Raw genomic sequence first — 56,235 nt, 5'->3', positions numbered from 1 at the left:
TGATCGGCTGAGCGACGACGAGTTGCAGGCAGTGTTGGCCCACGAGGTATCGCATCTCAGGATGCAAGATCCGCTGTTTACGGCTTGGTGGATAGCCATCGTTGGCCTGATTGAATGGGTATCGATCACGTTATTCCTTGTCGGAGTGGGCGTCGCATTGACCGAAGGACGGCGCCGTAGCCGACAGGCGCAAGAGAGTGCCATGATTGGTTTCATCACGGCGGTTCTAGCCATAATCGTGGGCGTAGTCGCTGTGATCCTGATTCAAATCGGTGTCCGAGCCAGTATGCGCCGGCGTGAGTTCCTTGCCGATGGGCAGGCAGTGGTGCTCATGGGCCGTGCGCAGCCACTCATCAATGCGCTGAGTAAAATCCGCTACACCCCATACATCACCAACCGGTCGACTGCCGCCGCCTCGCTGTTTGCTTTGGACCCCGTTATTCGCCGGCACTGGTGGGAGCGGCTATTTGCTACGCACCCTGACATGGATGAGCGGATTTCGAGGTTACAGACCATTGCAAGAGAGATCGGTTGAAAAACAGCCGATTTCCAATTGCAGGCATTGGGCGTACACGGTGTAGAGTTAGCCGAGCCCTTGCCTACGGAGTTGCCGTCGAATACACTGCGGATCGACAAGGCGTGGCGGATGCGAGACGGACGAGTGTTCCACTTGGAATTCCAGAGCACGCGAGAACCGACGTTGCATCGCTTTTTGGAATACGATGCCCGGTTGGCGCGTCAGCATTTCGCGCAGGTTCGAACGGTGGTATTGTATCATGCTAATATCCAGAGCGCTCCAAGCGAGCTGGACATTGGAACGGCAATGTACCGGGTCGAAAACGTCTTCCTGTCAGATTTAAACGGTGATGCGGCGCTGAAAGAAGTCGAAGAACATCTACGAATCGGGCAATGGGAGCCAGGTGACCGGTTGCGGCTGGCCTTGGCGCTCAATATGAACGTGCGAAGTGTTTCTACAGCGTTTGAGCGGGTTTTGGAACTTGTGCCTGCAGTGCCGGACGAGACCGAACGGGATCTGGTCGTGAGCGCCATTCTGGCACTTGGAGACCAATCGCTGAACGATCAACAACGGACTCATTTGCGAAAGGAGCTAAGAAAGGTGTCCAAGATCGTAGAGGAACTTTACGAAGAAGGCCGTCAGGAAGGCGAACATCTAAAGGCTGTTCAAGTGGCCGAAAAGATGTTCCGCAAAGGCGCTTCGCTGTCGGATGTGATAGACATCACGGGCCTGTCAGAGCAAGAAGCGGAGGAAATCCGCCGAAAATTGATGAACTGATACAGCAAACAAGCCGACCGAGGCCGAAAACTTCTCTGAGAGCCTCCTGCGCGTCACTGATCATAAGATTTCGTCATTTTTCTTCCCAGACCCCTCAATCTCGCTCCGCGTCCCTCGCCCTTAAGTCGATCACCGGCCCGGGACAATCGAACCGGTACAGATGGGCGGAGATAAACTTTCTCCTCGGCAGCGAGAAAAACGCCGCCCCTCGACCTGAACCGGGAAGTCCGACGAAGTCGTAGACCCATCCCCGAGCTGACCCGAGGAATTCTTCCCCCAAGCAAACACCCGGCCATCGTTCGTCAGCGCCAGGCTGTGATTGCCACCCGCTGCCACAGCGACCGCCACGGTCGAGGCCGTGGTCAACCCCTGAACCTGAACAGCCGACAAAGCGCTGTTGGTCGTCCCATCTCCAAGCTGACCATATGAGTTTGCCCCCCACGCGAACACCCGGCCATCTGACGTGAGAGCTAGACTGTGGTACGCGCCCGCCGCCACGGCTTGAATCGTGGAATCGGTGGCCAGCCCCTGTACTGCAACAGGCGTCGACGAATCGGCCGATCCGCCGTTGCCGAGCTGACCAAAGGCGTTCCAACCCCAGGCGACAACTGCACCCCCTTGGGTCAACGCCAGAGTGTGGCCGTCTCCGGCCGAGATCTGCCTAAACCCTGACATCGTGCCCGCCGGGCCGGGGGTTTCGCGACGTTGGGTCGTTCCATCCCCCAGTTGGCCGTGGCCGTTATTCTCCCAACTCCACACCGTGCCGTCCGACGTGACGACCAACGAATGATTGCCCCCCGCAGCGAGCGCCACTTGACCCAGACTGGCGGCCGATGCGGGCTGTACCGGCCAAAGCGCCCCGGCGACTGAGCAACCACCCACCTGCTCGCCTGTGAACGGACGGGTATCGCCCCCTTCTCCCTGGGCCTATCTGTATTCGGTTGTCAAAACCCATACTTTTCGTTTCTCTCCATTCCTCGCCCTAGACTGGCCCGGCCGCCGAACCCGGACCGCCCGACCTTCATCTGTCGTTCCCGGATGGTCGAGATACCCCATGTCCAGTTGATCCGCATCCCACGTCGGCGGACCGGCTGTATGCCAAGGCCTGCTCGGCCTCCTTTCTGGGAAGGGACCAAGGCTCGGCCAGATTATTAAGAAACCAACTTTAAAACTGGTTAAAAAACGAAAGGGCCCACCTATTTTTTATAAAAAATAGGCGGGCCCCGAACTTGACCCCGCAAACCCGGTCCCTTTTAGTCAATTTTCGCCTTACCCCATGGCCCCTACATCAATAATGATGATGCGCCTGGGCGATGGCCATCGCCTTGTGATGATACGGATGGTGGCCGTGCATCATGTGCGTGATCGCCATCTCGTTATAACGGATCATGACCTGGCGATAATGCATCATCATCAAAAGCTGCTCCCGGCGCATCATCATCTCGTGCATCCGGTCCAACACCCGCAGGTACCGCTCCATCCGATCGAGATCGTCGTCGTGCACTTCTTTCACTTTCTTAAAGCCATCCTGCCACAACAGGTCCCAATCCAAATCAAAGGTGCTCGCAAACAACCCCACGCAGCCCCTTTCCCCTAGGTTTGCGTCCGCTAACCAGGATATTCAGGGGCCACTACCACCGACATCTGTCCCGATGAACTTGGGCCGCGCGCCGGTTTTTGATCCACAGAGCCATCCGTCGGCCGTGTCGCCGCCCGGCGGTTCGCGCGGGGGCGCCTCCTCCCCCCGGCCGGCTCCATCGTTCCTGCTCACCACGTGAAGATCGCCCCGCCGCACCGAGACCGCCAGCCTCCGCTCTTACTGCCCGGCCACCTTCTCCATCACCAGCAGCAAATCCCCCGCCTCCACAGAATCCAATTCCTTCACCAGCACCTCCCTCACCACTCCGTCAAAAGGAGCTTGGAGCGCCGTTTCCATCTTCATCGCCTCGGTCACCATGAGGAGCTCGCCCCGCCGGACCTCATCCCCGGGTTCTACCATGATTTTGCTCACTTTGCCGGGCATCGTGGCCCCGATCTCCCCGGGCACCGCGGGGTTGGCCTTCCGCCGCTCTTGGACGAGCACTTGGGCACTTTCGTCCCGCACCGTCACTTCCCGGGGCGTGCCGTTGAGTTCAAAATAAACCACCCGCGTGCCGTCCGGCCGAAGTTCCCCTACCGAGGTCAGCTGCACCATCAGCGTCTTCCCCGGCTCGATATCGACGGTGATCTCCTCCCCCAGGCGCAGACCGTAGAAGAATGTCGGGGTGTCCAGTACCGACACATCTCCGAATTCCTCCCTGTGCCTCACAAACTCCTCAAACACCTGGGGATACAGCGCATAAGACAGCAGGTCCCGATCCGAAAAGGCCCGTCCAAACTTCTCCTCCAGATGCCGCCTCGCCGCCGCAAAATCAAAAGGTTCCAAGAGCTCCCCCGGCCGGCAGGTGATCGGTTCCTTGCCTTTGAGAACCACCTTCTGGAGCTCCGGCGGAAAACCTCCCGGCGGTTGGCCGATGTACCCCCGGAAAAACTCCACCACCGACTGGGGAAAATCCACCGTCTCCCCTCGGGTGATCACATCCTCCGGGGACCAGCCATTTTGAACCATAAACAGGGCAAGATCCCCCACCACTTTGGACGAGGGGGTCACCTTGACGATATCCCCGAACATATCGTTCACCGCCCGGTACGCCCGCACCACCTCATCCCAACGGGTGCCAAGCCCCACCGCTTCGGCCTGCTGGCGGAGATTCGTAAACTGTCCACCGGGCATTTCATGATAATAGACATCTGTGGAAGGCGCCCGAAGCCCGCTCTCAAAGGGCTCATAATAGCACCGCACCACTTCCCAGTAGTGGCTTAAGCGGTCCACCGCCCCGAGATCGATGCCCGTGTCCCGCTCCTGAAAACGCAGGGCCGCCACCACCGCCCCCATACTGGGTTGAGAGGTCAGACCGCTCACGCTGTTGATCGCCGTATCCACAATATCCACCCCGGCCTCTGCGGCCTTCAGGAGCATGGCCACGCCATTGCCGCTCGTATCGTGGGTATGAAGGTGAATCGGTATGCCGATCTCTTCCTTTAGCGCCCGGATCAAGACTTCTGCGGCATAAGGTTTGAGCAGCCCGGCCATGTCTTTGATCCCCAGTATATTCGCCCCGGCCCGCTCAAGGTTTTTCGCTAGGTTTACATAATACTTCAGCGTATACTTGTCCCGTTTCGGATCGAGGATATCCCCGGTATAACACAGCGCCGCCTCGGCCACCTTCCCCTCCCGACGCACCGCATCGATCGCCAACTCCATCCCGGGCAGCCAGTTCAGGCTGTCAAAAATCCGGAACACGTCGATTCCCGATCGGGCAGCCTCCCGCACAAAGGCGGTGATTACGTTGTCAGGATAGTTTGTGTATCCCACGGCGTTGGCACCGCGAAAGAGCATCTGAAAAAGAACGTTCGGAGCCGCCTCCCGCATCCGGGCAAGGCGCTCCCAAGGGCACTCCTTCAAGAATCGCATCGCCACATCGAAGGTGGCGCCGCCCCACATCTCCCACGAAAAAAGCTGGGGAAGCCCCTTAGCCGTCGCCTCCGCCACCCGGAGCAAATCCTGGGTCCGCACCCGGGTCGCCAAAAGGGACTGATGGGCATCACGGAACGTCGTGTCGGTCACCAAAAGGGGCTTTTGCTCCATCACCCAGCGCGCCAGGGCCTCGGGCCCCTCCCGGTCCAGGATCCCCTTGGCTTCACTTGGGGCCACATCGGGAAAATCCGGAACCAAAGCCTGCCGAAACCGCGGTTTTTTCTCAGGTTTTTTGATGCCGGGGTGGCCGTTCACCGTGGTCCGCCCGATAAACTGCAGTAATTTGGTCCCCCTGTCCCGCTTTTTTGCCGTCCGGAACAGCTCCGGATGTCCGTCGATGAACGAGGTATCGCACCGCCCGGCGAGAAAATCCGGATGCTGGACGACATTTTCGAGAAAGGGGATGTTCGTCTTGACCCCCCGGATGCGAAACTCCCGAAGGGAACGCAGCATCTTGTGGGCCGCGCTTTCGAACGTCAGGGCCCAAGCGGAGATTTTGACCAGCAGGGAATCGTAGTATGGTTGAATCACCGCCCCGGCGTAGCCGTTGCCGCTGTCCAGGCGGATCCCGAACCCCGCCGCACTGCGGTACGCGAGGATTTTGCCCGTATCGGGGACAAAATGATTGTCCGGATCTTCAGTGGTCACCCGGCATTGGATCGCATAGCCCCGGCGGTGGATCGACTCCTGACTCCGGATGCCGATGGCCGGGTCATCTAAGCGGTACCCTTGGGCGACGAGGATTTGGGCCTGCACCAAATCCACGCCGGTGATCAGTTCGGTGATCGTGTGCTCCACCTGGATCCTCGGATTCACTTCGATAAAATAGAACGACCCGTCCGGGGCCACCAGGAATTCCACCGTTCCGGCGCCGACGTATCCCGCCCGGCGCATCAGCCGGAGGGCCGCGTCGCAAATCGCCTGGCGCTGGGGCTCGGTCAACGTCAGGGCCGGGGCGATTTCCACCACCTTTTGGTGACGGCGCTGGATCGAGCAGTCCCGCTCGAATAAGTGCACCAGATTGCCGTGCCGGTCCCCCAGGATCTGCACCTCGATGTGTTTCGGGTGCTCCAGGAATTTTTCAAGATACACCGTGCCGTCCCCGAAAGACTTTTCCGCTTCTGAACGGGCCAGGCTCAGGGCCTCTTCCAGATCTTCCTTGTGGCGCACCACCCGCATGCCCCGGCCGCCGCCCCCGGCAGCAGCCTTCACAATCAAAGGAAAGCCGTGCTCCCGGGCGAATCGCAGGGCGTCCTGGAGTTGGCGCACAGGTTCCGGGGTGCCGGGAATCACCGGCAGTCCCGCGTCCACCGCCATCTGGCGGGCCGTCACCTTATCCCCGAAAGCTTCCAGATGCTGAGGCCGCGGCCCGATAAACGCAATGCCCTCTTTTTCGCAACGAGCGGCGAAATGAGCATTCTCGGCTAAAAATCCATAACCCGGGTGGATGGCGTCGACCTCTAACCGCTTCGCCAAGGCGATGATGCCTTCGATGTCGAGGTATGCCTCCACGGGCCCCTTGCCTTCCCCGATGAGGTAGGCCTCGTCCGCCTTATAGCGATGCAGTGCCAGGCTGTCTTCCTTGGAATAAATCGCGACCGTATGAATGCCAAGCTCCGTCGCCGCCCGAAGGACGCGGATGGCGATCTCTCCGCGGTTGGCGACGAGGAGCTTCGAGAATGGACGAATCTCTTGCATGACGGCCCCCCTCCCGGTCTTGTTCTCCTGGGCTCCAGTATACAATAAGATGTCTGCATTGCCCAAGAGCAAGGATTCAGGCCGACTCATGCCGGTGTCAATCGGACGATTCCGTCTCCCCCACCACCCGGCGCAGACACACTTCTGTCGCCCGGACATTTCGCTCCGCCCGGTCCATGATGCCAAGTATCGTCCGGTAATCGTCGGACAAACTTTCGTACCGCTGTTTCCAGCGCTCGCAGGTTTCTGCCAACTCTTCCCGCTCTTCCCGCAAGACGGCCAATTCCTCCCGGGCGCGCTCAAGGTCCCGCTCCAACTGTTTCACCCGGACGTACAGCCCCTGGTACTCTTGCTTATACTGGCGCAGAAAACGAATGACGCCCCCCCACGATAAAGAAGGCTGGGCTTCACTCCCTTCCCGGGCCCGTTCCCAATCCGCCCCCCGGCGCCACGGAACCCCCCGGGCTTTGCGCTGCCTTTTCGCCACGTCGATCGCCGGCTGACAATGTTTTCGTATACAGGCATTCCAGCGGTATCCACAAGCCGCCGCCGTCCGATTTAACAGTTCCGCCGCTTCTTCAAAGGCGGCGAGTTGAGTACTCCCTTCCCGGATGTGCCGCAGCACGATTTCCGCCAGGCGGGTATCGTCTTCCGCCGTCCAGGCATCCTGTCGCATCGTTTTCATGCAGAATCCCCCATATTCCGTCATCTATCCCCGGTATACCCCTCCTTCCGAATTCTTAAACCTCGCACCTCACAAAGAAGGCGGGTCTGCCGACCCGCCCTCGCAATCCCCCGAACCTCTACATGACCCGCCGCCTCAGGCGTCCGATCCACGCCTGGGCCGGATTTTGCCGCCGGCGCAGTAAGGCCGAGCGGACAGTCATGATCCCGCCGATGATCCCCAGCACCGTGGACAGGGTGCGCATCCATCGCCTTGCTGCTCCCATGAAGACCCCTCCTTTTGATGGTGGGTCAACTCTAGTATGCCCCGTTCATGGAGCCCGCCGGCGACCAGTTCCTCCCAAAGGTTGCTGACTCTACGCGATCTGCCGCATCGCGCGTCAACGCTTCGACGTCGAGCTTCTCCTCCGCCCGGTGAACCTGGTCCAACCGGGGCCGGGTGCTCGGGTTTCGCGGCGTAAAAATCGTGCAACAATCCTCGTACGGTTGAATCGAGGTCTCGTATGTCCCGATGCTGCGGGCGAGGCGGATGATCTCCACTTTATCCCAGGCCACCAGCGGCCGCAGAATGGGAAGGGTCGCGACTTCGTTGATCGCCACCATGCTCTCCAGGGTCTGGCTCGCCACCTGGCCGAGGCTTTCCCCGGTCACCAAGGCCAAAGCCCGTCGCCGGGTGGCAATGCGCTCGGCGATCCGCACCATCATCCGCCGCATGATCGTCACGTAGAAGGGTTCGGGGCAGTGCATCCGGATGGCCTTTTGAACGTCGGTAAAATGAACCACATGCAAGGTCATCCCGCCCTCAAAAGGCCCCAGGATGTCAGCCAGCTGCTCCACCTTTCTCCGGGACCGTTCACTGGTGAAAGGATAACTATCAAAATGGACCGCCTCCACCTGAACGCCCCGTTTCATCGTCATCCAGCCCGCCACCGGGCTGTCGATCCCCCCGGACAACAGGAGCATCGCCCGTCCGCTCACCCCCACCGGGAGTCCCCCCGGCCCGGGAATCCTCTCGGCAAACAGGTACACCTCCTCCGGCCGAACCTCCACAGCCAGTTCCACCTGGGGCTCGTGGACATCCACCCGCAACCCGGGAACCCGGGCAAGCACCGCGCCTCCCAGCCGGCGGCTAATGTCCGGCGAGGTCAAGGGATAGCCTTTGAACGCCCTCCTGGCCTCCACTTTGAATGTCAACGGTTGATTCGCGCTGCCCCCACCGGCTTCAGCCTTTTTCACCACCTGCTCCATCAGGTCCACGGCGGCGTTTTCGATGTCCTCTAGGTCGTGCCCCGCCACCCGCACCGGACTGAGGGAGACCACTCCGAAAACCCGGGATACGGCCTGGGCGATCTCTTCCCAGGGATGTCCTCCCACGTCCACCAACACCCTCCCGTCCGACCGGTACACTCGCGCCTCCGTGAAGGGCCGCAAAGCCATTGTTATATTGTCCAACAAACGGCGCTCAAAAGAGGACCGGTTCTTTCCCTTAAGCGCCGCCTCGCCTTCCCGCACCAGCAATAATCGATACATCCCGCCTACCTCCGCATCATCGGCCGCAGTTCTTTCACCACCTCGGCCAAGGCCACCCCGGCCTCCTCCACTTCGGCCACAGTGTTGAAAGGGCTAAAACTGAATCTCAGCGCCCCTTCGTTCACCTCCGGCGCCACCCCCATCGCCCGGAGAACGTGACTGCCCTTCGCCGATCTGGAGGAACAGGCTGAAGCGGTGGACACGTAAACCCCCCGTTCCTCTAAAGCGTGCACCAAAACTTCTCCTTTAAAGCCGGGGAAAGACAGGTTCACGATATGAGGCGCCCCGTCTGGGGGTGAATTCAGCCTGTGTCCGGGCACCTTTTGCCGCAACACCTCGATAAAAGCCGCGTGAAGCTCCGACAACTGCCTGACGGCTTCCCGACCGTGGGCCAGCCACCACCGGCAGGCCGCCCCCATTCCGGCGATAGCCGGCACCCCCGGGGTTCCCGAGCGCCGCCCCGCCTCTTGGCCCCCACCGTGAAGCAGCGGCTCGCATTTCAGGCCTTCCCGGATATACAGCGCTCCTGCTCCTTTGGGACCGTGGATTTTATGGGCGCTGAGAGAGATCAAGTCGACTCCGGTCAAAGGTACGGCCAATTTGCCAAAAGACTGGACCGCGTCAATATGAAAAATGACCTTGGGCAAGCGCTTGAGCTGTTGGCCCAGGGTCTGTACCGGCTGAATCGCTCCCGTCTCGTTGTTGACGTGCATCACCGAGACCAGGATCGTGTCTTCCCGCAACGCCCCAAGCACCGCCCGGGCATCCACCACTCCGTTTGGTTCCGGAGGGACCCGGGTGACCTCGAAACCGACCTGCTCCAGGAAACCGCAGGTTTCCAGAACGGCGGCGTGCTCCACCGCCGTGGTCACGATGTGCTTGCCCCGTCCCCGGTGTGCCAGGGCCGTCCCCACCAGGGCGGCGTTAATCGCCTCGGTGCCCCCGGAGGTGAATACGATCTCCTTCGCTTTGACGCCGAGCAACCGGGCCACATCCGCCCGGGCGTCCTCTATCACGTCCTCCGCCGCCAACCCCAGGCGATGCGCCGAAGAAGGATTGCCGTATTGCTCCCGCAGTGCAGCCGTTGCCGCCTCCACCACTTCCGGAAGCGGCCGCGTGGTCGCACTGTTGTCTAGATAGATCAACCGCTTCACCTCCCACCGCTGGCGGTTCGTTTACCATTATAAAAAAGCCCCGGTCAACGGTACAACCGCTGTCCAGGGCTCTTTGTTCTCGGGACCCGGAGCCGGAGCGATCCGGGATCAGCCGCCGAACGCGCCCACCACGGCCTCCCCGGGCGTTTGACGCTCCAACCCGTGCCGCCCAATATAACGAACCAGATCCACCACCCGGCAGGAGTACCCCCATTCGTTATCGTACCAGGCCATGACCTTGATCATCCGGTCTCCCACCTGCATTGTGGAGAGTCCATCCACGATGGCCGATGCGCTGCGTCCGACAAAATCGATGGAAACCAGGGGCTCCTCCGTGTAATCGAGCACCCCACGCATCTGACCGAGGGAGGCCTCCCGCAACGCCCGGTTGACCTCCTCCACCGTGGCCGGCTCTTCCAAGGTCGCCACCAAGTCCACGATGGATACATCCGGAGTAGGCACCCGGAGGGAGATCCCGTCCAGCTTACCCGCTAACTCCGGCAATACCTTGCCCACCGTTTTCGCCGCGCCGGTGGTGGTGGGAATGATCGACTGCCCACACGCCCGGGCCCGGCGCAGATCTTTGTGGGGATTATCCAAATTCCGCTGGTCATTGGTATAAGCGTGAACCGTCGTCATCATGCCCTGAACAATGCCAAACCGGTCGTGAATCACCTTGGCCACCGGAGCCAGGCAGTTCGTCGTACAGGAGGCCGCCGAAAGGATGTGATGCCGGGAAGGATCATACACATCTTCGTTGACACCCATGACGATGGTGACATCTTCGTTTTTCCCAGGGGCTGTAATGACCACTTTCTTCGCGCCCTGCTGCACATGTTTACTGGCTCCATCCCGATCCCGAAATTTCCCCGTCGCCTCGATGACGATGTCGACGCCGAGATCCCCCCAGGGTAGCTGCAGTGGATCCCGATCGCTCAGCAGCCGGATCTCCCGGCCGTTCACCCACAGGCAACCGTCCCCGGCCTCCACGTCTCCGCGGAATAAACCGTGGACCGAGTCGTACTTCACCAAGTGTGCCAATGTTGCCGCGTCCGCTGTGGCGTTGACGGCCACGATATCCACATCGCTAAATCGCAGTGCCGCCCGCAAAACCATCCGGCCGATTCGTCCAAATCCGTTGATGCCGACTCGAATTGCCATCGACCTGCCTCCCTACCCGCAGATTCCTCCCTTCCATTGTACATGGTTTCACCCGATTGTTCTATACTGTTTTTCATGAGCCTTGAAAAAGTATGTCACATTTCCGCGAACATCGGGAAAACCCATCAAAGTCCAGAGCCTGTGATTACGGTTGCGCCCCCCGGAGGATAAACGCCAGCCCCATGATCAGAAACAAGGCGCCGGCCAGCACAAGAGCGATGGATAATTTCTTCAGCATTCCGCATCGACCCCTTTACGGATCTCCAACACCCGAAACGCTTCACCGAGACCCCCGGGGAGAAGGAGTTGTTTGATCGCGCGATTCCGCCGGGCCCGGGGATCAAAGGGCTGGTCCGCTGGGCAATCGGACAATTCCCGGGCAATTCCCGCATCCCACAGAAATTCGCCCAAGGACCCTTCAAAAACCACTTCTCCGCCCACTGCCTGGGCGACCCGCCGTAAAACCGTGAAATTCACATCCGCCGTGATATCCCTCTCCCCCGGCTCGTCCCACCACCGATCGAGACACCGGTGCTGAAAAAATGCCCGCAGGGTACCGTGGGGACGATGCGGTCCGTACAGGCGATCCTCGTCGTCCCCGTAATCGACAATGAGGACCAGCCCTTCCCTCAGCTGTTTAAACACGCGACGAATCCAGGCCGTGGCACCGGGGGCCACCTCGAACCCGCACTCGGGAGGTACCCGCGGGCGCCATTCTTCAAAGGCCCGGCGCCCCTCAGGCGAAGCCGGGCCGTACTTTCGAAGCCACCGACCGTCCGGTCCTAGATCCACCCAGGCCTCCTCCAGCCCCTCCGGGCCCCGCCGTAACAAGTGGGCAGGCATCGCATCCAAAAGCTCGTGGGCGATCACTATACCCCGGTCCAACCTCGGCATCTTCTCGGGCCAATCCACCGCCGTCCCGTAGTTCTCCAATCGGCGGGCCTGGTGCTTTCTCCAGGCCGGGGAGATCTCCACGATGGAATACCGGACACTCCCAACCCCCACCTCCGGCCACGCGGCGAAAATCTGCTCCGCCAGCCGTCCGGTCCCGGCGCCAAACTCCACGATTCGTACGTCCGGCCACCCGTACTGGCGGGCGCGCTGCGCCGCCCAAGCCGCGATGGTCTTTCCGTAAACCGGGTGAACATCCGGGGCGGTGTAAAAGTCCCCAGCCCGCCCAAACACATCATGTTCTCTCATGTAATAACCGCCCGCCGGGTCGTACAGCGCCCACTCCATGAAAGTGAAAGCGGTCATAGGCCCTTTCTGGCGAATCCGCTCGGCCAATCGCTCTTTTAAGGGGACCTGCCGCGAAGAAGCACCGGGTTGCCGGGGCTTTGGATCCGACACCTGGCTCACTGTCGGATCACGTCGTCGATCAGGCCGTATTCCTTCGCTTCATCCGCCGACATAAACCGATCGCGATCGGTATCCTCCTCAATCCGGGACAGGGGCTGACCGGTCCTCTCACTGAGAATTCGGTTTAACTTTTCCCGCACCCGCAGAATTCGATCCGCATGGATCTTGATGTCCACCGCCTGTCCTTGGACCCCGCCCAAGGGTTGGTGAATCATGATTTCGCTGTTGGGCAGAGCCCGCCGTTTTCCCTTCGCTCCAGCTGCCAATAGCACCGCTGCCATGCTCGCCGCCATCCCCACACAGATCGTCGCCACATCCGGACGGATGTACTGCATCGTATCGAGGATCGCCATCCCTGCCGTCACCGATCCCCCGGGGCTGTTAATGTACAGCGACACGTCCTTTTCCGGATCCTCGGCCGCCAAGAAAAGCAGTTGGGCGATCACCGAGTTCGCCACCTGGTCATCGATGGGCGTCCCGAGAAAAATAATCCGGTCTTTCAGAAGACGTGAATAAATATCGTACGATCGTTCCCCGCGACTTGTCTGTTCCACCACAATCGGTACAAAATACATACTTTCCCCTCCTTCATCCACCTTTATCCCCATTATGCCATATCGAACTTCAAAGGTCAAAAATGGTCAAAGAAAAAAGCGCCCCAGTATCCTTTGACCAGGGGCGCTCGTTCAAGCCTGACCCGGGCCCATACCTCGAACAGACTGACGGCAACCGGTCAGCCCTACCGAAACCGGACCCCGAATTTCCCCCGGCTGGTCCGGTACAACTCCACTTCCTTTGGGGGGGTGGGTCCATGAATCCGTTTATCCCCTTCCACCCACATGACGGCGCAGTAGGCTTCGAACTTGCTCTCATACAGTCCTGCCCAGTATATCCAGGACATGTTCCATCCCCTTCGCCGCTTTTCGCTTATTGTGCGATGTCGGCAAAGGGTTTATGCTCTCCCCACTCGCAAGGCGGGTGGCCTAAGCGGGACAGATCCTCACATCCAGACCCGGTCCCCGCCCACGTTTAGGATATTCTCATGACCGAGAACCTGCCCCATGACTTTCATCGCCATGGTGTTGGAACCGTGGGTAAAATACGACCCGCACAGCCGCTGCAGGATCTTCACCTTATAACCGGCGTCCGTGAGGGCAAACATCGTGGCCAGAATTGTGGTCTCAGAATCCACTCCCGCCAGGTGAACCTCTTCGATTCGAGCTTTCTCCAGGTGGTCCCGCACCTCGGGGTTCAGGGCCGAGTACGTCGTTTTCTCCACCACCACCGCCTTGTCGTGGTGCAACAACAGCGTATCCTCGCCTCGGTTATCTTCGTGCACCCAGTGAGTGAGAATAATGAGATCATATTCGTGGCCATGTTCATCCAGGTACTTTTGGCATAGGGTCTCAATGTAATCCAGGGTGTTCCCCAAAAAATCCTCTTGTACATCGGTGATCAGCAGTGCCTTTTTCATCGCCTCACGCCCTTTCTCCGCGATCGTCAGATTCCGTCCTCATGGTATCATCGGGAAATTCGCTTGTAAATCGCTTCACCAAACCGGCACAGACCAGTCTTCCTACTGCCTGATAATACCCCGACGCCGCTTCAAGTAAACGGTCAATCAACTCTTCGGGACAGCCTGTCGCTTGACAGACCTCCCGCTCTCGATGGAGCAACGGGCCGAACTCTGTCACTTCCCGCCTGGCGGACTCCGCAATCCGGTCCAACTCCTGCAACGGATACCACTCCCAGCCCTTTGCTCCCTTACCCACAGCGACCTCCCCCCGGCTCCGATCGACTCGTCTGATGCAAGGCTTGTTCGAGCCACGAGGAGAGAATGAGCAGCCGTTCACTGGCCCTACCCGAGGCGAGGAGTCGCTGCCGTTCCATGATGTCCAGCTCCAAGGTCCCAGCCACCAGCCAGGTCAGCCGGGCAGGATCCCGGGGGATGTGCCAAGAGGTCTGATTCTGGGGTCGGCGGGCAGCGTTATAATGGTGAAACTGCGCCCTTACCCGGGCGACCAACGCCTCAATCTCCCGAAACGGCTCTTCCACATCGTAGAGGGGTTGTACCCGGGCGGTAAGACAGGGGCCGTCATAGGCGCTATAGAGAACGCGGAACCGTTGGCGGCCGGTCACCTTGACCGACATTCTCCCGTCCGCGAATTGAGTGACCTCCTGAATCCAGGCCGTTGTGCCTACCCGATGGGGCACCGCCTCATCGCCGACCTCATCCCCGCTTTGAATTAAGGTCACGCCAAAAGGCACCCTTTGCATCAGACACCACTCGATCATCGTGCGGTATCGCCGTTCAAACACGTGCAAAGCCAGAGTCTGGCGGGGGAAGAGCACGGTGTGTAACGGAAACAGCGGGAGGTCAAACCACTCCAATGGAGAATCCCTCCGTTCATGCCTTTACGGCTCGGATTTTCAACCGGATATGCCGGATCCTTCGCGAAATTTGGGTTGTCCGTCCGCCCCATTCTGCGTATGATGATACATAAGAACGAGTTATCTGCTCGTCGGATGATCCGTAAGGAGGGTGGAGCAATGGTGGCCAAGGAGCATCTGCTTGCATTGAAAAACCGCATCCTCCCCCCCGGGGCCGGTCCGGTCATTGAACTGCTCTCCCAGCACCATCAGCAACTCGAGATGACCTCGATCATCCTGGAGCACGTACCGCTCATCATCATCGGTCGCCACGGCATGATCGCCCGGCTGCCAATCGACGGACGGATCACCAAGCTGAGTCAGCCTCCCGAGATCCTGACGTCTTTGCAGCGATTCTTTGAAGGCGAACAAATTTTGTACGTGTTTATCAACCTGCCCGAAATCCAATTCCCCGCCGCGGTGACGGAAGTCATTCGCGAAGTGGAGGAACGCGTTCAGAAACGGGATGAGTTGATGCGCCAGATCGATGAAGCGCTGGAACGCCGGGACCGGGGAGCCTTTCTTCGCCTCGCGCAAAGCCTTGCCCAGCTGGAAGAGTAACCCATCGCCGGGTCAAACCCGGCGTTTTTTTGTGCGAACCGCCCTCAGAGACGGCCTATTCCCCCTCTTCCCCCATTTCGGAACCCTCCTGGCGGATGTCGAGCAGATGACCATACCGCTTGACGAACACTTCGGAAATCTCCCGGTGCTCCTGGCCGTTCAGAGGCTCCACCGCCACCTCACCCGGTTCGCCTTCCAGCCGGAAAAACCAGATCATCGGGTTGGTCTCGGCCTTGCGATCGTAATAAGCTCCGTAGCGCCTTCCCCGGTGTTCAAACAGGGCACCCAGAGCCGCCTCCGCCACCTCGTCCTCCTCGTGCACCGACACAAAAAAGACATCCCCAACCTCCGCCAAAACCCTCTCCGTGAATGTCTCGCCCGGATACTCGAGGACAGTGGCCCCGCCGTCATCCCCTTCGTGCAAGACGTAAAGGTCCCTCCGCCCATCCCGGTCGAACTGCCAGAGCACCAGGTGGGCCTCCCCGTAAAAAAATGCGTACGGCCGGGCCTTGGTGAACGTAAACACCACCTTCGTCTCCCCCCGAATCCCCGTACGTGTGAACATGGCAGCGGCAGGGCTTCCCCCTGCCGACCGCCGTCAACGTTTCCAAGACAGATACTGCTTGCGCACCGCTTCTTCGGTGTTCTCTTTCGTCAAAGACGCGCACATAAACAATAACGCCACAATCGCAGCCGCCGCGGCCACCACCCCGAGCATAACGAATCCGCCTCCTTTTCCAGTACCCTTCCCCCTAAGCATAAAAACAATCCAATGTCCCCGTCAAGTCAAGCCAACACTTTTCCCGGATTTCTACGTTCCGTCGACGTCATCAAATTGTTCCTTCACTCAATCCCATCCGCCTTGCACCCGATATCCACTCCGAATACAATCGAAACGATACGATGATCCTGGGCCAACACGCCGGACGCCCAGACCGTCCAGACGGCTATCCGGGTCCGAAAGCCCAGTCAAGGGGGAACGATCTTGGCTTTAGACGTGAACGAATTATGGGCACAAGCCTACGAACTGGGACTGCTCATCGCCGACTCTTCGGAAATCGAAGCGTACCGCCTGGCGGAGAAAGCCCTGGGCGAGAACGCCGAAGCCCAGGCACTCATGAGGGAACTCCGGGAACAACAAGAACAGCTGGACCGCCTCAGGGCTTACGGCTCCGGGGAACATTTGCGGCCTCTCGAGGAAAGCATCGAGGAGATTCTGAAAGCCCTCGATGCCATCCCCGAGGTCGTAGCGTTCAAGAATGCCCAGCAACAGGTGAACGACCTTTTGAAAGAGGTGACCCGGACCATCCTGTCCGCCATGCAGGATCCTCCTGAACCTCCACCCGGCCCACGCGATTGCGGTTGTGATTAAGGTTGCCGAGGAACGGAAAAACATGCTATGATGAGTCGAATTCCCCGAGAGGAGTCGATGGTATCCGTGCCTCATGACAACCATGTTCACGACGAACACCACGACCACGATCATGACGAAACCGTTCTCCTGGAGGACGAGAATGGAAACGAGCGGGAATTTCGGATCGTCGACGTGATTGAAGTTGGCGGTAAGGAATACGCCGTTCTCGTGCCCGAAGATGAACCCGAAGGAGACGGCGTCGTCCTCCGCATCGACACCGACGCAGATGGCGAAGAATATTTAGTGGACATTGAAGACGATGCGGAATGGGACCGGGTCGTCCAGGCGTATGAAGCCGCTGTTGAGGAGGACAACTGACCTCGGCGTCCACCCCCGGCTCGATAACCATGGCGCCTTTCCCCGTCTCTTCGGGCCGGGGGACTCCGATTTTATCGATCGCAAGAAGCCGCAGAAATGCGGCTTTTGTTCTCAGGGGGGGACCGGATTATGGAGATTTTCGTCGTGTGCCCGACCTGTCAACGCCACGACTATTATGAAGTTCCGGAAGACCTGGAGGTGGGGATGTACGACCCCGAACCCGTCGGCCTCTGGCGCTGCCCGAACTGTGGCCGGGAATACGCCGTCCGGGTAACGGTGACCCTCCACCCGCTGAGCCGCAAAAACCCTTGATTCTTTCAGCCGGGATCCCACCGATACAGGCCATGTAGTAAAATGGATCCCTCTTCAGGGATCCATTGTTTCGATAAAATTACATTGTCCACGACATGGAGCGGGTGATGGGAATCGAACCCACGTAACCAGCTTGGAAGGCTGGGGCTCTACCATTGAGCTACACCCGCGAATGGCGGAGTGAGACGGATTCGAACCGTCGATACGGCTCGTCGCCGTATACTCGCTTAGCAGGCGAGCGCCTTCGACCTACTCGGCCATCACTCCGCGGGACAGCGGCCATGAGATAAGCGGGGACAACTCTCGCTAAGTCCGTCCCGGGTCAACAACCAGGACCAGCAGCCGCAACGGGCAGTTTTCATTGTATCGATTCCAGAGTCTCCATGTCAACTGCTCGGCTCGTCAGGATCGTCATGTCCTCCCCGAAAATCGCCATTCATGGCGGATATGCACCTAAAACGACACAATACGCCCGGAATCCGGCTCCAATCACAGAACAGCATCTTACACCAACCACAGTTCGTGGCGAGGTTGGCACCTTTTTTCTTCACTGCTTCGGCATTGCCCATCTGGAGGATTTTTTGGCTTCTAGGCTCCGGCAACCGGCCCGCTCAACAAACGAGCTTTCAACTTGCGTTTGTATGCCTCCACTCCGGGTTGGTCATAGGGATCCACCCCGAGCAGATAGCCGCCCAGGGCGCAGGCCGCCTCGAAGAAAAAGACTAATTCGCCGACCAATTCCTCCCCCGGCCCTTTCGCTTCAATCCAGAGCTGGGGCACCCCGCCCTCCCGATGCGCCTCCATCACGGCCGCCATCGCCGCCTCTTGGAGATCATCCAGTCTCTTCCCGGCAAGATAAGCGGAGGCCGCGTCCACATCGTCCGGAATCACCGCCCGGGGATCCGGCGGCTCCCCGTTAGCCGGCTGGGGCGCCGAGGACCCATCGACGTCGAGGACCGTCTCAAACAACAATCGCCGTCCCTGCTGGACAAACTGCCCCATCGAGTGTAGATCTGTCGTATAATGGAGAAACGCCGGAAACAGCCCCCGGCCATCCTTCCCCTGGCTCTCCCCGAACAATTGTTGCCACCAACGGGAAAAGTCAGCCATTCGGGGCTCGTAAGTCACCAACGCCTCCACCATCCAGCCCTGCAAATACAACAAGTGTCGTGCAGCGGCGTACAGGATTGCCGGATTCGCCCACAAATCCAAACGACGGCACTCCTCCCATCCCCGCCGGGCTCCTGTCAAAACGCGCCGGATATCGATGCCCGCCACCGCTGCCGGGAGCATCCCCACCGGTGTCAACACCGAGTACCGTCCCCCGATGTCCGGGGGTATCGGTAGTCGGCGATATCCCTTCTCGACAGCGTATTCTCGCAGCGCCCCCCGCTCCGGATCGGTCACCACGTAGATCCTTTCCCTGGCCTGGTGGCCGTAACGCCTCTCCAAGTTTGTTCGCAACAGATGAAACACGGCCCCGGGTTCCAAGGTGGATCCCGATTTTGAAACAACGACGAGCGCAGGCTCCCGGTCGTCGAGGTCGTCCATCAGCCGCAACAGTTCCCCCTCGCTCAACTGATACCCCGCAAATACCACCGGAAATCCCCGGGACCCGGAAATTTCCGACCCCGGGCGGAGCATCGCCGTCATCGCCCGGGCACCCAGGTACGACCCGCCGATCCCCACCACCACCGCCACATCCGCACGGGAGCGAATCTCCGTGGCCGTCGCCTCCACTTCCTGCCACAACCCGTCATGGTCCTCTTCCGGCCAGGTTAACCACCCCTTTTTTCCCTCGTCCTCTTTGGGGTCCCACAGTCGACCCTGGGCGGCTTCCAACTGACTCATCAGTCGGCGGAGCGCCTCACCGGACACCCAGGGCTGCGCCCCATCCACCTGCACACGAATCAACCCATCTCCCCCTCTCCCACACTGGCCCCAAAAGGTTTCCCCGGCCCCTCGGCCATCCGCCCCCAATGCGTCCCGTGCGGAGACAAACGTTTCCTGGAGCGGTCGCCCCGTCACTTCCCCTCCATGGTGGCCTCCTGCACCTCGGAAGACCTCGTCGTTCGTTCCCCGCCCTCAGCGTTCCCCACCTTTGAAAATGTCAGCCAGCGCCCCTTCCAGATCCGGGTGCCGAAATACATAGCCCCACTGCTCCGCCCGTTTGGGCAACACCCTCTGGCCCCGGAGCAACACGTCCGCCCCCTCACCGAAAACGACCCGCAACGCCGCCCCGGGCACCGGCACCCGGTAAGGCCGGCCCAGCACCCGGGCCAGGGTGCGCCCGAAGGTTTCCATCGTCACGGGATTGGGACTGACCGCGTTGACCGCCCCTTGGACAGGACGTTCGATGGCAAATCGAAAAAGCCCCACCGCGTCTGCCAGGTGTACCCAGGAAACCCACTGCCGACCCGTGCCAATCCTCCCGCCGATTCCTAAGCGATAAGGAAAAACCATCCGGGGCAACGCTCCACCCTCCCGCCCCAGTACCACCCCGAGCCGAACCCTGACCACCCGGGCGCCGAACTTTTCGGCGCGAAGCGCTTCTTCTTCCCACATTTTGACCACTGTGGCGAGAAAATCATCCCCGCCTGGGTCCTCTTCGGTAAACACGGCGGTCTCAGAGGTCCCGTAGAATCCCACCGCCGAAGCGCTTACCAACACCGGACGGCCTCCGCCAGGGACCTGAGCGGAGGACAGGACCTCCACCACCCGCCGGGTGCTTTCCGCCCGACTCCGGAGGATCGCCTCTTTCTGCCGTTTTGACCAACGCCGCCCCGCGATGGGCTCACCAGCCAAGTGTACCCAGGTCTCGACCCGCTTGCGACGTGCCCGGTCCATCAGTACATCCCATCCGCAGACCTCCACCTCCCCCACCCCCGCACCCGCAGGAACGGTCCGCCGAAACCGTTCCGGGTCCCGAGTCACGATCATGACGCCATACCCGGAGTGGAGCAGGTCTCGAATTAGCGCCCGGCCGACAAAACCTGTTCCCCCGGTAACGCCGACGATCCCCGCGTGTCCAACCCTTTGACTTATCATCTGGCCGCCCTCCTCGTTCCCGGGCGATCTAACCCTCGAAAGGCAAGAACATCGGCTCCCGTACGACTTCGAAGACAATTCGGCTTAAGGGCTTTCGCCGTGATTGGGGCAAGTGGTTGAAGCCTTTCACCCGCAACCGCTGAGCCGCTTCCCGCTCCGTGAGCCCGGAATGCATCGGGGCTTGCTCCTCCCCCATCTTACCCTCCTCCGCACCACTCCACCAACAAACAGATCGGGCAATGCCCCCCTTATGATACCATCCGGGCCGGGCGGTCGGCAGTCCCACCGGGACGAGAGTCACATTACTCGATCAATCCCAAAGCATGATAATCCCGCACACTCACCACTCCGTCCACCGGAAGATGCTGACTTCTTTCAAACGCTTTGAGGGCCGCTTGAGTGGACAACGAAAAACGACCATTGCAGGGACCCCGGTAAAAGCCCAGGCGGAGCAACCTGTCCTGGACCAGCCACACATCCGTTCCGATATCGCCGTCCTTGAGCCGGCGCATGTATTGCAGCGGGTCACCGACGATGCGCACCGGGGTCCCGACCCGGATCATCTCGTACAGCTCCTCCACGTCTCGGTTCCTCATGCGGATGCAGCCAGCGCTCGCCGACCACCCGATGGAATGGGGACGATTTGTCCCGTGAATGCCATAGATACCCCATGGAACATTCAAACCGAGCCAGCGGGTGCCAAATCCTCCACCCCAATTTTTATACTTGTTGATGAGTTTCCAATTGCCGATGGGGGTGGGACTGTCGGGTCTCCCGAGCGCCACCGGATATTGTTTAATGGCAATGCCGTCCCGGTAGACAGTAAGTCGGTGGGTATCGGTGTTCACCTCAATCTGCATAAGCGGCCCGGACTCGGCGCGGACGTGGACGTTCCCCCCGAGCCCAAGCACGACAAGGATACACACACATAGAGTAATCCGCAGCGCACGCACCAACCCGTTCCCCTCTTTCTCCCGGGGGTCTCCACAACCAGGGCAGGATTTGCTGCGTGTTATTGTCTTCAACCGACGTGGAATGATACTCTGGCGCTGTCAAGAGAGATAGACAACGAAAAGAGGCGAAACCTTCCGCGGGTCCTTGCCCCGCATACAGCATTCGGCGGGTCCCCGTTGGGCAACGTGTGTCCCCATCCCAGCCAGGATTGCCCGGCGCAAATAAATCGAGGGCTGGTGTTGATAAACACCAGCCCCAAAACCAAAAAAGGGAACCCCACGCCGTTTAAAACATGGCGCGCCTACCAGGACTCGAACCTGGGCACCCGGCTCCGGAGGCCGGCGCTCTATCCACTGAGCTATAGGCGCACATCCTGTTCACATTCCTCCGCCCGAAAAGCGGCCGCGTCCATTTTCTCAACGCATCAATTATCTTACCACCACAATTAGCCGAGTGCAAGACCCTTGAATCATTTTTTTGTCCCGCCCGTCCCCACGTGGGGGGACTCCATGCCGTCCAACTCGGCTAACCGGCGCACCAGATGCTCCCGGGCCGCCTCCTCCCACCGGTCCACCAAGGACTTGAATCCCCCCCCTGTTCCCTTGCGTTCCAGGGCCAGCCCCAACAGCCAATCCGCCAGCCGCGGATTTTTAGCGAGCAGCGGCCCGTGCAGGTACGTGCCAAACACCCGGCCTTTCCGCGCCCCCTCGGTGCCGTCACTTCCGTTATTTCCACCCCCCCGGACCACCCGCATCCAAGGGTCGGTCCCCTCCCGAAGATACGTCCGTCCGGAATGATTTTCATACCCAAAAATAGTCTCCATCGGTCCATCCAGGGGACACTCCGCCATGACGTTCCCCACCATCCGCCTTTCCCCGGCTACAGTATAAGCGTCCAGCAGCCCGATTCCCGGGATCCTCTCACCAGACCCGGTTTCAAAATACTCCCCGAGTAACTGGTACCCACCGCAAATGGCCAGAACCACGGTACCCTCGGCCACGGCCTGCTCCACGTTCAACCGGCGGTGCTGAAGATCCCGGGCCACTAAACTTTGCTCCCGGTCCATGCCGCCGCCCATCATCAACAGGTCGCACCCCCGCACATCGGTGGCATCCCCGGCATCCACCCGCACCACCTCTACCTCGATCCCCCGCCAGCGGGCCCTCTTTTCGAGAATCATGACATTGCCCCGATCACTGTACAGATCGAGCAGATCGGGATACAGATGGCCGATGGTCAGTTTCATCGTCATGTTCCTCCTCGCCCCGCCGGACCAGCCAGTCTCTCAACGTGTATAACGATGTGTAAGTCGTCAACACATACACTGCTCCCTTTGGCCTGCCGGATCCCCCCCTCGTCACCGCCCGGTCCGCCGGGCTGGACGAGGCCGCCTCCACGCAGGCGACCGGATCCCGAATTACCCGAATCTCCGCCGGCCATTCCGCATATCGAACGCGAATCGCCATGTCCTCCGCTCGTGTGCCGGCACACCACGCCCGCTCGATCCCCTTGTCCTTCAGACGCTCCAGATCCGCATCCCAAATCCACGACACATCCGTTCCGTCGGCGTAGAGATCATTGAGCACCAACACCACGTCCGTGACTTCCGGGGTCCGCTCCACCACCTTTAATTGCTCGTTGAGGCCGGCGGGATTTTTCACCAACGCCAAAACGATCGGCCGGCCGGCAAGTCGAAACCGCTCCAGCCGTCCGAGCCCCGTCCGTATCCGGGCCATGGCTCCCTGTACCTGTTCCTGGGAGAGGCCCAGTGCCCGAACCGCTCCGTAGGCCGCGAGCACATTGTAGACGTTGTACAATCCCGGGGAGTCCAACCGGGCGGGTAGCCCGTCCACCTCAAAGGCCAAACCACCCTTGGCCACGCGAATGTGCCGGGCCGCAGGGTCGGGAAGGGGGCGTTCCCGCCCACAACCCGGGCAACGCCAGATGCCCAATTGCCCGTAGAAAAAACCCGCATAGCTCAAGGGATGGCCACAAAAGCCACAAAATTTCCCGTCCCGCACTTCCCGGGAGCGGGGTTCAAGCCACTCCGGCGCCTCAAGCCCGTAAAACTGCACCTTCCGGCCGTGCGGGGCCGCCCGGTAGGCCACCGGATCGTCCCCGTTGATCAGGCACAGGGAGCCCTCCGGAACCCGGGCCAAGGCCCCGGCGACAAGATCCACCACCCGGTCTAGTTCCCCGTAGCGATCCATTTGATCGCGGAAAAAGTTGGTGACCACAACGACCCCCGGACGGAGGTCCTCGACCACTTTCTCCACGGTGGCCTCGTCCACTTCAAACACCGCGGCCTCCAGGTATGAACGGTGTCTTTGCAACTGCTCCACCACCGCCGTGGCAATTCCTTGGACGAGGTTCGCCCCCAGGCGATTGCTTACCACCTGCCATCCGTTATCGTTAAGCCATGTCCCCACCAGGTTACTCGTCGTCGTCTTGCCGTTCGTCCCGGTGATCAGCACCACTCTGCCGGCAAACCGATCTCCGACTGCCGCCAAGAAACCCGGGCATAGCCGCATAGCGACGACGCCGGGCAGCGTCGTCGCCTTCCGGCCGGCGACCCGCAGGAATCGGGACACAATCCGGCCCGCTGCCAGAGCCGCCCAAAACTGCCATCGTCTCGCCACCCCAGCCGACCCTCCCGCACACATCCATGGGACTATCATACCATATTTTCTCGGGAGGACATGGGATGTTTCCTGAAAGAACCGACCTCGATGCCATCAGGCTGGAAACAGCGCCTGGTGCAGGGCTGCCAGCTTGTGCCCGCACTCTCGCCACTCCATCTCCGGCACGGAATCCGCTACGATACCCGCCCCCGCTTGCAGATAAAACACGTCCTCGATGTGTACGACGCTTCGGATCATAATGGCCAGATTCACATTGCCTTTCCAATCGATAAACCCCACCGCCCCGCCGTAGGGGCCTCGGTCAAAAGACTCCAACTCGTCGATAATCTCCATGGCTCTGACCTTTGGTGTACCGCTCAGGGTGCCCGCCGGAAACGTGGCCAGAATCGCATGAAGGGGCTTGACGTCCGGCCGCAATTCGCCGTTGACATGAGAAACGATGTGAAAGACGTGGGAGTATTCTTCCACCACCATCAGTTGTTCCACGACCACGGTCCCCGGCCGGCACACCCTCCCCAGGTCATTTCGGCAGAGGTCCACCAACATCAGGTGCTCGGCCCGTTCTTTCTCATCCCCGAGCAAATCTTCCACCAGCCGGCGATTCTCCGCGTCGGTCATCCCCTTTCCCTTTGATGTCCCCGCGATGGGGCGCATCTGGGCCACGCCTCCCTGGACCCGGAGCTGGACCTCCGGGCTGGCTCCGAAGATGCGAAAGTCCCCATAGTCGCCGTAAAACATAAAAGGTGAAGGATTCACCCGGCGCAGCCGGTCGTACACCACCAAGGGATCCGACTTACTCCTGACCCGCAGGCGCATGGAGGGTACGATTTGAAAAATATCCCCATCGGCAATATACTTTTTGGCCTTTTCTACCCGGTGTACAAATTCCTCTTCAGTGACGTCGTGGTACACCTCAATCGCCGGCTCCACATCCCCAGACAGATCTGGCAGATCCTCAATCCCGGATATCCACTTCAAAGCCCGATCGAGATCGTCGCGTTCCTCCCCAAAGCGATGGGCGTAGACCTCGAACTGGTCATCCGTGACATGAATGACCGTTCGGAAAACCCGTAGACGGATGTCATCCAGACGCCGGTCATCCACCGTGGTGTGGGGTAGCCGCTCAAAATATCGAATCGCATCGTAGGCCACGTATCCGAGAAACCCGCCCGCAAAAGCAGGCAGATCCTCGGCTGGCGCAAACACATCCGAAACCGCCGCCAAAACCTCCGCCGGGCCCGCGACCATCTGACCGTCTTTCACCAACCGCTCCTGGTCCAGCCGCGCCCGCACCGTGGCGGTCACCGACTCATCTCCAGAAACTGCGATACCCTCACCTTTGAACCTCAGCTCCAACACGGGGTCCGCTGCCACCACAGCCAGCCGGTGCTGAGCCCGGGGGTCTGACACCGAGTCCAGGAGAAAAGCTCGCTCGGCCCCGATCTCTCCCGCGATCACCCGAAAGAGTGCAAAAGCGTCCGCACCGGCCCGGCGGGGCACCGTGTGGCGCCGGGTGGATACCACGACCTGCAAGCGCTCCACCACGCTCACCGCACACCACCCCCCGCCGACAAAAGGACCGGTTCCGCGTCGGCCACACCGAGAAAATCCGCCAGGATCTTCATCCCGCCATCGGTCAGGATCGATTCGGGATGAAACTGGACCCCGTACACGGGCAAGTCCCGGTGACAGATGGCCATGATTTCGCCTTCCTCACTACGAGCTGTCACTCGAAGCTCCGAAGGTAGGGTGGTTTCATCAACAATCAGTGAATGATACCGAGTGGCGCGAAAGGGATTGGGGAGACGCGAGAAAAGAAAGGAACCATCGTGGAGAATCATCGAGGTTTTTCCGTGCATCGGCCGCCTGGCGTGAACCACGCGCCCTCCGAACACCTCGGCAATGGCCTGGTGTCCAAGACACACTCCGAGCACCGGCACCCGGCCGGCAAATCGTTCGATCACCGCCATCGAAACCCCTGCATCCCGGGGCGTTCCGGGTCCTGGCGAAATCACGACGTGACTGTAGGCGTCAGGATCCAGCTCTTCGGCAGAGATCACATCGTTCCGAAGGACACTTACTGGCATTCCCAGAATCTCAATATACTGGACGAGGTTGTACGTGAAAGAATCATAGTTATCGATCATCAAAACCAAGGGTGACCCTCCTCATCTCGACTCCACTCAGCTCGGCTCTTCTCCGACTCCGCCCCGGGCGAGCGACGCGCCTTCGCTCTCCTTCGGATCCCCCGGATTGGCCTCATTCTATCTTTGCCAATTCTCCCTGTCAAGCAGCTAACCGCAAAGGTGGTGGCACAGCCGTCTGACCCTTCCCTCGCCCTCTTGACCCTGAAGGAGTTCAAACGAAAAAAGCCCGCCTCACGGCGAGCTCTCGGTTTTTTTCTGGCGGAGCTGACGGGATTCGAACCCGCGATCTCCTGCGTGACAGGCAGGCGTGTTGGGCCTCTACACTACAGCTCCAATGTGGTTGCGGGGACAGGATTCGAACCTGCGACCTTCGGGTTATGAGCCCGACGAGCTGCCAGACTGCTCCACCCCGCGACGTTTTGGTGACCCCAGGGGGATTCGAACCCCCGTTACCGCCGTGAAAGGGCGGTGTCTTAACCACTTGACCATGGGGCCTTGGCTCCCCGGGCAGGATTCGAACCTGCGACCACCCGGTTAACAGCCGGACGCTCTACCACTGAGCTACCGAGGAACGCGCCTCGTCCGAGGCATTGGTGGAGGTAAGCGGATTCGAACCGCTGGCCTCTAGAGTGCGATTCTAGCGCTCTCCCAACTGAGCTATACCCCCACGTGGTGCCGAAGGTCGGACTCGAACCGACATGGGTTTCCCCGCACGATTTTGAGTCGTGTGCGTCTGCCAATTCCGCCACTTCGGCATCGCTTCTGAATCCTCGGCACCTGACTGCCGAGTCCGGAGTTCAGTGTCCAAATCCCCGTTCGTCCTCGGGATCTAGACGCAAGGATGATTATATAAGCCAACTCGCCGCCGTGTCAACCCCCCCAATTTATTTTAACAGACGAACATTCCGCAGCACACAAGACGCTGATCCAGACCGCCGCGATGGCAAACCGCCTCCCCGGGCAGGGCCGTAGCCAAGGCTCTCCTTCGCCCTGGACTACGGCTCTCCGTTCCTTCGAATGCCGTTTTCGTCAGTTACTGACGACCCACCGATCCCCTTCTTTGGTCAAAACGAGCACAGCGTTAGGATCATTGTAAAACTGCACCCTCGCCTCGGAACCGGTATTGGAGACCAGCTTCACATTCACTGCGTTCTGATCGAGGTTCTGCCACAACTGTCGCAGGACGTGGTCCGCCTGGCCGCTGTTGCGGAAACTGCTGCTCAAAAACTGACTTGCTTTGTCAAACTGCTGAAGCTCTACGTAGCCGATAAAATTATTCGCCACTGCTACGGGATCTTTGGCTTGTCGAACCGGATCCATCACGAACTGTAAGACGACCAGGAATAATACCCCAAGGACAAAAACGATGCCGGCTACCCTTCGTCCCTGCAACATCTTTCGCCTCCATCGCGATCGGCATGTGCGGCCGAAATTCCTATTCTACTTACCGCCATCCTCAAGAAGGCCGCTGACGGCATTCCCGGCAGAGACCGTGAACCTCGATCCGCTGTTCCGTCACCGCGAAGCCCAGTTCCTCTTCCATCGCCTCGGCCAGCCCGTCCAATTGCGGGTGATAAAAATCGACGATCTTGCCGCAACGGTCACACACCGCATGATGGTGCGGGACCATATTGACATCAAAGCGGCTTGCGTGATCTCCGGCCGTCAGTTCCCGAACCAAGCCCGCCTCCTGAAACGCCCGCAGATTGTTATACACCGTCGCCACGCTCACATTGGGATAGGACGGTTGAATGGCCCGATAAATCTCATCTGCCGTAGGATGCGTTCGATGAGACAACAGGTATTGGAGGATGGCCGTCCGTTGCGGGGTGATGCGAACACCGCGCCCTTTCAACAGACCCACCGCTTCATCGTAGGACCGCATGGCCACCACCTCTCACATCTCTCTAGCTCCCTATAAATATGATTATATGAGAAAACCGCGGTTTTTGCATAGGTTTAAACTGGGAACACTTTTTGTCCATCCTTCGACAAAATCTCTGTCATTCCGACAATCCTTGCATATCCGCCGCCACCCGTCAAAGTTGCTCCGCCTTCAAAAAACAGGGGCCGATTCAGGAACTCCCTGAAAACGGCCCCGCTCCTTTTACTTCCCCAAGACTTGCACAGTCACCTGTTGCATCCCGATGTCGAGCAGTTGTTGCTGATCCAGCGGCAAGAACACGTCGATGCGATTGCCCTTGATGGCCCCTCCCATGTCCGAGGCCACGGCGTAAAAACCGTCCGGCGAGATCCCCGGAGCGTGAAAACCTTTGATCAGCACCCGGGATCCCAGTGGAATCACCCTCGGATCCACGGCCACAACGCCTACCCGCAGAGGCTGGCCAAAGGCATCCACATCCCCATATGGGCCGGAGTTCCCCGGCCCATACACCGTGGCGGTCATGGTCCTGACCGCCACCTGGGAAGGCGCTTGAGCCTGCCGCTGAACCGGCTGTCGGTTCACGGGTTTCACGACTGGCTTCACCGCCGTCGCCGCAGGTTTTGGTGCCGTCTGCCGGACTTCCTTCTTCACGGGAGCCGGCTCGAGAGCCTTGGCGGGCGGTGCGGAGACCTCCGCAGGCCGCCCGTTGCCCTGGGTAGTGTTTTGCGGAGCGGGAGCAGCCGATTCACCCGGCGCCGGGGCCGGCTGTGCCTTGGATCCCTCATCTCCGCGATGCACGGTCACGGTTGCCCCGGCCTCGGTCGGCGAAAGGGAGCGACTCGCCAATCCGGAGACACCGTCACCGCCATCAGATTTGACCGAGAAAGCGTGATACAGGGAGGGACCGAACGCCCCTGTTCCCACCGACTGCATGCCGAACGACAACGATGCCGCCAGCACCAACCATACGGAAGGGCTCACTTGCCTCTCTCCTTTCGGCGGCCTCCGGGGTTAGCTGCCGGGTTCGGTCGAAAGGTCGCCCGATGACCACCGGGTCATTTCACCCCACACATTTGGTTCCCCCGTACGCCACGCCCGGAATTCCGGAACTGTGGCGACTCGGCCGGTCGTTTTTTCAAAGGTCGTGTCCCAGTATACCCGCGACATCCCCGGATATCCATATGAAGTTGGCGGATCTTTGTCCAATTTTTGGGTTCCCTGTAATAAATCACCTATCTCCATCCATGACTAAACTCACCGCGTGACAGATCCCCGGAATGCTGTCCCCTTGTTTAACGCTGGTCGGAGAATGAAGCGCACCGGTCCCGCATAAGAGCACCCTCCGATAGCGACCCTGACGCATCTGATTGACCGCCCACCCGTACATCACCACAGCCGAGCACCCGGCTCCACTGCCCCCGGCGAATGCCCCCTGGTCTTCCCGGTAGATCATCACCCCGCAATCTTCAACCCGTTCGGTTGGCGTAACCCCTTGGCCTTCCAGAAGCTGCTTGGCAAAGGTGAGCCCAACCCGGGCTAGATCCCCGGTGAGAATGAGACCGTAATCGTCGAGACTCCGACCGAGATCCTGCAAATGAGCCACAATGGTCGCCACCGCTGCCGGGGCCTCGGCGCTGCCCATGTCGAAAGGATCCTTCAGTCCCGAATCCACCACCCTGCCGAAGGTGGCCGCCTCCACCCGGGGGCCCGTCCCGGGTTCTAACAAGGCCACACCCGCTCCGGTGACGGTCCGCTGGGCGTAGGGAGGTTTTTGAACCCCATACTCATTGGGAAATCGATACAATTTTTCCGCCGCATATGTGTGACTCACTGCTCCGGTCATCACCCGGTCCACCGCGCCGCTCTCCATCATCATCGCCGACAGGGCCAACCCTTCCACCGTCGTGCCACAGGCGCTGTAAATGCCCAAATACATCGAGCCGAGGGAACTCGCCGCAAAATTCGTGGTGGTGATCTGATCCATCAGGTCCCCGCCGATGTACAGAGGAATGTCTTCTTTCTCCAACTGCGCTTTGCGCATGGCCAGATCCATCGCTTCCTTGAGCAGCGTCCGTTCCGCTTTTTCCCAAGTCTTCTGCCCCATGCGCATATCGTCGTGGAGCCGGTCAAAATACTTCGCTAAAGGCCCCTCCGCCTCTTTTTGTCCCACCACCACCCCGGTGGTACGAATGCCTATCTGCCGTTCGAAGACATAGGTTTGATGGCCTACCCGTCCCATTCCGCCACCTCCTCCCGGTTCTCACGAACCGGCGACCCACAGTGCTTTGACCAAGGCAACGAAAAAAGCTGCAGTCACCCCGAAGGCGAGAATTGGCCCGGCCAATTTAAACATCTGCGCCGCCGTCCCCAGGACCAAGCCTTCGGACCGGTGTTCAATCGCCGCGCTGGCCATTGAATTGGCAAACCCCGTCACCGGAACCGCCGACCCCGCACCGGCCCACTGGGCGAAGCGGTCATAGACACCCAACCCCGTGGCCAAGATTGAGAGAGCGATCAACGTGGCCACCGTGGGACCCGCCGCCATCTCTTTGTCCACGCCAAACCACCGCATCCATCCCGTCTGAATCAGCTGCCCGAGCAGGCAAAGAACCCCGCCGACGAAAAATGCGCGGATGCAGTTTTTCACCAGCGGGACGGGTTTCCGAATCTTCATCACACGTTCCGCATAGGCCCGCTGGGTCGGAGTGGTCTTCGCGTCTTTTGGCCTCACCCTACCCCGCCTCCCCGCAAAAACGGCTCAATTCCCCGAACCACGTGGTCCAGATCTTTAGCCAACTGCTCATATTGCCCTTTAGAAGCCATTTTTTCGCTCTGAAGGGCGAACATCTCAAGATTCGCCTGAGCCTGTTTCAGTAGCGCGAACGTTGCCTGGCGATGGGTTGACGCCGGAACTGGCAGGTTATCGTCATAGAGATCGACATACAGATTCCCTTGGGAATCCACCTGCCCGAGGAACACATTGGATAAGAGGACCCCCTTTCGCTCCAGCTCCGCCAAGAGCCACCCGGGATCCAAATTTGCCTTGGTGAGGGCCTCGTGATTGATGTGGCCGTCCTCGATCACCACGTGAGGTTCATTGCGCAACTCGGCCGGAACCGACAAATCCCGGCGGGTCGGCTGTTCCAAGTCCGCCTTTTTTAGCACAGTCAGCTGTCCGCTTGCCTCGAGCACCGCAAACTCCACGTCGGCCACGTGAAACACGTTGCGCTGGCGCAGTTGTTGCATCAAATCATCAATGGAATACCTCACCTTTCGCAGGTTATCCTCCATCACCTTCCCCTGGCGGATCACCACCACCGGATTGCCATTCAGAAAGCGCCTCACCCATTTAAAATGCAACGCCATATACGACAGGAGAAACGGGAGAAACACCCAGACCATCAGGCTGGAGAATCCCTTCCCCATTTCTCCTTCCAAATTATAGGACAGGTTGGCGGCAATGTCGCCCATGGTGATGGCCGAGACAAAGTCGATGAAGGACAATTGGGAAATCTCCCGTTTGCCCAGGATCTTGGTAAACAGCAGCAGGATGAAAAAGATGACAATGGAGCGTAGGAAAGCGCTGACCGCCCCGTCCACGACAGCCCACCTCCCCGCCGGCCCTGGGGTTACGCGGAGGCGGTTCAGCGGGAACCCGGGTGGAGTTCCCGCTGAACTCCCCGCCTTTGCGATCAGAACCCCTTGTACTCCGGTTCCTGCTGTTCCATCTGCGTCACCCGGCTTTGTAGCGTGTTAATGATCGACTGCGTCTGGGTGGCGGCGTCGGTAAACGCTTTTTTGGCCGCTTTGTCCTGCGTTTGCAAGGCGAATTGCTCCAGGGACGCCTGGGCCGATTTCAGACCTGCTAACGTTTGTTTTACTTGAGACGCCACAGTCACGGATCCCTCACCTCCCGTTGACAGTGTGTCCGGGCTACCGGGATTTCGTGCAGCAGCCCCCTCTGGGAATTCATTCCTCCTCAGTCCTGTTGGTCCCTACGAAAGCCATCAGGGCGGGGAGACGTACGATCGCTGACCGTTAAATCTTTAGGAAGGCGAACGGTAAAGGTCGTGCCTTTTCCTAGCTTGGATTCGACACCGATCCGGCCTCCGTGAGCCTCGACGAACTCCTTGGCAATGGCCAGTCCCAGGCCGGTCCCCCCCTCTTCCCGGGACCGAGCCTCGTCAGACCGAAAGAATCGGTCAAAGATGTGCGGGAGATGTTCCGGCCGAATCCCCGGGCCCGTGTCCGACACAGCCAGGATGGCTTCCGATCCTTCCTGTCGCGCGACGATGCGGATGGCGCCCCCGGTGGGTGTGTAGCGGAGGGCGTTGCCAACCAGATTGACGATCACTTGGGTCATCCGGTGCGGGTCTACGTAGACGGGAATGGAATCGCTCGCTTCCAAAGTGAGGGTAATCTCCTTGGCCTCAGCCTCGATTTGAAAGTTATCAACAATGCGCCCAGCCAAGGCGGTGAGATCTGTCCAGGTTTTTTCAAGGGGAAGTCGGCCGGCTTCGGCCAACGAAAGTTGATGAAGATCCCCGACGAGGCGGGTCAACCGCATCACTTCATCCTGAATAGGGAGTAATGTCTCAGGCTCGGCGCGCTTAACCCCTTGCTGGATGAGTTCCAACTGCCCCTGGATGATAGTCAGCGGCGTCCGCAATTCATGGGCGACGTCCGCCACCAGGTGGCGGCGGGTCTCTTCGATTCTCGACAACTGGAGGGCCATCTCATTAAAAGCCTGGGCCACTTCTCCGAATTCGTCCCGGGTGGCGATGGAAAGCCTCGGCCCGAGGTCCCCCTTTTGAATGCGCCGGGTGGCATCGATGAGCGCCCGAAGGGGTTCGGTGATCCGCCGGGCCAACCAGGCCGCTACGAGCAGGGCCGCCACCGTCGTCAGGATCACGCCGGTCACCGTTGCCAAGGTCATCGAGTGCAAAATCGTACCTTCAATCTTCGCGAGACCCTGGATGTTTTGATCGGACACCCACAGAATCCCCACCGTTTGTCCGGCGACCGTCACCGGAACTTCCCAACCCGTTCCAAGGTCCGGATGGCCGCCGCCCACACCGAGGGACAACACGACCCGTCGTTGAGAATCCAACAGCAAGAATCGCAACGGTTCCTTTTTCGTCGCCAGCTGCTGGCTGACCACCGCCGTCACAAACTGACCAACCCCCTCCCAGGAACCGTCATTTTGCACATAATAATAAGCCAGCAGCTGTTCCCACTGCTGGACCTGGCCCTGGCGGGCCGCCATTGCATACTGCTGAAACAGATGTTTGACATACCCTTGGGAAATGGTGAGAAAAACGGCGGCCATGAACAGGATCAGAGCCGCCATCCCCAAGAACAATTTGTCCCGGACTTTCACAGGCGCTCACCGAATCGGTATCCGACCCCATACACCGTTTGAATATATCGCGGTTCCGCGGGATCATCCTCGATTTTTTTCCTCAAATGACTAACGTGAGTATCCACCGTTCGCTCGTAGTTGAGGTAGGTCTCCCCCAGGGCGCTTTGTAACAGTTGCAGACGGCTGTAAACCGTCCCTGGCCTGGAAGCGAGGGTCACGAGAATTTTGAACTCCGTCGGGGTGAGAACGATCTCCTGATCCCCTTTCCACACCCGGAATTTCGTCTCGTCGATCGTCAAATCACCCCGGCGCAGCACCGAAGGCTCGTCCCCGCCCCCCTGGGTGCGCCGCAACACCGAGCGAATTCGGGCAGCCAATTCCCGCAGGCTGAAGGGTTTGGTGATGTAATCATCGGCCCCCACCTCAAGGCCGACGATCTTATCCGCCTCTTCCGTCCGGGCCGTCACCATGATGATGCCCACGCTGCCCATTCGACGCAGCTCCCGACAAACATCGAGGCCGCTCATCTCGGGCAACATCCAGTCCAGGACCACGAGGTCCGGTTGATGTTTCTGAAAAACCTCCAGGGCCTCCCGGCCGGTTTGGGCGGTAACGATTCGGAACCCCTCCCCTTGCAGGAACGTCGCCATGACGTCCAGGACCCGCGGTTCATCGTCCACCAACAAGAGCGTCGCTTCCATGTCGACCCCGTCCTTTACCCTCGATTGATGTCATTATACCGGACAATCTTGAAGAACTGTTGAAGAAAGGCCCAAATTCGGGGCTCTTGCCCGTCCTTTCGCATAGTATGGCGTGAACAATGCCCAGCGGGAGGGAGTGCCGTGTTCACCCAACAAAAAGTGTACTACCCTTATGTGAGTCCCCACGATCCTTGTGCGCCCATCCGACAAAAATTCTACCAAACGCCTCCAGAGCTGTACCTGGGATTTCAGCCACCGGGTCTGCCCCAATACCCAGCCCGGGAGGCCCTGCACCGGGGGACCCTGTGGCCGGCGTTATACAGCCCGTACGGGGAACCCCATCGGGGGGATCACTGATGAAACCACCCGTACCCGAAGAGTATTACCAGTGGCTGGAACAGCTGCAAACGGTCGATTTTGTGTTGATGGAGTTGCATTTGTACCTGGACACCCACCCGGGGGACGTCCAAGCGCTCCAGCAATACCGAGCGTGGAACGAGCGCCGGAAAGCCATCGCGGCCGGGTTCGAAACACGGTTCGGACCCTTGACCGCCGGGGGCAACGGGCGGTCCGCCCATCATTGGGAATGGGTGGAAAGTCCTTGGCCCTGGCAAGTTTAACCTGGGCGCTGACGAGGAGGGATGACGATGTGGGTATATGAGAAAAAGCTGCAATACCCGGTCCGGGTGAGCCAGTGCAACCCACGGCTCGCCAAATATTTGATCGAACAGTACGGCGGAGCGGATGGGGAGTTGGCCGCCGCTCTCCGATACCTCAATCAGCGTTACACCATTCCCGATCGGATCGCGGGCCTGCTTACGGACATCGGAACCGAAGAGTTTGGTCACCTGGAGATGATCGCCACGATGGTGTACAAACTCACCAAAGATGCGACCCTGGAACAGTTGCGAGAAGCCGGGCTCAGCGACCACGTGGCAGACCACGGACCGGCACTCTTTTACCACAACGCGGCTGGAGCGCCCTTTACCGCCACCTATATCCAAGCCAAAGGAGACCCGATCACCGACTTGTATGAAGATATTGCCGCCGAAGAGAAAGCCCGGGCGACGTACCAATGGTTGATCGACATGTCCGATGATCCGGATGTGAACGACGCCCTGAGATTTCTGCGGGAGCGGGAAGTGGTCCACTCCCAGCGATTCCGAGAGGCCGTTGAAATCTTAAAACAGGAGCGGGAACAGCCACATATTTTCTAATTCCAGTTCCCGGCGATTCCTTTGACGGGGTTCCGTATGACCTCGCCTCCTTCGGTTCAGATTAATCGACGAAGGAGGTCGGGACCGTGCGCAGAGCCATTCATTTCGCGGCCGCGATCCTCATCGCGGTCCTTTGTTTATGGGGGAGTGTAGCCCCTTCCGCTCAAGGGTTCGCCAACTGGAACTGGAACATGATGCGGGGCAGTCGGGGTGCGGACGTGACGGAGCTGCAGGGCCGGCTCCGCTATGTGAACTATTACCACGGAGCCATCGACGGGGTGTTCGGATGGCAGACCTATTGGGCCGTGAGAAATTTCCAACGCGATGTCGGTCTGCGAGTGGATGGGATCGCCGGTCCCGCCACCAAAGCGGCTCTCGTGCAAAGGTCCCGGGGATACCGACCGGCCCCCGCCCAAACTTCGGCCCCGCCGGCCACCGGTGTGGGGCGATTTTCCGCCCGGGACATCGATCTGTTAACCCGGTTGGTCTACGGGGAGGCCCGGGGAGAGCCCTACGTCGGCCAAGTCGCCGTCGCCGCCGTGGTCCTCAACCGCCTGGAAGATCCCCGTTTCCCCCACACCATCCCGGGGATCATTTTTCAACCCGGGGCCTTTACCTCCGTCTCGGACGGACAGATATGGCTCACCCCCGACAGCGAGGCCAGAAAAGCGGCCCTGGACGCCATCCGGGGGTGGGATCCCACCGGCGGAGCGATTTACTATTTTAACCCGGCCACCGCCACCTCCCGTTGGATTTGGTCCAGGCCCCAAATTAAACAGATCGGCCGGCACATTTTTACGCGATAAGAACGAACGCGTCGGGCTCGAAACAACGGCCGCCAGAGGAGGTTCGCCGATGAACGCCAAACCCCTCTATTACATCGCCCTGGGAGATTCCATCACCGCAGGCAAAGGCGTGCCCGAGGGGGCGGCTTATCCCAACGTATTGTTTCGCCACCTGCGCCACAGCCCGGACTGCCTCCTGGAAAATCTAGCCATCTCCGGGTTGACCAGCGGCGAGTTGCTCACTTTGGTGAGAAACCGATTCGCCCAGCGGCTGGCGCCGGCCAACTGCATCACCCTGTCGATTGGCGGCAATGACCTCCTGCGGCGGCTCATCACCGGTCACCGCAATCCCTACAGCTATGTACGAGCTGTCCAGCAGCTCTGGCCCACCGCCGCTACCCTCATGGCGGAGATCCGGCGGCACGCCCCTTCCGCCCGGGTATTTGTTCTCGGCTTTTATAATCCTTATCCGGCGTCTTGGCGGGGCTTTCGCACGACGGAGTGGCTGATCCGGCGCCTGAACTGGGAGTACGCCGCCCGGGTCGCCGGACCGTGCGTAGAGTTTATCAACCTGCAGGAGATCCTGCCCAGGGCCTCTCAGGGGTGGCTGTGCGACGGCGTTCATCCCACGGTGGCCGGACACCGCCGGATCGCCGGAGCACTCTTTGACGCCTATCGGAAGACTTTGCCTGAAGAGTTGGGTTCTGGTCGCCTCATCCCGTCCGCTTATCGGGGTCCACGGGGTGTAAAGCCGAAATCCGCGTCTTAATATCTGGCAAAGGCTCCCGGACGAGCATTTGTTTGAATCCGTAAAAATGAAAGGGCAGGATCGGCCAAAAGTACGGGACTCCAAAGGATCGGCTCCTCCCGAGAAGCGCAAACCAGCCGAGGATGCCAACGACGCACCCCCACGGACCGATCAGCGTGGTCAGGATGAGGAGCATCATTCGGACCAGGCGGTTGGCGGCGGCAAGCTCGGGACTGGAGGTCGCAAAGGATGCCACAAAGGTGACGGCCATGAACACCATGACTTCGGCGCTGTAAAGCCCTACCGTCACGGCGGTTTGGCCAAAAATGACGCCGGCCACGATGCCGAGGGCGTTGCCCAGTGGCATCGGGGTATTGATCACCGCCCGACGAAGAATATCCATACCCATCTCAGCAAAGACCATTTGCATCCAGATCGGAATAGAGCTCTCCTTATGGGGCACCACCCAATGAAGCGCAGGCATCGACGGGGCCAATTGGATCAGGGCCAGCCACACCGGAGGCAGCAGTACCGACAAAATAACGCTCAGCAGCAAGATCCATCGCATATATGTACCGCTGAGGGGAGTCTGATGGTAATCCTCCGGGTGCTGCACGTGGTCCACAAAGGTGGTGGGAAGAATGATCACCTCCGGGGACGTGTCCACGAAGATGGCCATATATCCCTGTAACAGATGGGTCGCCACCACATCCGGCCGTTCGGTGTACCTGGCCATGGGATAGGGGTTCCATTTGTTGTCGATGAGGAACTCTTCGATCGACTGTTCCGCCATCGGGATCCCATCTACCCGGATCCCTTGGATTTTCTTCCGAACCGCGGCCAACAGATCCGGATTCACGATGTCGTTGATGTAGACCAAACACACATCCGTCTTCGAGCGCTGTCCCACCTGATGCAACTCGAAGCGAAGCCCGGGGTCCCGTAACCGCCTGCGCGTCAAGGCGACGTTCGTGACCAGGGTTTCTGTATATCCGTCCCGCGGGCCTCGAACCACCCGCTCCACGGCGGGATCATCCGGGTTTCGCGCCGGATAAAGGCGGGTGTCCACCAGGATGGCCTCGGATTGCCCGTCGACAAAAATGGCGATGGGCCCGGACATGATGTTGATCAAGGCCTTTTCGAGGTCCTTGGTCCGATCGACCTGAACAAAAGGCAGTTCAGCGTAGATCGCATCTCCCAGGGCCTTGGTTCCGTGCACTTTATTTTCCGCCAGCCGTTGGGCGACCCTTTCCACCGCTTTGACGATGTCAAACACGAATAAACTCTGGAAAAATCCGTTTAAGCCGTACACGGCCAGGCGCATACCAGAGAAATCGATGGGCCGGTACAGGACGTCAAAACTTACACCCACGCCGAGAGTTTGGTTCACTTCCTCTACGACGCGGTCCAATTCGGCATTGATCGGCCGCACCGCACTGCCTCCCTTTCTTCATTCCCCCAGTTTCTCCCGATCCCGGGGCTAATAATCGGAAAGGGAAGCAAGCCGGTCCAAGTTCTCGTGCGCCGCCAGCCCATTTCACCCGTATGCTTCGATATCAGTCGATCTGAGGCAGCGCATCAGTCTCTCCCCTCAGGTAGGCAATTTCTTCTCCGTAGTGGCCTTCCGGCGTTTCCAGGATCAAAGGCATGTCCCGCAGCACCTCATGGTGGCAGATCCGCCGCAGCGCTTCGGCCCCGATGGAACCGTGCCCGATGTTTGCATGCCGATCCTTTCGGGAGTCAAAGGGGTTTTTGCTGTCATTAATATGAAACACCTTCAGGCGCTCAATGCCGATCACATCGTCAAAGGTATAAAGGACTTTGTCAAAATCCTCCACGATGTCGTATCCCGCGCTGTACCAGTGGCAGGTATCCCCGCACACTCCGAGGCGATCCGAACGTTCCACCCGGTGAATGATCTCCGCGATTTCTTCAAATCGACTGCCCACCTTCGATCCATCTCCGGCCATCGTCTCCAGGAGCACCATCGGCCCCTCCGCCGCCTCATCCAGAATCCGGTTGAGCCCAGTGGCAATCCGTTCGATGCCGTATTCGATCCCCGCCCCGGTATGGGAACCCGGGTGAAAGACAATCCAAGGAATCTGAAGATAGGCGGTGCGGTCGATGTCCTCCCGCAACAGGCCGATTCCGTACTCCCACGTGTCGTCTTTTGGACTGGCCAAATTGATCAGGTAAGGCGCATGCACCACCGGATCGCCAATCCCGTGTTCTTTCATCAACGCCCAGGCTTCATCCCGATGGAATTGTTCGATGGGTTTGGCCCGGCCCCCCCGATTGGAGCGAGTGTAAATCATGAGGGAAGTGGCTCGGTATCCGATGGACTCCTCCACCGCTGCCAGCAGACCCGTTTTCGCAATGGACACATTGGCCCCGATTTTCATCGTCAATCACCTCGTGGTATGAAAGGTCGCCCTGCCCGGCACCTTAAGAATATCATTCGATGCCCGGAGGAATTGAATGGCAAACTGTTGCTGGCGAATTTGTACTGCCCTTCTCACAGCCGTCCTCACCTGGGCCATGGTGCCCACGACGAGCCCTGCTGCACAAACCCAGGTCACTGTTCCTCAGGTTCCCCTCGAGGCCTTCTCCGAAGAAGATGGCCCCGTATTGATCGACCCGGGACACGGCGGCATCGACGGGGGGACCTCGGTCGGTGGAATCCTGGAGAAGGACTTGGTGCTCGACATTGGGCTTCGACTTCGGGATGTCCTGTTAAAAGAAGGATGTCCGGTGGTGATGACCCGGGAACGGGACGAAGATGTGAGTCATCGTTACCCATCCCCCCTTCGCAGCCGCCACGCCCGGGATTTGCGCAACCGGGTCCGCATCGCCCGGGAAAGCGGAGCCCATCTGTTTGTGAGCATCCACGTCAATCACTCCTCGGCCTCCGACCCCCGGGGAGCCGTGATCTTGCACGAGGCGAATGATCCAGCCGGCGCGTGGCTCGCCGAACTGGCCAAGAAACAGCTCTTCGGCATCACGGGACGGGCCATCGTGTTTCCAAACCGCTCGTTACACGTGCTCCGGCGAGCCCCGTGTCCGGCCATCCTGGTCGAGGTGGGTTATCTCTCAAACCCGACGGACCGCCAGGCGCTCCTCGACCCCGCCTATCGACAACGCTTGGCTGAAGCCCTGGCCCGGGCGATCCGCGCCTACCGGATCACTTCGCCGGTTCCGCCAGAAAGGCAGAAAAAAACGCCAATCCCCGCTTTCCAGGGGATGGCGCTGTGTGGTGGGCCTAAGTGGACTTGAACCACTGACCTCACGATTATCAGTCGTGCGCTCTGGCCAACTGAGCTATAGGCCCGCAGGGCCCCCAACATCCTGGGGCACTTGGTCGGAACGGCGGGATTTGAACCCGCGACCTCTACCTCCCCAAGGTAGCGCGCTACCAGGCTGCGCTACGTCCCGATGGTGTCGAAGGCGGGACTTGAACCCGCACGGGTTTCCCCACACGCCCCTCAAACGTGCGCGTCTGCCGATTCCGCCACTTCGACATCACTGGTCGGAATGCAGGGATTTGAACCCTGGGCCTCACGGTCCCGAACCGTGCGCTCTACCAAGCTGAGCTACATTCCGACGGCAAAGACTACTATATCACGAGGGCCCGACCCTCGTCAACGGGTGAGAGAGAACTTTCACCGGCTCGACTCGGATCTGAATCGATGGTGTTTCACGGTCTGCCCTCCGGAGAAGGAGACGCCCTTCGGCTTTGAATCTTCGCGGCCGCCCGGCGCAGTACCCACCCGGAAACGACATACAGAATGGCGAATCCGACCACCATGTTCACGCCGATTCCGATGAAAAAGCCCACGCCTTGGGAAGCGAGCCAATGCCACATCGCCACGAACCCCTGGCCGTGCACATCCACCACGTGGCCGGCGTTCTTGGCCCCGACAAACAGTTTGCCTACCCAATAATTGAGGAACCACATGGGAACCGCTGCCGGCGCGGCAAACACATTGGCGATGGTGGTGGCCGCCTTGTTCGCCCGAAGAAAGACCGCGATGATCAAGGCCACCGCCAAGCCGATCCCCGGGGTGGGGATAAAATGCATCACCGCCCCCAAGGCGATCCCCTTCTGCACCCGCCGCTGCTCGTCCCGCACCCGCACCAGCCGCAAAAGGTAATACCGCATCCATCTGCCCAGACCGCGAAAAATCCCCCGCTCTCTCCCCTTCATTCCGCCCCCCGCCCCCACGGCATCCTGACAGTACGACGTTCATTATACCGAGAACCCCGTCGAATGCGCAAGGATGGGGGCCAAATCGACCACGCCCACCGGGGGAGGCCCACCCCCTTTCCGGGACGCCGGCCCCAGGGGGCCGGGACATCGAACGTCAATCCCGCACCTTATCCTGAGGCAAAGCCCACCGTTCTTCAATGCGAAACACTTTCCATGCCCCATAGGATAACGCCCATGCCAACCCAAACAAGACCACCAGTACATAGCCGACGGATCCGAGATCCAGTTCTTGAATCCGCGTCCAAAATCCGCTTGTCGTGCGAAGGTGGGAAGCAACGACCTGCACGAGTTCGACCGATCCAATCAACAGAGCTGCGGCCGCAGCTAGCCCTGTCACCGTCAGGTTGTAATAAATCTTCCGCACAGGATTGCGAAACGCCCAGGAGTACGCTTCCGACATGAAAATACCGTCCGCCGTGTCAAATAAACTCATGCCCGCGGCAAACAAGAGGGGCAACGCCAAAACCCCGACAACGGGGAGGCCACTTTGCCCGGCCCCGGCCGAGAGAGCCATGAGCGACACCTCACTGGCTGTATCAAAGCCTAAGCCAAATAGGAATCCGATCGGATACACATGCCAACTGCGGCCGACAAACCGCAGGAGCGGGGTGACGAGCCGGGCGATCAACCCCCGGGCGTGGAGCAATTCTTCCAGCCGGCCTTCTTCGTTCACCCCCTTCCGCATCCGGAAGAAGACCTGCAGAATTTGGATGAGAATCATGAGATTCACGACGCCGAGCACCAGGAGAAAACCCCCGGACACCGCGGTCCCAATCACGCCCCCCACCGCTTGTAGACTCGGCATCGCCCGGATCGCCCAGCCCGCGGCCAAGGCTGTCGCCACCGCCATCAGGCAAACCACCGTCGAATGGCCGACGGAGAAAAAAAACCCCACTCCCCTCGGGTTCCTTCCTTGCTGGAGGAGTTTTCGAACCGTGTTGTCAATCGCAGCAATGTGATCGGCGTCGAAGGCGTGGCGAACGCCCAAGGTATATGCAAGTAATCCCAGCCCCAGCAAGGTGGGGTGAGCAGGAACCACGGCCGCCAGGCTGGCGATCCCGGCCGCGTGCAACGCGGCCACCGCCGTCCCGTACCCTAGCCAACTTCCTTTCTTCTGCAACGTTTTCGCGCCCACATTCACCGGTTCCTTCACCCCCTAGTTGTTGCCACATCCCGTGGCACCATCGAGGCCTTTTGGCCTAAGTTTTCAGCCTCCACCTTCTCTCAACTTGGCCAAAGCCACAGCCGCCTGCCCGGCCGCCAGGCCCCCGTCCCCCGCCGGCCACCTCCTGGGGATGAGCACCCGCAGTCCCCGGTTCTCTAGATCCTCCACAAACCAGCGCAACAACCAACGGTTCTGCCAAACCCCACCTCCCACCGCGACCGTCGACACACCATGCCGCGTCGCCGCCCGGAATGCCGCTTCGGCCCACGCCGCCGCGAATCCCCGGTGAAACTTCGTCGCCACCCGATCCTGTCGCCCGGCGGCTAAATCCCAACACACTGCATCGAGGATCCCCGGCGAGACCATCCAACGGCCGTCCCGCTCCGTTATATGAAAATTGTATCGCTCTTTGACGCCCGGGTCTACCTGTGCCTCCAAACCCATCGGCAACTCTCCCTCAAAGGTCGCCTCCGTTCTCCGGCTCACCAAAGCTCCCACCACATCAAACAGCCTTCCGGCACTGGAAGATCGATAGCCCGGGTATCGGCTCTTCAGCACCCGAATCAAAGCCTCCAAACTCCGGGCCGGGATGCCGAGCCGGTCGACCACAAAGTCCGCCCAACGGTCCCACAAGTCTAAAGCATAGAAATAATTCACCACCAACCGCCACGGTTCCCGGGTCCCCTGATCCCCCACCACCATTCGGAGGGGTTCCAAATGCCCGATCCGCAGCACCGACCGACAGTCGCCAAGAAGCATCTCCCCGCCCCAGATTCCGCCATCTTCCCCATAGCCCGTACCGTCTAGAATGACGCCGAGTACTGGCCCCGTCGCCCGGTGTTCGGTGATGACCGCCGCCAAATGGGCGTGGTGGTGCTGGACACCCAAGGTTTTCTCCCAATTCCCGAGGGCTTCCGCCGTACTGACATAGCCGGGATGCAGATCGTGAGCCACCACATCTGGGGCAACCCCCAGAGTTTCCAGTTGCCATTCGATCTGGCGTCGGAAACCCTCCCGGGCCCTTGGCGAATCCAAGTCCCCGATGTGCGGGCTGAGCCATAATTTTCCCTTCGCCGCCACCGCCACGGCATTCTTGAGGTCCCCGCCCACCGCCAGCACCACGGGCGCAGCCTCGTCCCGGCGTCCAATCCGAAACCCTTCCGGGACCATACCCCGACCCCGCCGTATCACCCGAGGGACATCCCCGTCCACGTAAAGAACCGAATCATCCACCGGCCGGAGAATCGGACGGTTGTGGACCAAAAATCCCTCCGCCAGTCCAGCTAAGCGCCGCAGGCCGTCTTCCACCTCATAAGCAAGAGGTTCCCCACTGAGATTTCCGCTGGTCATGACCAAGGCGGACAAATCCGCATCTTCCATGAGCAACACTTGAATCCCCGTATAAGGGAGAAATACGCCCAACCGGTCCATCCCGGGCGCCACCTCGCCGGCCACCGGCGAATCCGGGCGCTTTTGGAGAAGGACAATCGGCCGCACCGCCGACGTCAGCGCCTGCCATTCTCCAGCACTGGGTACGCAGTGTACCTTCACCGCCTCCGAGCTCATCATCACGGCAAAGGGTTTAGTAGGTCTGTGCTTTTTCACCCGGAGTCGGCGAACCGCCTGCTCGTTCAGGGCGTTCACGGCCAGGTGAAACCCGCCGATTCCGAGCACGGCCACGACACCCCCGGAACGAAGGACATCTTTGGCCGCCTTCAAGGCGTCTTCCCCGGTCTTCTCGCCCTCGCCCCCCTCACCTGGAATCCACCGCAACACCGGACCGCACCGGGGGCAGGCGGTGGTCTGGGCGTGAAACCTTCGGGAGCCCGGATCCCGGTAGTCCCGCAAACACTCCGGACAAAGCGGAAAATCCTCCATTACCGTGGTCTCCCGGTCGAAGGGCAGCCGCTTGGACACGGTATACCGGGGACCGCACTGGGTGCAAGACGTAAAGGGATATCGATAGTAGCGGCTGGTTGGCTCCGCCATGTCCCGGAGACAATCGGGACAAATCGCTAAATCCGCCGGAATACCAAACGAAACCCGGTCTCCGTCCTCGGACGATACAATTTTTAAATCTTGGTAACCCACTGGGCGGAGTCGTTCCACCCCGAGATCGTCGATCCGGGCTGCCGGGGGAGCCTCGCTCTGAAGTCGACGCAAAAACTGGGCAAGATCTCCACCGCACCCCTCCACATCCACGGTGACGATGGACCCCCGGTTACACACTTCTCCCGTGAGCCCTATCTCCGAGGCCAAGCGGTACACGAAGGGGCGGAACCCCACCCCCTGCACCGTCCCCGCCACTGTCACCCGCACCCGCTCGGTCATGCCCGGGCGCCTTCCTCCGATTCCCGGGGTGCCACACCACGTTTTTCTGCCGCCCGGGTGAGAATCCACTCCAGCCAGCCCTCCATCCCCTGGCCCGTGCGGGCAGACACTTCAAGCACTTCAATTTGGCCATTCACCGCAGTGATGTTGCGGCGCAACTCTTCGAGATCGCAGTCGAGATGGGGAGCCAGGTCCGTTTTGGTGATCAGCGCCAACCTCGCTTTGTGGAAGATGGCCGGATACTTGAGCGGTTTGTCCTCACCTTCCGTCACGCTGACCAACACCACCTTGCCGTCCTCGCCGAGATCGTAAGAGGTCGGACAGACCAAGTTTCCAACATTTTCGATGATCAGAAGTTCCAGGTCTTCCCCGTCCACCGCTTCGAGGTGCTTTTCGATCATGTGAGCCTCCAGGTGGCACGTCCCGCCGGTGACGATCTGCTTGACCTCCGCCCCATGCCCCGCCAGTCGCCGGGCGTCATTGTCCGTTTGCACGTCCCCCACCAGGACCGCGGCCTTGATCCGCCCCTTTAGCCCTTCTAACGTCTTTTCCAGAAGGGTGGTCTTTCCGGAACCCGGTGAACTGATCAGATTCAGCACAAAAATGCCCCGGCTCCTCCACGTATCCCGTAGCCGCTCCGCAATCTCATTATTGGCTTCCAGGACACTCCGGTTCACATCCACTTTCACCGACATCCACCTCCATGGACAAAATCTCCAACGCATCGCCGGCCACCACGTCCACCTTGGACGACCGGCACGCAGCGCACGCAAAAACCACCTCAGAAGTCACAGTTTTATGCCCACACTCGCGACACAACAATTGAAGGGACTCCTCTTCAATAGTGAACTCCGCCCCCCGGGTCTCCTCCCGGTCTTCCCGCAGGATGCCGAGGCAGAAAAGCAAATTCTCAGGTTCGATCTGAACCAACCGCCCCACCCGAACCACCGCCGACCGAACCCGGGAACCCAGGCGGGCCGCTTCTTCCGCAGCAATGGTCACGATGCTCTCCGCAATGCTCAGCTCGTGCATCCCCTCCACCCCAGGTCAGCAGATTCGCGGCAGTTGCTCCACCGCCAACAGATCCAACACCCGCACCGCACCCAAGAGAGTCTCAAGGCTCGCCAACCCCGGGAGCTCCCCGGTGACTTCCCCGATGATACGCGCCTCGCGCCCTTCCTTGACCCGCCTCATCCTCCGGACCACCTCTTCGGCCTCTTCCGGCGCCACCACACACACGAGCTTCCCTTCGTTGGCCACATAAAGCGGATCAATCCCCAGGGCCTCGCAAAGCCCCCGCACCTCATCCCGGATCGGTACGTCCCGTTCCCGAATGCGCAGATTCAACCCGCTGCTTTGGGACAACTCGTTCAGGGTCGTCGCGAGCCCTCCTCGGGTGGGATCCCGCATGCAGCGAATCCCGGGAACATCCCGCACCGCTTCCACCAAATCCCGCAAACAAGCGGTATCGCTTTCAATCTGGGTGTCGAATTCCATCTCGAATCGTTCGATCATCACGCTGGCTCCGTGGTCTCCGACACTGCCGGAAAGGATCACCACATCCCCTTCCCGGATCCGGTGCGGTCCCCAGTCGATCCCTTCCGGGATCCGACCGATCCCGGAGGTGGTGATGTACAGCCCGTCCGCAGAACCTCTCTCCACCACCTTCGTGTCCCCGGTCACCACCTGTACCCCGGCCACCGCGGACGCCGCTGCCATAGACTCCACCACTTCAACCAAATCCCGGACCGGCAACCCTTCTTCCAAGATAAACGAAGCACTCAGATAAAGTGGGGTCGCTCCCCCGACCACCAGGTCGTTCACCGTGCCATTGACGGCCAGGTCGCCGATATTGCCGCCGGGAAAACGATACGGTTTCACCACAAAAGCGTCCGTGGACATGGCCAAGCGCCCCCCTTCTCCGGGCAGAATCGCTTGGTCATTCATCCCTTCCAAGTATGGATTTCTAAAATATTCCAGAAACAATTGTTCGATCAGTTGGTGGGTCAGGCGCCCCCCGGTTCCATGAGCCAACTGAATGGTTTCCGGAAGGGTATGCGCCCGAGGTGGCGTCCGTCGTTCCTCCATCAGCCCAACATCCCTCCTGCCGCCCGTTTTAGAAACTGATATTTGTAATAAGCGGCACACGTCCCTTCCGAAGACACCATGCAGGTCCCGATGGGATTGTCCGGAGTGCAAGCCGTGCCAAAGGATTCGCACTGCCAGGGCTCTTTCACACCTTTTGTGATCTCTCCGCAAATGCAAGCCGGGGATTCCTGGGCCGGGGAGAGGGTGAGCGCCGATTGAAACTTAAATTCCGCATCGTAGTCCCGAAACTCCTCCCGGATCGCCATTCCGCTTCGAGGGATCGTCCCGATGCCCCGCCACTCTTGATCCACGGGCTCAAAAATCCGGTTGAGGACAGCCCGGGCCCGGACATTGCCCTCGGGCTTCACCGCCCGGGAGTACTGGATCTCCACTTGGCGACGCCCTTCTTGACGCTGTTTGAGAATCATGTACACCGACTGGAGAATATCGTTGGGCTCAAAGCCGGAGATCACCACCGGCCGGCCAAACTCTTCTGCAATAAACCGGTAATCTTCACTGCCCACCACCGTCCCCACGTGACCGGGGCCGATGAAGGCATCGATTTGCACATCCGGATCCTCCAGCAAAAACCGGATCACCGGCGGAACCAAAACGTGGTTACACAACACGGAATAGTTCCGAAGACCCAGCTCCCGGGCGCGCAAAATGCTGAAGCCATTGGCCGGAATGGTCGTCTCAAACCCCACCGCAAAAAACACCACTTCGAAGTCCGGGTGTTTTTCCGCCAAGGCCACGGCATCAAGACTGGAATAGACCATTTTGACCTGGGCGCCCTTGGCCTTCTCCTTCAGGAGTGTCGACTCAGACCCCGGCACCCGCAACATATCCCCGTAGGTGGCGATGATCGTCTTCGGTCGCCTGGCCAGGGCAATGGCGCGATCGATTTTTTCAATGGGCGTCACGCATACCGGACATCCGGGACCGTGGAGAAAACGAATCTGCGGCTCCAGCACTTGGTCGATCCCCGCGCGAAAAATCGCATGGGTGTGCCCGCCGCAGATCTCCATGATGGAAATCGGCTCCTCAGCCAGTCTTCTGATCTCCTCAATCAGATGTTCGGCCATCGCCGGGTCCCGATACTCGTCGACGTACTTCATCCCCTCGGATCACCTCCTCCCGTCTCCGCCTCCAACTCCTCTCGAAAATACGTTTCCAGTATCTCAAGGGTCTCCCGGGCTTCGGCCTCGTCGATCGTTTGGAGGGCAAACCCTACGTGCACCAGCACATATTGACCCACCCGGACATCGTCCAAAAGCTCCAGACTCACCCGTCGCTTCACCCCGCCCATGTCCACCATGGCCGTGCGCCCTTCCCCTTCGATGGACAGGATTTGCCCCGGTACTGCCAAACACATCCCGAATCCCTCCCTTCAACCATTCTCCTCGATGCCATAAAATCGATCGTTCAAAGCCCATTTTCCGCGAATATGCGCGACAAGTCCGGGATCCGTTTCACCTATCCAGGGAATGTCACCGGCAAAATCGAAGGACAACTTTCCCGCGGCAACGCACCAGGCGGAGAACGCCTTGAGCACCCCGAGGTGCCGATCCAATTCCGCGCTCCCCGCCCCGGAGAGCGCCAATCGGTACAGCATCTCCTCAACAGATTCGCGCAACTTCCCCCTATCGGGTTCCTCCCCGGCGACCTCTTCAACATGTCCTGCCAGCCAAGCACCTAGCGTCTCCCGCGCCCTTACCCATGCCCCATCTTCATCCGTTCGCTCCGGCCTTCCGTATCCCCCCGCAAACTCCCCCCCGGCGAGATACTCTTCCACCCACCCATGCCATGTGTCTTTCTTCACGGATCAAGCTCCTCCACGAGGCGGTTGAACAATCGATCGCAGGCCTGTTGGACGGGTGGCGACAAAGACTCCCCGAACTCAAGGCCTTTGACTTCAATCCCATAGAGTACGATATCATCGAGATCCAGAGGATCCGGGCTGATCTCGCAGTACAGGCGAATCACCTGCTCAATGCCGAAATCGTGGGAGGACCGGGCCGGCCAGAACTCCACCTGCCTTCCCGGAATCCGGTACACCTCCCCAGGGTGCCCCCCACTCTGCACCGCATCGAACACCTCAATGCGTCCGGCCCCATCGAAGGCATTAAGCAAATTCAATCCCCCCGTTCCCCCATCGATCAGCACCACGGGTCGACCTTGACGAGACAAACTCCCCCGGGATTCCCGAAGACGAGAGAAACGACGGAGCAGGTATGTCCCCGCCCCGTCATCTCCCCACAAGGGATTGCCCAAGAAAATCATGTGGATCGGCTGCAACATCCTCGCTTTAGACCCCTCACAACCCCAAGGTGAACCGCTGGACCTCCCGGCCGCCCTGCACGGCGTGCACCGTGCAGACCAGGCACAGGTCGTAAGACCGCAGGGCATGCTGCAAGCCCACGGGATTGGTCGGGTCCTCCACCGGGATGTCCATCACCGTCTGCTCCACGGCTCCGGGCTGATCCAAGGCGTCCCGGGGGCCGATATTCCAGGTAGTCGGTGCAATGATCTGGTAGTTCACGATCCGGTTATCTTTGAATTCCGCCCAGTGGGCCAAAGCTCCCCGATGCACCTCGTGCCAGCCGAAAAACATCCCATCTTTGACCAATCGGGGCGTTTCCCGGTAAAAGGGTCCTTTAGGATGAACGGATTTAATCCAATCCCGAATGACCACATGCCCGGTCATAATTTCGTGAATCCGGGCGAACTGGCGCAAAAACACGCTGGGACCGAGTTTCTTCTCCATATCCCGGATCAGGGGATCTCCCTGAGTGAGCAACCGGGCGAAGGGTCCCACCTCCACCGCCAGCCCCCGGAACCGGGGCGCCTTGGCAAAGGAATATTTGTCCCCCGGATTCTGGAGATCAGCAATCGGCTCGGTCTGCCCCTGGGACGGGTGGAACGGTCCCTCGCCCTGATAGAAGGAGTGGGCGTGGTGCTCCATGATCTGCTGTTGGAACTCCAGCGGATCCCCCACGGGCTCGTACGTGCCATTGTACATGAAGGCGCTGGAGTACAAACCACCCGGATACCAAAACTGGCCCGGCTCCGTCTCGTAAGAGGGGTACCCAAGAAAATACCCCGTTCCCCGGCCCCAGGTGTGCCAGCCGAAATGCAGGGCTTGCCGGATGAACAACCCCAGGTCACTGTCTTCGTGATCCCCGCGGCCGAGCCATTCCTGGAGGTCCTCCCAAGTGCGGATCGCTAGGTAATCCTCTAATTTCCCGTGCAAAATATGCTTTTCGATAAAATGTTCCCGGACATCTTGCAAAATGCCCAGGGATTTGGTGATATCCCCAAGGGTCGGGCTGCTGGTCACACCGCCGGGGACAAAGGAGGCGGGATGCGGCTGTTGACCGGCAAAAATCGCGGTGATTTCCACGGCCTTTTTCGACCAGGCCACCGCGGCTCGGTACGAGGTCCCCGTAAAGGGTTGCATGCGCTCCTTGAGCTTCTCGTACTCACTCCACCCGGAGTAAGCTTCGTTAACCATATCCGGCCCGAACAGCAACCAATGATGCCGGATCCCGCTCATGTGGCTCTCCGTCGATCCGACGATATTGCGCACGATCCTGGCCTGAATCGGTAGATCCACCCCGCCGATCCCGTTGCCGCTGGCCATATCCACCAGTTTGACGGCGCTGGTGATGTGCCCGATCCCGCAGATTCCACAAATCCGGGGCGTCATGGTAATGCCGAGCCATGAATCTTTCCCTTTAAGGATCTTTTCGAACCCCCGGAACATCACCGCCCGGGCCTCAGCTCGGGTGACCCGGCCGTCTTTAATGTCAACTTCAAAATCCAGATCGCCCTCCACCCGACCGGCCGGGCTGATCCGAATTCGCTGCTGCCCCTTTGTTTTTGCCGCCGACATCTGGGCTCCTTCCGCCACGGACATCCTCCCCTTCTATCGATTCATCGATAGCTTTTCGCAATTCCTTCAGTCGCTCAGCACCTTGATCTCTTCAATCCCCACCAGATTTTGGGGCCGACGATCCACCTCAGGACTGAAGAGCACCTTTCGCTCTTCCAGTTCCGCCGGAGTCGCCACATAACTGAAGATCTTCCCGAGGCCATAGGGCAGAACCCGGGAATCTTCCCGCATCGGGGTCAACTGCTCCCGGCTATAAAAAGGCCGCTCCACCGAATAGTTCTCGTTGGGCCACCCGATGTCCGTACATCCGAGACACGGTGATCCCACCCGGGTCTTGCTCGATTGCCGATTCCACAACCGCACGTTGCAGTCCGAATGCGTGTACGGTCCCCGGCAGCCTTTGTCAAAGAAGAGACAACCTTGTTGCGTGAAACTCTTTACGGAATGTTTGTGGTCGTAGTACTCGTTATTGGTGCACCCCGTGTGGGTCATCTTTCCATAGAAAGCCCGTGGACGCGCATATTCGTCCAATTCGAGGAGCGGCCCGAGCCCCTCGGCAATAGCCATCAAGGTCTGCAACTGCCAGTCCGGATGAGCCGGACAGCCGGTGATGTTCACCACGGGCAACCCCGCCCGGGATCGATACTCGGCCCCGAGAAGACCCCCGTGCTGTTTATTTAAGTATTGAAGCCCCACGGCATCGGTGGGATTCGGATCCATGGCCGGAAATCCCCCGTGGGTGGCGCAATCGCCCACCGCCACCACGTATTCCGCCACAGCCGCCAGTTCCTGCACGATGTCCTTAATGGGGCGGTCGGCAAAGGTGTTGTACAACCCCGTCCCATTCGGCCCAAGGGGAATGGCCCCTTCCACGACGAAAATATCGAGCTTGATTTCTTCATTGGCCAATTGGCGAAGCAATCGGTGCACCTGCTCCCCCCAGATGGGCGATAGGGAGGGGTGGTACAACACATCCACGTCGTAACGGGTGATGAATTCCGTCAAATCCGGCTCTTCGGCGTTGAGCAATGACATGGTGTTGCCGCTGCACGCCTGGGCCTGCAACCAAAATAACGTCAGTCCCACGTGATTCCCCCCTATGGATAGATCGATGATCCGTAAAGGTGCCTACAATCAGACAAGTACGGTGATATTGTTCTCAACTTTTTTGGTTTTCAGACAAGTTGCGCAACATCGTAGACACAACCCGCAGCAGGCGCTGCACCGCCGGCTCTTTCAACATGCGCAGAATGCCAAACACCGAAATCACCGTCGTATCCTGATCAGCTTCCCGAATGGAACGCCCCACCACTTGGACCAAGTCGTCCAAAACGCCCGGGCGAATCGCATCCCCCAACGCCTGCAACGCCCGGAGCAACCCCGCCTGCTCCAGTTGGCGTAACGTTTTGAGCCCGGCGGAGATGGCGTCCGCCGAATGGGCCATCTCGGTCATCAGACGAAGCCATGCTGGCAAAACCGTCGCAGCCTCCAGCATATCCTGGCCGTCTAACATTGGCCGAATCTTCTGACTCACCATGTCAACCGGTTCGCGGATCGCCTCGGCAAAGCGTTCGAGATTGCCTTCATCGGAGGCCGCGGCTCGCACATAATGGGCTGCCCGTTCCACCCCATCGATCATAGCGACCAACTCCGGAAGTCTGTCGAGCAGCGCAACCAATGCCCGCTGCACTTCGACATCGTCCAGCTTCTCCAAAAGGGGATCCGCCGTCATCTCCAAAGCTTCGCGCATCGCCACACCACGCCCTCCTTTCCCATAATTTCGTCGAGGATGGAGACTGAGATCAAGTTGAGGAAACAATAGACTAGGATGATTGTACTATAAATGTTCTGAAAGAAATCATCAATAGTTCAATCGTACTATTTTCCGTAGAATGTAACCGCCGCGGTCATAGAAACTTTCTCGCCGCCGCTGTAGGAACCCGGAGGAAATGAGGCGTAGTGGAGCAGAATATACTGATGGAGCGACACCACAACGAGGACTGATCAGGCGATCCTGCCCAGGCAGCCATTTTTAAAATGGGAAAACTCAGGAGGGAATGACGTGGGTAGTCTCGCAAACTCGATGATCGAACGCGAAGACCGATACGGGGCCCGGAATTACCACCCCCTTCCGGTTGTATTGACGAAAGGGGAAGGGGTTTGGGTGGAGGATGTAGAGGGTCGGCGCTATCTCGACATGCTGAGCGCTTATTCCGCCCTCAACCAAGGACACCGCCACCCCCGAATCATCGAGGCCCTCAAAGCCCAGGCGGACCGGATCACCTTAACCTCCCGGGCCTTTTATAATGACAAGCTCGGCCTGTTCTATGAACGGTTGGCCCAGTTGACTCATAAGGACACCATTCTCCCCATGAACACGGGAACCGAAGCGGTGGAAACCGCCATCAAAGCCATGCGCCGTTGGGCTTATCGAATCAAAGGCGTCCCCGAAAACCAGGCAGAAATTATTGTCGCCGCCGGGAATTTTCACGGGCGGACCACCACTGTGATCTCTTTTTCCTCGGAGCCGGAATACCAGGAAGGGTTCGGCCCCCTCACCCCGGGTTTTCGGGTCGTGCCCTATGGGGACGTCGAGGCCCTGCGCCAAGCTGTAGGCCCTCATACCGCTGGAGTGCTTCTCGAACCGATTCAAGGGGAAGCGGGGATCATCCTCCCGCCCGACGGATATCTTCGCGAGGTTCGGCGGATTTGTACGGAGAATGGGATTGTGTTCGCTGCAGATGAAATTCAGACCGGCCTGGGACGAACGGGACAGTGGTTTGCCTGCGACTGGGAAAATGTCACCCCCGATCTCTATATTCTGGGCAAAGCCCTGGGCGGAGGGGTGTACCCGGTGTCAGCGGTGGCCGCAAATCATGACATTTTGGGAGTTTTCGAACCTGGTTCCCACGGATCGACCTTCGGCGGCAATCCCCTGGCAGCAGCGGTGGCTGTCACCGCCCTTCAGGTCATCGAGGACGAAAACCTTGTGGAACGATCCCGAGAACTCGGAGCATATTTTCTGGTCCGACTACGAACCCTCCACCACCCGGCCATCCGGGAAGTCCGCGGGCGGGGACTGTTTATCGGCCTGGAATTGACGTCGCCCGCCCGGCCCTATTGCAAAAAGTTGAAAGACCGCGGCCTCTTATGCAAAGAAACGCACGAGATGACCATCCGGTTCGCCCCGCCTTTGGTGATTCAAAAAGAAGAGTTGGATTGGGCTTTTGAACAGATTGCGGAGGTGTTCCGCCCGGAGGCAGGGTGATTCCGATCATCGGGCGGAGCGCACCCCCACATGCGGGTCTCATCCGCGAGCCTCAGGACACACCCGGCCGGGAGGGTGTCCAACACGTCCATGATTTATTCTTTCTTTTTTCACAACTTTTGCATTAAGATAGAGATGAGGGCTTGGCGGATGACACCGAAGGGGGGAAGACGCCATGGGGATTTCTTCTAAATTGGAGGGGCGATTCGGTCTCAATCATCGCCTTCCTTTTTCCGAAGATGTACAACGTGCCGTGAATCTTCTGATCTCTTCACTTCAGGACACTGGTTTTTCCGTTCCAGATGGGCCCGGATATAGTGCGCGAATCCACTATTATCCCATTACCCCCGCTCACGACGCCCCGATCTTCGCCTACCTCGAACTCACCGTGCGACTACAGGTGAGTTTCAGGCCAGACCCGTTGCGGAGCGCCCACGCAGGCGATGAACCTCCCTTACACCTTTTTCAACATTCCGGAGCCCTGGTCAGCCTCGGTCAACAAGGTACCATCGAAATCGCGTTTCACCACCGAACCAGTGGCAATCCCAATCCACCCAAAGCCACCGGCATCGCCGACGCCGTTCAAAGTTTGTGCTCGCTAATCCACGCATGGACCAAAGAGTTCCAGGCCCGCACTCACCACGGATAAAATCGGCCGTACATAGGCCATTGTGAGACAGACGGTGAAAACTGTAGCGCGCCTCCGATCCCGCCTTCCGAAATGGCCTTACAAGTTTTCCTCAAAAAGTCGACCCGCCGCGCCCTCCAAATTCGTTGAGGGACACCAAACCGGCGGGTGGGAGCTTTTCGGAGGCGCAGACAATTCTTTGTATCCATCCAAAAAATAAAGGCCGCCCTCGACGAGGTACAGCCTACGCGCGGAACTCTGGCGTGCCCGGAGAGATTCGAACTCCCGGCCTTCTGATTCGTAGTCAGACGCTCTATCCGGCTGAGCTACGGGCACAAGATTGTGGTGCGGCAGACAGGGATCGAACCTGTGGCCCCCACCGCGTCAAGGTGGTGCTCTCCCGCTGAGCTACTGCCGCGTCATACCCAGCCCTGTCCCGGGGCCGTTCGGTCGCCCGAAAACGGGGTACGCATATTGTTGTATCACGAAACAGGACTGGTGTCAACGGGCAGTTTATACCTTTGAAGGTGCCGGTTCGTACCGCCCCACCGGATTGACCAAGGGGAGAAAACCTGTGATCCGGCATTCCACTTGATCCCCCGGCCGGATGACTGCCGCGCCGGGCGTTCCGGTGGAGAGAATATCCCCGGGCTCAAAGGTCATGACCCGGGAATGAAAGGAAACGAGGAACCACGGGTCAAAAATCATATTGGCCACCACGTTTTCCCTGTGCAATCGGCTGTTTAGATAAGTGCCTACCTTCAATCCCGCGAGATCCTCAACCTCATCCACCGTCACAAGTTCCGGTCCAAAACTGAAAAAGGTGTCGAAATTCTTGGCTCGGGTTAAAAATCGCGGGTTCTTCTGCAGAATATCTTCGGCCGTCATGTCCAACACGGGCACAAATCCTGCTACCACCGACGGCGCCTCTTCCGGGGCAATGTCTCTGCACTCCCTCGTCTCGCAGAAGCGCGGCGGGATCGGCCCCCGCCTTGGGGGTGACCGCGGAAAAATCCATCTGGTCCAAAAGTTCGCGCACCCTAGGATCCAAGCTCACCTTGGACACCTCCCGACTGCCCTCTTTTTGGCTTTCCCGATTTCTAGACACAGTTGTTCATCCAAACCATCCATAATAGAAAAGAGCGACCCCCTTTGAGGAAGTCGCTATGCTGATTCCGGGAAAAAAGGTCTTCGTAACATAAAACCTCATCAACTGTTTAAGACTTAAGGTCCACTGGAAACAAGTCTTGCCGCATGGCCAAGTTTTCGGCCCACACCGTTTCAGTGCTCGGACAATCCGGGATTGGAGGCGGCACCCGGATTCGAACCGGGGATGAAGGTTTTGCAGACCTCTGCCTTACCACTTGGCTATGCCGCCACTTATGGAGCGGAAGACGGGATTCGAACCCGCGGCCCTCGCCTTGGCAAGGCGATGCTCTACCCCTGAGCTACTTCCGCATGGTGCGGACGAAGGGACTTGAACCCCCACGACCTTGCGGCCACAAGAACCTGAATCTTGCGCGTCTGCCAATTCCGCCACGTCCGCAGGTTGCAACGGCGACCTTTATTCTATCACCTTACGCATCAATCGTCAATACCTGATCTCGCATCC

The 56,235-nt window shown here is 59.5% G+C and carries 62 protein-coding genes, 18 tRNA genes and 1 riboswitch (1 of these 81 cut by a window edge); of the genes, 14 read left to right on the top strand and 66 right to left on the bottom strand.

From position 1 onward, the window contains the following. On the top strand, positions 1-535 hold the 3' portion of the coding sequence (locus tag CVV65_RS07010; RefSeq protein ID WP_157935423.1) for a M48 family metalloprotease. The gene continues 401 nt to the left of window position 1, outside the view; only the last 535 of its 936 coding nucleotides appear in the window; its start codon lies beyond the left edge, outside the window; the stop codon is at positions 533-535. A gap of 126 nt (positions 536-661) precedes the next feature. Then, on the top strand, positions 662-1,294 hold the full coding sequence (locus CVV65_RS07005; RefSeq protein WP_232059648.1) for an RpnC/YadD family protein: 633 nt from the start codon (positions 662-664) through the stop codon (positions 1,292-1,294). 129 nt (positions 1,295-1,423) lie between these two features. Here CVV65_RS07005 and CVV65_RS07000 read toward each other — a convergent pair whose 3' ends face one another. From CVV65_RS07000 to CVV65_RS06945, 14 genes are all read right to left on the bottom strand, one after another. Then, positions 1,424-2,176 (bottom strand): RCC1 domain-containing protein, encoded by a 753-nt coding sequence (locus CVV65_RS07000; RefSeq protein WP_100667520.1) that lies wholly within the window; start codon positions 2,174-2,176, stop codon positions 1,424-1,426. A 406-nt stretch (positions 2,177-2,582) separates the two neighbouring features. Further along, on the bottom strand, positions 2,583-2,873 hold the full coding sequence (locus CVV65_RS06995; protein WP_133121247.1) for a hypothetical protein: 291 nt from the start codon (positions 2,871-2,873) through the stop codon (positions 2,583-2,585). Between the two features lie 237 nt (positions 2,874-3,110). After that, positions 3,111-6,569 carry a pyruvate carboxylase gene (locus tag CVV65_RS06990; protein WP_100667518.1) on the bottom strand — a complete coding sequence of 1,153 codons (3,459 nt, stop codon included), beginning with the start codon at positions 6,567-6,569 and terminating at the stop codon, positions 3,111-3,113. A gap of 97 nt (positions 6,570-6,666) precedes the next feature. Continuing rightward, positions 6,667-7,254, bottom strand: coding sequence for an RsfA family transcriptional regulator (locus CVV65_RS06985; protein ID WP_157935422.1), 588 nt, complete (start codon positions 7,252-7,254; stop codon positions 6,667-6,669). Between the two features lie 118 nt (positions 7,255-7,372). Beyond that, on the bottom strand, positions 7,373-7,519 hold the full coding sequence (locus tag CVV65_RS16755) for a hypothetical protein (protein WP_157935421.1): 147 nt from the start codon (positions 7,517-7,519) through the stop codon (positions 7,373-7,375). Between the two features lie 31 nt (positions 7,520-7,550). Further along, positions 7,551-8,783 (bottom strand): tRNA uracil 4-sulfurtransferase ThiI, encoded by a 1,233-nt coding sequence (thiI, locus tag CVV65_RS06980; protein ID WP_100667516.1) that lies wholly within the window; start codon positions 8,781-8,783, stop codon positions 7,551-7,553. A 5-nt stretch (positions 8,784-8,788) separates the two neighbouring features. Beyond that, positions 8,789-9,937 carry a cysteine desulfurase family protein gene (locus CVV65_RS06975; RefSeq protein ID WP_100667515.1) on the bottom strand — a complete coding sequence of 383 codons (1,149 nt, stop codon included), beginning with the start codon at positions 9,935-9,937 and terminating at the stop codon, positions 8,789-8,791. A gap of 108 nt (positions 9,938-10,045) precedes the next feature. Beyond that, positions 10,046-11,098 (bottom strand): glyceraldehyde-3-phosphate dehydrogenase, encoded by a 1,053-nt coding sequence (locus CVV65_RS06970; protein ID WP_100667514.1) that lies wholly within the window; start codon positions 11,096-11,098, stop codon positions 10,046-10,048. 231 nt (positions 11,099-11,329) lie between these two features. Then, positions 11,330-12,457 carry a class I SAM-dependent methyltransferase gene (locus CVV65_RS06965; RefSeq protein WP_100667513.1) on the bottom strand — a complete coding sequence of 376 codons (1,128 nt, stop codon included), beginning with the start codon at positions 12,455-12,457 and terminating at the stop codon, positions 11,330-11,332. Continuing rightward, on the bottom strand, positions 12,454-13,032 hold the full coding sequence (gene clpP, locus CVV65_RS06960) for an ATP-dependent Clp endopeptidase proteolytic subunit ClpP (RefSeq protein WP_013075880.1): 579 nt from the start codon (positions 13,030-13,032) through the stop codon (positions 12,454-12,456). The genes CVV65_RS06965 and clpP overlap by 4 nt, the downstream gene beginning before the upstream one ends. 164 nt (positions 13,033-13,196) lie before the next feature. Next, the gene (locus tag CVV65_RS16935) at positions 13,197-13,358 is read right to left on the bottom strand and encodes a hypothetical protein (RefSeq protein ID WP_170085439.1); all 162 of its coding nucleotides are present in this window, start codon (positions 13,356-13,358) and stop codon (positions 13,197-13,199) included. 99 nt (positions 13,359-13,457) lie between these two features. Then, entirely contained in the window at positions 13,458-13,931 is a 474-nt protein-coding gene (locus CVV65_RS06955) for a cysteine hydrolase family protein (protein ID WP_232059647.1), read from the bottom strand. Between the two features lie 4 nt (positions 13,932-13,935). After that, the gene (locus CVV65_RS06950) at positions 13,936-14,229 is read right to left on the bottom strand and encodes a hypothetical protein (protein WP_100667511.1); all 294 of its coding nucleotides are present in this window, start codon (positions 14,227-14,229) and stop codon (positions 13,936-13,938) included. After that, positions 14,222-14,848, bottom strand: a complete 627-nt coding sequence (locus CVV65_RS06945) for an LON peptidase substrate-binding domain-containing protein (protein WP_100667510.1) — start codon at positions 14,846-14,848, stop codon at positions 14,222-14,224. Before CVV65_RS06945 ends, CVV65_RS06950 begins: the two co-directional genes overlap by 8 nt. A gap of 159 nt (positions 14,849-15,007) precedes the next feature. Here CVV65_RS06945 and CVV65_RS06940 point away from each other — a divergent pair, with 159 nt between their 5' ends. Next, complete coding sequence (locus tag CVV65_RS06940; RefSeq protein WP_100667509.1) at positions 15,008-15,448, top strand: IDEAL domain-containing protein; 441 nt, start codon at positions 15,008-15,010, stop codon at positions 15,446-15,448. A gap of 55 nt (positions 15,449-15,503) precedes the next feature. Here CVV65_RS06940 and CVV65_RS06935 read toward each other — a convergent pair whose 3' ends face one another. Continuing rightward, on the bottom strand, positions 15,504-16,013 hold the full coding sequence (locus CVV65_RS06935; protein ID WP_100667508.1) for a hypothetical protein: 510 nt from the start codon (positions 16,011-16,013) through the stop codon (positions 15,504-15,506). Between the two features lie 420 nt (positions 16,014-16,433). Between CVV65_RS06935 and CVV65_RS06930 the strand changes: the two genes are divergently transcribed. From CVV65_RS06930 to CVV65_RS06920, 3 genes are all read left to right on the top strand, one after another. Then, entirely contained in the window at positions 16,434-16,820 is a 387-nt protein-coding gene (locus CVV65_RS06930; RefSeq protein WP_157935420.1) for a YlbF/YmcA family competence regulator, read from the top strand. 57 nt (positions 16,821-16,877) lie between these two features. Beyond that, positions 16,878-17,180 (top strand): DUF1292 domain-containing protein, encoded by a 303-nt coding sequence (locus CVV65_RS06925; RefSeq protein WP_100669258.1) that lies wholly within the window; start codon positions 16,878-16,880, stop codon positions 17,178-17,180. Between the two features lie 129 nt (positions 17,181-17,309). Beyond that, entirely contained in the window at positions 17,310-17,492 is a 183-nt protein-coding gene (locus CVV65_RS06920) for a zinc finger protein 62 (RefSeq protein WP_013075890.1), read from the top strand. A 96-nt stretch (positions 17,493-17,588) separates the two neighbouring features. Here CVV65_RS06920 and CVV65_RS06915 read toward each other — a convergent pair. From CVV65_RS06915 to CVV65_RS06785, 26 genes are all read right to left on the bottom strand, one after another. Next, a tRNA-Gly gene (locus CVV65_RS06915) sits at positions 17,589-17,662 on the bottom strand. A 3-nt stretch (positions 17,663-17,665) separates the two neighbouring features. Beyond that, positions 17,666-17,759 (bottom strand) — tRNA-Ser (locus tag CVV65_RS06910). 321 nt (positions 17,760-18,080) lie between these two features. Then, positions 18,081-19,397 (bottom strand): glucose-6-phosphate isomerase, encoded by a 1,317-nt coding sequence (locus tag CVV65_RS06905; protein ID WP_232796770.1) that lies wholly within the window; start codon positions 19,395-19,397, stop codon positions 18,081-18,083. A 180-nt stretch (positions 19,398-19,577) separates the two neighbouring features. Next, entirely contained in the window at positions 19,578-20,540 is a 963-nt protein-coding gene (locus CVV65_RS06900; RefSeq protein WP_100667505.1) for a TIGR01777 family oxidoreductase, read from the bottom strand. Positions 20,541-20,568: 28 nt separating this feature from the next. After that, the gene (locus CVV65_RS06895; protein ID WP_100667504.1) at positions 20,569-20,736 is read right to left on the bottom strand and encodes a cation-transporting P-type ATPase; all 168 of its coding nucleotides are present in this window, start codon (positions 20,734-20,736) and stop codon (positions 20,569-20,571) included. Between the two features lie 106 nt (positions 20,737-20,842). After that, entirely contained in the window at positions 20,843-21,493 is a 651-nt protein-coding gene (locus tag CVV65_RS06890) for a L,D-transpeptidase family protein (RefSeq protein ID WP_100667503.1), read from the bottom strand. Positions 21,494-21,787: 294 nt separating this feature from the next. After that, positions 21,788-21,862, bottom strand: a tRNA-Arg gene (locus CVV65_RS06885). Positions 21,863-21,963: 101 nt separating this feature from the next. Next, positions 21,964-22,740: a type 1 glutamine amidotransferase gene (locus CVV65_RS06880; protein WP_100667502.1), complete on the bottom strand. Its 777-nt coding sequence runs from the start codon at positions 22,738-22,740 to the stop codon at positions 21,964-21,966. After that, positions 22,688-24,133 carry a Mur ligase family protein gene (locus tag CVV65_RS06875; protein ID WP_198592158.1) on the bottom strand — a complete coding sequence of 482 codons (1,446 nt, stop codon included), beginning with the start codon at positions 24,131-24,133 and terminating at the stop codon, positions 22,688-22,690. The genes CVV65_RS06880 and CVV65_RS06875 overlap by 53 nt, the downstream gene beginning before the upstream one ends. A 96-nt stretch (positions 24,134-24,229) precedes the next feature. Continuing rightward, positions 24,230-25,687 carry an anthranilate synthase component I family protein gene (locus tag CVV65_RS06870; protein WP_100667500.1) on the bottom strand — a complete coding sequence of 486 codons (1,458 nt, stop codon included), beginning with the start codon at positions 25,685-25,687 and terminating at the stop codon, positions 24,230-24,232. After that, the gene (locus CVV65_RS06865; protein ID WP_100667499.1) at positions 25,684-26,292 is read right to left on the bottom strand and encodes an anthranilate synthase component II; all 609 of its coding nucleotides are present in this window, start codon (positions 26,290-26,292) and stop codon (positions 25,684-25,686) included. Before CVV65_RS06865 ends, CVV65_RS06870 begins: the two co-directional genes overlap by 4 nt. A gap of 247 nt (positions 26,293-26,539) precedes the next feature. After that, positions 26,540-26,616 (bottom strand) — tRNA-Asp (locus CVV65_RS06860). Between the two features lie 4 nt (positions 26,617-26,620). Beyond that, a tRNA-Met gene (locus CVV65_RS06855) sits at positions 26,621-26,697 on the bottom strand. A gap of 6 nt (positions 26,698-26,703) precedes the next feature. Then, a tRNA-Glu gene (locus CVV65_RS06850) sits at positions 26,704-26,778 on the bottom strand. Position 26,779: 1 nt separating this feature from the next. Next, positions 26,780-26,854 (bottom strand) — tRNA-Asn (locus CVV65_RS06845). 20 nt (positions 26,855-26,874) lie between these two features. After that, positions 26,875-26,950, bottom strand: a tRNA-Ala gene (locus CVV65_RS06840). 3 nt (positions 26,951-26,953) lie between these two features. Next, a tRNA-Leu gene (locus CVV65_RS06835) sits at positions 26,954-27,038 on the bottom strand. A gap of 274 nt (positions 27,039-27,312) precedes the next feature. Then, complete coding sequence (locus CVV65_RS06830) at positions 27,313-27,678, bottom strand: hypothetical protein (protein WP_100667498.1); 366 nt, start codon at positions 27,676-27,678, stop codon at positions 27,313-27,315. Positions 27,679-27,739: 61 nt separating this feature from the next. Further along, positions 27,740-28,168, bottom strand: a complete 429-nt coding sequence (locus CVV65_RS06825) for a Fur family transcriptional regulator (protein ID WP_100667497.1) — start codon at positions 28,166-28,168, stop codon at positions 27,740-27,742. 222 nt (positions 28,169-28,390) lie between these two features. Beyond that, complete coding sequence (locus CVV65_RS06820; RefSeq protein ID WP_232796733.1) at positions 28,391-29,149, bottom strand: 3D domain-containing protein; 759 nt, start codon at positions 29,147-29,149, stop codon at positions 28,391-28,393. Between the two features lie 4 nt (positions 29,150-29,153). Continuing rightward, a riboswitch (cyclic di-AMP (ydaO/yuaA leader) is annotated at positions 29,154-29,303 on the bottom strand. Between the two features lie 93 nt (positions 29,304-29,396). After that, positions 29,397-30,407 (bottom strand): stage V sporulation protein AD, encoded by a 1,011-nt coding sequence (spoVAD, locus tag CVV65_RS06810; RefSeq protein ID WP_100667495.1) that lies wholly within the window; start codon positions 30,405-30,407, stop codon positions 29,397-29,399. Between the two features lie 21 nt (positions 30,408-30,428). Next, on the bottom strand, positions 30,429-30,899 hold the full coding sequence (gene spoVAC / locus CVV65_RS06805; protein WP_100667494.1) for a stage V sporulation protein AC: 471 nt from the start codon (positions 30,897-30,899) through the stop codon (positions 30,429-30,431). Continuing rightward, positions 30,896-31,768, bottom strand: coding sequence for a DUF421 domain-containing protein (locus CVV65_RS06800; protein WP_100667493.1), 873 nt, complete (start codon positions 31,766-31,768; stop codon positions 30,896-30,898). The genes spoVAC and CVV65_RS06800 overlap by 4 nt, the downstream gene beginning before the upstream one ends. Before the next feature lie 92 nt (positions 31,769-31,860). Next, the gene (locus CVV65_RS06795; RefSeq protein WP_100667492.1) at positions 31,861-32,067 is read right to left on the bottom strand and encodes a DUF1657 domain-containing protein; all 207 of its coding nucleotides are present in this window, start codon (positions 32,065-32,067) and stop codon (positions 31,861-31,863) included. A gap of 80 nt (positions 32,068-32,147) precedes the next feature. Then, positions 32,148-33,548, bottom strand: a complete 1,401-nt coding sequence (locus CVV65_RS06790; protein ID WP_100667491.1) for a sensor histidine kinase — start codon at positions 33,546-33,548, stop codon at positions 32,148-32,150. Next, positions 33,545-34,231 (bottom strand): response regulator transcription factor, encoded by a 687-nt coding sequence (locus CVV65_RS06785; RefSeq protein WP_100667490.1) that lies wholly within the window; start codon positions 34,229-34,231, stop codon positions 33,545-33,547. Before CVV65_RS06785 ends, CVV65_RS06790 begins: the two co-directional genes overlap by 4 nt. Before the next feature lie 141 nt (positions 34,232-34,372). Between CVV65_RS06785 and CVV65_RS06780 the strand changes: the two genes are divergently transcribed. The 5 genes from CVV65_RS06780 (at position 34,373) to CVV65_RS06760 (ending at position 37,002) form a co-directional block, all read left to right on the top strand. Next, positions 34,373-34,588, top strand: coding sequence for a spore coat associated protein CotJA (locus tag CVV65_RS06780; protein WP_100667489.1), 216 nt, complete (start codon positions 34,373-34,375; stop codon positions 34,586-34,588). Further along, positions 34,588-34,851 carry a spore coat protein CotJB gene (locus CVV65_RS06775; protein ID WP_100667488.1) on the top strand — a complete coding sequence of 88 codons (264 nt, stop codon included), beginning with the start codon at positions 34,588-34,590 and terminating at the stop codon, positions 34,849-34,851. The genes CVV65_RS06780 and CVV65_RS06775 overlap by 1 nt, the downstream gene beginning before the upstream one ends. Positions 34,852-34,878: 27 nt before the next feature. Continuing rightward, a complete protein-coding gene (locus tag CVV65_RS06770) occupies positions 34,879-35,448 on the top strand; it encodes a manganese catalase family protein (RefSeq protein WP_100667487.1) in 570 nt (189 codons plus the stop codon). An 86-nt stretch (positions 35,449-35,534) separates the two neighbouring features. After that, positions 35,535-36,254, top strand: a complete 720-nt coding sequence (gene sleB, locus CVV65_RS06765; protein WP_100667486.1) for a spore cortex-lytic enzyme — start codon at positions 35,535-35,537, stop codon at positions 36,252-36,254. 49 nt (positions 36,255-36,303) lie between these two features. Further along, the gene (locus CVV65_RS06760; protein ID WP_100667485.1) at positions 36,304-37,002 is read left to right on the top strand and encodes an SGNH/GDSL hydrolase family protein; all 699 of its coding nucleotides are present in this window, start codon (positions 36,304-36,306) and stop codon (positions 37,000-37,002) included. Here the strand turns inward: CVV65_RS06760 and CVV65_RS06755 are convergent. Both CVV65_RS06755 and CVV65_RS06750 read right to left on the bottom strand, forming a co-directional pair. After that, on the bottom strand, positions 36,947-38,413 hold the full coding sequence (locus tag CVV65_RS06755; protein WP_100667484.1) for a spore germination protein: 1,467 nt from the start codon (positions 38,411-38,413) through the stop codon (positions 36,947-36,949). The genes CVV65_RS06760 and CVV65_RS06755 overlap by 56 nt on opposite strands. Before the next feature lie 124 nt (positions 38,414-38,537). Further along, entirely contained in the window at positions 38,538-39,383 is an 846-nt protein-coding gene (locus CVV65_RS06750) for a deoxyribonuclease IV (protein ID WP_100667483.1), read from the bottom strand. 76 nt (positions 39,384-39,459) lie between these two features. Between CVV65_RS06750 and CVV65_RS06745 the strand changes: the two genes are divergently transcribed. Beyond that, entirely contained in the window at positions 39,460-40,254 is a 795-nt protein-coding gene (locus tag CVV65_RS06745) for an N-acetylmuramoyl-L-alanine amidase family protein (protein WP_100667482.1), read from the top strand. Here CVV65_RS06745 and CVV65_RS06740 read toward each other — a convergent pair. The 17 genes from CVV65_RS06740 to CVV65_RS06660 form a co-directional block, all read right to left on the bottom strand. Further along, positions 40,233-40,309: transfer RNA gene (locus CVV65_RS06740), tRNA-Ile, on the bottom strand. The genes CVV65_RS06745 and CVV65_RS06740 overlap by 22 nt on opposite strands. A 27-nt stretch (positions 40,310-40,336) precedes the next feature. Beyond that, positions 40,337-40,413, bottom strand: a tRNA-Pro gene (locus CVV65_RS06735). Between the two features lies 1 nt (position 40,414). Continuing rightward, positions 40,415-40,499: transfer RNA gene (locus CVV65_RS06730), tRNA-Leu, on the bottom strand. A gap of 5 nt (positions 40,500-40,504) precedes the next feature. Continuing rightward, positions 40,505-40,581, bottom strand: a tRNA-Pro gene (locus CVV65_RS06725). A gap of 94 nt (positions 40,582-40,675) precedes the next feature. Next, positions 40,676-41,185, bottom strand: coding sequence for a DUF2062 domain-containing protein (locus tag CVV65_RS06720; protein ID WP_100667481.1), 510 nt, complete (start codon positions 41,183-41,185; stop codon positions 40,676-40,678). Between the two features lie 157 nt (positions 41,186-41,342). Continuing rightward, the gene (locus CVV65_RS06715; RefSeq protein ID WP_100669252.1) at positions 41,343-42,389 is read right to left on the bottom strand and encodes a HoxN/HupN/NixA family nickel/cobalt transporter; all 1,047 of its coding nucleotides are present in this window, start codon (positions 42,387-42,389) and stop codon (positions 41,343-41,345) included. A gap of 66 nt (positions 42,390-42,455) precedes the next feature. Further along, on the bottom strand, positions 42,456-44,744 hold the full coding sequence (hypF, locus tag CVV65_RS06710) for a carbamoyltransferase HypF (protein ID WP_100667480.1): 2,289 nt from the start codon (positions 44,742-44,744) through the stop codon (positions 42,456-42,458). Then, the gene (gene hypB, locus CVV65_RS06705) at positions 44,741-45,433 is read right to left on the bottom strand and encodes a hydrogenase nickel incorporation protein HypB (protein ID WP_407928394.1); all 693 of its coding nucleotides are present in this window, start codon (positions 45,431-45,433) and stop codon (positions 44,741-44,743) included. Before hypB ends, hypF begins: the two co-directional genes overlap by 4 nt. Then, positions 45,393-45,776, bottom strand: coding sequence for a hydrogenase maturation nickel metallochaperone HypA/HybF (locus CVV65_RS06700; RefSeq protein ID WP_100667479.1), 384 nt, complete (start codon positions 45,774-45,776; stop codon positions 45,393-45,395). Before CVV65_RS06700 ends, hypB begins: the two co-directional genes overlap by 41 nt. 15 nt (positions 45,777-45,791) lie before the next feature. Continuing rightward, positions 45,792-46,832 carry a hydrogenase expression/formation protein HypE gene (hypE, locus tag CVV65_RS06695; protein WP_100667478.1) on the bottom strand — a complete coding sequence of 347 codons (1,041 nt, stop codon included), beginning with the start codon at positions 46,830-46,832 and terminating at the stop codon, positions 45,792-45,794. Next, positions 46,832-47,950: a hydrogenase formation protein HypD gene (gene hypD / locus CVV65_RS06690; RefSeq protein ID WP_100667477.1), complete on the bottom strand. Its 1,119-nt coding sequence runs from the start codon at positions 47,948-47,950 to the stop codon at positions 46,832-46,834. The genes hypE and hypD overlap by 1 nt, the downstream gene beginning before the upstream one ends. Next, complete coding sequence (locus CVV65_RS06685) at positions 47,947-48,207, bottom strand: HypC/HybG/HupF family hydrogenase formation chaperone (protein WP_100667476.1); 261 nt, start codon at positions 48,205-48,207, stop codon at positions 47,947-47,949. Before CVV65_RS06685 ends, hypD begins: the two co-directional genes overlap by 4 nt. Positions 48,208-48,222: 15 nt before the next feature. Beyond that, a complete protein-coding gene (locus CVV65_RS06680) occupies positions 48,223-48,654 on the bottom strand; it encodes a hypothetical protein (RefSeq protein WP_100667475.1) in 432 nt (143 codons plus the stop codon). After that, positions 48,651-49,133, bottom strand: coding sequence for a hydrogenase maturation protease (locus tag CVV65_RS06675; protein ID WP_157935419.1), 483 nt, complete (start codon positions 49,131-49,133; stop codon positions 48,651-48,653). The genes CVV65_RS06680 and CVV65_RS06675 overlap by 4 nt, the downstream gene beginning before the upstream one ends. A 16-nt stretch (positions 49,134-49,149) precedes the next feature. Beyond that, the gene (locus CVV65_RS06670) at positions 49,150-50,751 is read right to left on the bottom strand and encodes a nickel-dependent hydrogenase large subunit (protein ID WP_100667473.1); all 1,602 of its coding nucleotides are present in this window, start codon (positions 50,749-50,751) and stop codon (positions 49,150-49,152) included. Between the two features lie 42 nt (positions 50,752-50,793). Beyond that, positions 50,794-51,813 (bottom strand): NADH-quinone oxidoreductase subunit B family protein, encoded by a 1,020-nt coding sequence (locus CVV65_RS06665; RefSeq protein ID WP_197945576.1) that lies wholly within the window; start codon positions 51,811-51,813, stop codon positions 50,794-50,796. A 73-nt stretch (positions 51,814-51,886) separates the two neighbouring features. Further along, positions 51,887-52,483 carry a helical membrane plugin domain-containing protein gene (locus CVV65_RS06660; RefSeq protein ID WP_100667472.1) on the bottom strand — a complete coding sequence of 199 codons (597 nt, stop codon included), beginning with the start codon at positions 52,481-52,483 and terminating at the stop codon, positions 51,887-51,889. Positions 52,484-52,810: 327 nt separating this feature from the next. On the opposite strand from CVV65_RS06660, the gene CVV65_RS06655 reads away from it, so the two are divergent. Together CVV65_RS06655 and CVV65_RS06650 are read left to right on the top strand one after the other, a co-directional pair. Then, complete coding sequence (locus tag CVV65_RS06655) at positions 52,811-53,995, top strand: ornithine--oxo-acid transaminase (protein WP_100667471.1); 1,185 nt, start codon at positions 52,811-52,813, stop codon at positions 53,993-53,995. Between the two features lie 175 nt (positions 53,996-54,170). Then, positions 54,171-54,644 carry a hypothetical protein gene (locus tag CVV65_RS06650; RefSeq protein ID WP_100667470.1) on the top strand — a complete coding sequence of 158 codons (474 nt, stop codon included), beginning with the start codon at positions 54,171-54,173 and terminating at the stop codon, positions 54,642-54,644. 238 nt (positions 54,645-54,882) lie between these two features. On the opposite strand, the gene CVV65_RS06645 is transcribed toward CVV65_RS06650, so the two are convergent. The 6 genes from CVV65_RS06645 to CVV65_RS06620 all read right to left on the bottom strand — a co-directional run bounded on the left by CVV65_RS06645 (position 54,883) and on the right by CVV65_RS06620 (position 56,169). Then, positions 54,883-54,959, bottom strand: a tRNA-Arg gene (locus CVV65_RS06645). A 7-nt stretch (positions 54,960-54,966) separates the two neighbouring features. Further along, positions 54,967-55,041, bottom strand: a tRNA-Val gene (locus CVV65_RS06640). Between the two features lie 95 nt (positions 55,042-55,136). Further along, positions 55,137-55,604 (bottom strand): fumarylacetoacetate hydrolase family protein, encoded by a 468-nt coding sequence (locus CVV65_RS06635; RefSeq protein WP_269148842.1) that lies wholly within the window; start codon positions 55,602-55,604, stop codon positions 55,137-55,139. Between the two features lie 323 nt (positions 55,605-55,927). After that, positions 55,928-56,001 (bottom strand) — tRNA-Cys (locus CVV65_RS06630). A 5-nt stretch (positions 56,002-56,006) separates the two neighbouring features. Then, positions 56,007-56,081, bottom strand: a tRNA-Gly gene (locus CVV65_RS06625). A 1-nt stretch (position 56,082) separates the two neighbouring features. After that, a tRNA-Leu gene (locus CVV65_RS06620) sits at positions 56,083-56,169 on the bottom strand. Positions 56,170-56,235 lie beyond the last annotated feature (66 nt).

Source organism: Kyrpidia spormannii (assembly GCF_002804065.1).
GTDB lineage: Bacteria > Bacillota > Bacilli > Kyrpidiales > Kyrpidiaceae > Kyrpidia > Kyrpidia spormannii.
This window is presented reverse-complemented; position numbering and strand designations above follow the sequence as displayed.

Coding starts and splice junctions, on each gene's coding strand:
- CVV65_RS06990 (WP_100667518.1), bottom strand. CDS start 6,569: ATGCAAGAGATTCGTCCATTCTCGAAGCTCCTCGTCGCCAACCGCGGA.
- CVV65_RS06985 (WP_157935422.1), bottom strand. CDS start 7,254: ATGAAAACGATGCGACAGGATGCCTGGACGGCGGAAGACGATACCCGC.
- CVV65_RS16755 (WP_157935421.1), bottom strand. CDS start 7,519: ATGGGAGCAGCAAGGCGATGGATGCGCACCCTGTCCACGGTGCTGGGG.
- thiI (WP_100667516.1), bottom strand. CDS start 8,783: ATGTATCGATTATTGCTGGTGCGGGAAGGCGAGGCGGCGCTTAAGGGA.
- CVV65_RS06970 (WP_100667514.1), bottom strand. CDS start 11,098: ATGGCAATTCGAGTCGGCATCAACGGATTTGGACGAATCGGCCGGATG.
- clpP (WP_013075880.1), bottom strand. CDS start 13,032: ATGTATTTTGTACCGATTGTGGTGGAACAGACAAGTCGCGGGGAACGA.
- CVV65_RS16935 (WP_170085439.1), bottom strand. CDS start 13,358: ATGTCCTGGATATACTGGGCAGGACTGTATGAGAGCAAGTTCGAAGCC.
- CVV65_RS06955 (WP_232059647.1), bottom strand. CDS start 13,931: ATGAAAAAGGCACTGCTGATCACCGATGTACAAGAGGATTTTTTGGGG.
- CVV65_RS06940 (WP_100667509.1), top strand. CDS start 15,008: ATGGTGGCCAAGGAGCATCTGCTTGCATTGAAAAACCGCATCCTCCCC.
- CVV65_RS06935 (WP_100667508.1), bottom strand. CDS start 16,013: ATGTTCACACGTACGGGGATTCGGGGGGAGACGAAGGTGGTGTTTACG.
- CVV65_RS06925 (WP_100669258.1), top strand. CDS start 16,878: ATGGTATCCGTGCCTCATGACAACCATGTTCACGACGAACACCACGAC.
- CVV65_RS06920 (WP_013075890.1), top strand. CDS start 17,310: ATGGAGATTTTCGTCGTGTGCCCGACCTGTCAACGCCACGACTATTAT.
- CVV65_RS06900 (WP_100667505.1), bottom strand. CDS start 20,540: ATGATAAGTCAAAGGGTTGGACACGCGGGGATCGTCGGCGTTACCGGG.
- CVV65_RS06895 (WP_100667504.1), bottom strand. CDS start 20,736: ATGGGGGAGGAGCAAGCCCCGATGCATTCCGGGCTCACGGAGCGGGAA.
- CVV65_RS06880 (WP_100667502.1), bottom strand. CDS start 22,740: ATGAAACTGACCATCGGCCATCTGTATCCCGATCTGCTCGATCTGTAC.
- CVV65_RS06830 (WP_100667498.1), bottom strand. CDS start 27,678: ATGTTGCAGGGACGAAGGGTAGCCGGCATCGTTTTTGTCCTTGGGGTA.
- CVV65_RS06825 (WP_100667497.1), bottom strand. CDS start 28,168: ATGCGGTCCTACGATGAAGCGGTGGGTCTGTTGAAAGGGCGCGGTGTT.
- spoVAD (WP_100667495.1), bottom strand. CDS start 30,407: ATGGGACGGGTAGGCCATCAAACCTATGTCTTCGAACGGCAGATAGGC.
- CVV65_RS06785 (WP_100667490.1), bottom strand. CDS start 34,231: ATGGAAGCGACGCTCTTGTTGGTGGACGATGAACCGCGGGTCCTGGAC.
- CVV65_RS06775 (WP_100667488.1), top strand. CDS start 34,588: ATGAAACCACCCGTACCCGAAGAGTATTACCAGTGGCTGGAACAGCTG.
- CVV65_RS06770 (WP_100667487.1), top strand. CDS start 34,879: ATGTGGGTATATGAGAAAAAGCTGCAATACCCGGTCCGGGTGAGCCAG.
- CVV65_RS06760 (WP_100667485.1), top strand. CDS start 36,304: ATGAACGCCAAACCCCTCTATTACATCGCCCTGGGAGATTCCATCACC.
- CVV65_RS06750 (WP_100667483.1), bottom strand. CDS start 39,383: ATGAAAATCGGGGCCAATGTGTCCATTGCGAAAACGGGTCTGCTGGCA.
- CVV65_RS06745 (WP_100667482.1), top strand. CDS start 39,460: ATGGCAAACTGTTGCTGGCGAATTTGTACTGCCCTTCTCACAGCCGTC.
- CVV65_RS06720 (WP_100667481.1), bottom strand. CDS start 41,185: ATGAAGGGGAGAGAGCGGGGGATTTTTCGCGGTCTGGGCAGATGGATG.
- hypF (WP_100667480.1), bottom strand. CDS start 44,744: ATGACCGAGCGGGTGCGGGTGACAGTGGCGGGGACGGTGCAGGGGGTG.
- CVV65_RS06700 (WP_100667479.1), bottom strand. CDS start 45,776: ATGCACGAGCTGAGCATTGCGGAGAGCATCGTGACCATTGCTGCGGAA.
- hypE (WP_100667478.1), bottom strand. CDS start 46,832: ATGGAGGAACGACGGACGCCACCTCGGGCGCATACCCTTCCGGAAACC.
- hypD (WP_100667477.1), bottom strand. CDS start 47,950: ATGAAGTACGTCGACGAGTATCGGGACCCGGCGATGGCCGAACATCTG.
- CVV65_RS06685 (WP_100667476.1), bottom strand. CDS start 48,207: ATGTGTTTGGCAGTACCGGGGCAAATCCTGTCCATCGAAGGGGAAGGG.
- CVV65_RS06675 (WP_157935419.1), bottom strand. CDS start 49,133: ATGTTGCAGCCGATCCACATGATTTTCTTGGGCAATCCCTTGTGGGGA.
- CVV65_RS06670 (WP_100667473.1), bottom strand. CDS start 50,751: ATGTCCGTGGCGGAAGGAGCCCAGATGTCGGCGGCAAAAACAAAGGGG.
- CVV65_RS06655 (WP_100667471.1), top strand. CDS start 52,811: ATGATCGAACGCGAAGACCGATACGGGGCCCGGAATTACCACCCCCTT.
- CVV65_RS06650 (WP_100667470.1), top strand. CDS start 54,171: ATGGGGATTTCTTCTAAATTGGAGGGGCGATTCGGTCTCAATCATCGC.